Origin of the sequence: Streptomyces cucumeris, assembly GCF_024295805.1 — a bacterium.
Classification (GTDB): domain Bacteria; phylum Actinomycetota; class Actinomycetes; order Streptomycetales; family Streptomycetaceae; genus Streptomyces; species Streptomyces cucumeris.
Map to the genome: position 1 here is coordinate 1 of NZ_JANCLX010000023.1, position 55,869 is coordinate 55,869.

General features: G+C 72.0%; 34 protein-coding genes and 2 rRNA genes. 15 read left to right on the plus strand and 21 right to left on the minus strand.

Annotated elements, in window-relative coordinates:
* Both NMK44_RS28050 and rrf read left to right on the plus strand, forming a co-directional pair.
* Positions 1–106, plus strand: a 23S ribosomal RNA gene (locus NMK44_RS28050); the annotation flags it as partial.
* Positions 107–178: 72 nt separating this feature from the next.
* A 5S ribosomal RNA gene (gene rrf, locus NMK44_RS28055) occupies positions 179–295 on the plus strand.
* A gap of 377 nt (positions 296–672) precedes the next feature.
* Here rrf and NMK44_RS28060 read toward each other — a convergent pair.
* Positions 673–1,986, minus strand: a complete 1,314-nt coding sequence (locus tag NMK44_RS28060) for a DUF7847 domain-containing protein (protein ID WP_254748162.1) — start codon at positions 1,984–1,986, stop codon at positions 673–675.
* Positions 1,987–2,135: 149 nt separating this feature from the next.
* On the opposite strand from NMK44_RS28060, the gene mtnA reads away from it, so the two are divergent.
* The 7 genes from mtnA to NMK44_RS28095 all read left to right on the plus strand — a co-directional run bounded on the left by mtnA (position 2,136) and on the right by NMK44_RS28095 (position 11,004).
* Positions 2,136–3,293 carry an S-methyl-5-thioribose-1-phosphate isomerase gene (mtnA, locus tag NMK44_RS28065; protein ID WP_254748164.1) on the plus strand — a complete coding sequence of 386 codons (1,158 nt, stop codon included), beginning with the start codon at positions 2,136–2,138 and terminating at the stop codon, positions 3,291–3,293.
* Positions 3,290–3,967, plus strand: coding sequence for a two-component system response regulator MtrA (mtrA, locus tag NMK44_RS28070; protein WP_030250475.1), 678 nt, complete (start codon positions 3,290–3,292; stop codon positions 3,965–3,967). Before mtnA ends, mtrA begins: the two co-directional genes overlap by 4 nt.
* A gap of 1 nt (position 3,968) precedes the next feature.
* The gene (gene mtrB / locus NMK44_RS28075; protein ID WP_254748166.1) at positions 3,969–6,017 is read left to right on the plus strand and encodes an MtrAB system histidine kinase MtrB; all 2,049 of its coding nucleotides are present in this window, start codon (positions 3,969–3,971) and stop codon (positions 6,015–6,017) included.
* Complete coding sequence (locus NMK44_RS28080) at positions 6,007–7,866, plus strand: LpqB family beta-propeller domain-containing protein (protein ID WP_254748168.1); 1,860 nt, start codon at positions 6,007–6,009, stop codon at positions 7,864–7,866. Before mtrB ends, NMK44_RS28080 begins: the two co-directional genes overlap by 11 nt.
* A gap of 325 nt (positions 7,867–8,191) precedes the next feature.
* The gene (locus NMK44_RS28085; protein WP_254748170.1) at positions 8,192–8,854 is read left to right on the plus strand and encodes a ComF family protein; all 663 of its coding nucleotides are present in this window, start codon (positions 8,192–8,194) and stop codon (positions 8,852–8,854) included.
* Between the two features lie 315 nt (positions 8,855–9,169).
* A complete protein-coding gene (gene hpf / locus NMK44_RS28090) occupies positions 9,170–9,862 on the plus strand; it encodes a ribosome hibernation-promoting factor, HPF/YfiA family (RefSeq protein ID WP_254748172.1) in 693 nt (230 codons plus the stop codon).
* A 392-nt stretch (positions 9,863–10,254) separates the two neighbouring features.
* Positions 10,255–11,004, plus strand: coding sequence for a response regulator (locus tag NMK44_RS28095; protein ID WP_254748174.1), 750 nt, complete (start codon positions 10,255–10,257; stop codon positions 11,002–11,004).
* Positions 11,005–11,028: 24 nt separating this feature from the next.
* Here NMK44_RS28095 and NMK44_RS28100 read toward each other — a convergent pair whose 3' ends face one another.
* Together NMK44_RS28100 and NMK44_RS28105 are read right to left on the minus strand one after the other, a co-directional pair.
* Positions 11,029–12,213: a winged helix-turn-helix domain-containing protein gene (locus NMK44_RS28100; protein ID WP_254748176.1), complete on the minus strand. Its 1,185-nt coding sequence runs from the start codon at positions 12,211–12,213 to the stop codon at positions 11,029–11,031.
* A 180-nt stretch (positions 12,214–12,393) separates the two neighbouring features.
* The gene (locus tag NMK44_RS28105; protein ID WP_254748178.1) at positions 12,394–13,017 is read right to left on the minus strand and encodes a GNAT family N-acetyltransferase; all 624 of its coding nucleotides are present in this window, start codon (positions 13,015–13,017) and stop codon (positions 12,394–12,396) included.
* A gap of 236 nt (positions 13,018–13,253) precedes the next feature.
* Here NMK44_RS28105 and secA point away from each other — a divergent pair, with 236 nt between their 5' ends.
* Positions 13,254–16,088: a preprotein translocase subunit SecA gene (gene secA, locus NMK44_RS28110; RefSeq protein WP_254748180.1), complete on the plus strand. Its 2,835-nt coding sequence runs from the start codon at positions 13,254–13,256 to the stop codon at positions 16,086–16,088.
* Between the two features lie 643 nt (positions 16,089–16,731).
* Here the strand turns inward: secA and NMK44_RS28115 are convergent.
* Entirely contained in the window at positions 16,732–17,238 is a 507-nt protein-coding gene (locus tag NMK44_RS28115; RefSeq protein WP_254748182.1) for an Rv3235 family protein, read from the minus strand.
* Positions 17,239–17,555: 317 nt separating this feature from the next.
* Here NMK44_RS28115 and NMK44_RS28120 point away from each other — a divergent pair, with 317 nt between their 5' ends.
* Complete coding sequence (locus NMK44_RS28120) at positions 17,556–18,062, plus strand: DUF6912 family protein (RefSeq protein WP_254748184.1); 507 nt, start codon at positions 17,556–17,558, stop codon at positions 18,060–18,062.
* A gap of 186 nt (positions 18,063–18,248) precedes the next feature.
* The gene (locus NMK44_RS28125) at positions 18,249–18,917 is read left to right on the plus strand and encodes an HAD family hydrolase (protein ID WP_254748186.1); all 669 of its coding nucleotides are present in this window, start codon (positions 18,249–18,251) and stop codon (positions 18,915–18,917) included.
* Positions 18,918–19,193: 276 nt separating this feature from the next.
* On the opposite strand, the gene NMK44_RS28130 is transcribed toward NMK44_RS28125, so the two are convergent.
* The gene (locus tag NMK44_RS28130; protein ID WP_254748188.1) at positions 19,194–19,760 is read right to left on the minus strand and encodes a DJ-1/PfpI family protein; all 567 of its coding nucleotides are present in this window, start codon (positions 19,758–19,760) and stop codon (positions 19,194–19,196) included.
* Between the two features lie 428 nt (positions 19,761–20,188).
* Here NMK44_RS28130 and NMK44_RS28135 point away from each other — a divergent pair, with 428 nt between their 5' ends.
* The gene (locus NMK44_RS28135; protein ID WP_254748190.1) at positions 20,189–25,165 is read left to right on the plus strand and encodes an NAD-glutamate dehydrogenase; all 4,977 of its coding nucleotides are present in this window, start codon (positions 20,189–20,191) and stop codon (positions 25,163–25,165) included.
* A 36-nt stretch (positions 25,166–25,201) separates the two neighbouring features.
* Here NMK44_RS28135 and NMK44_RS28140 read toward each other — a convergent pair whose 3' ends face one another.
* The 12 genes from NMK44_RS28140 to NMK44_RS28195 form a co-directional block, all read right to left on the minus strand.
* Complete coding sequence (locus NMK44_RS28140) at positions 25,202–27,199, minus strand: glycosyltransferase family 2 protein (protein WP_302888733.1); 1,998 nt, start codon at positions 27,197–27,199, stop codon at positions 25,202–25,204.
* A 26-nt stretch (positions 27,200–27,225) separates the two neighbouring features.
* Positions 27,226–28,674, minus strand: coding sequence for a bifunctional cytidylyltransferase/SDR family oxidoreductase (locus tag NMK44_RS28145; RefSeq protein ID WP_254748192.1), 1,449 nt, complete (start codon positions 28,672–28,674; stop codon positions 27,226–27,228).
* 154 nt (positions 28,675–28,828) lie between these two features.
* Positions 28,829–30,802, minus strand: a complete 1,974-nt coding sequence (locus tag NMK44_RS28150; RefSeq protein WP_254748194.1) for a glycosyltransferase family 2 protein — start codon at positions 30,800–30,802, stop codon at positions 28,829–28,831.
* Entirely contained in the window at positions 30,723–32,837 is a 2,115-nt protein-coding gene (locus NMK44_RS28155) for a hypothetical protein (RefSeq protein ID WP_254748196.1), read from the minus strand. The genes NMK44_RS28150 and NMK44_RS28155 overlap by 80 nt, the downstream gene beginning before the upstream one ends.
* A gap of 260 nt (positions 32,838–33,097) precedes the next feature.
* A complete protein-coding gene (locus NMK44_RS28160; RefSeq protein WP_254748198.1) occupies positions 33,098–34,156 on the minus strand; it encodes an FkbM family methyltransferase in 1,059 nt (352 codons plus the stop codon).
* A complete protein-coding gene (locus NMK44_RS28165; protein ID WP_254748200.1) occupies positions 34,129–35,979 on the minus strand; it encodes a stealth family protein in 1,851 nt (616 codons plus the stop codon). The genes NMK44_RS28160 and NMK44_RS28165 overlap by 28 nt, the downstream gene beginning before the upstream one ends.
* A gap of 45 nt (positions 35,980–36,024) precedes the next feature.
* Entirely contained in the window at positions 36,025–38,340 is a 2,316-nt protein-coding gene (locus NMK44_RS28170; protein ID WP_254748202.1) for a bifunctional glycosyltransferase/CDP-glycerol:glycerophosphate glycerophosphotransferase, read from the minus strand.
* A 162-nt stretch (positions 38,341–38,502) separates the two neighbouring features.
* On the minus strand, positions 38,503–39,321 hold the full coding sequence (locus NMK44_RS28175; RefSeq protein WP_254748204.1) for a phosphotransferase: 819 nt from the start codon (positions 39,319–39,321) through the stop codon (positions 38,503–38,505).
* A 12-nt stretch (positions 39,322–39,333) separates the two neighbouring features.
* On the minus strand, positions 39,334–40,242 hold the full coding sequence (locus NMK44_RS28180) for a radical SAM/SPASM domain-containing protein (protein WP_254748206.1): 909 nt from the start codon (positions 40,240–40,242) through the stop codon (positions 39,334–39,336).
* A gap of 405 nt (positions 40,243–40,647) precedes the next feature.
* Positions 40,648–41,580 carry a hypothetical protein gene (locus NMK44_RS28185; RefSeq protein ID WP_254748208.1) on the minus strand — a complete coding sequence of 311 codons (933 nt, stop codon included), beginning with the start codon at positions 41,578–41,580 and terminating at the stop codon, positions 40,648–40,650.
* A gap of 302 nt (positions 41,581–41,882) precedes the next feature.
* Complete coding sequence (locus NMK44_RS28190; RefSeq protein ID WP_254748210.1) at positions 41,883–42,737, minus strand: hypothetical protein; 855 nt, start codon at positions 42,735–42,737, stop codon at positions 41,883–41,885.
* A gap of 320 nt (positions 42,738–43,057) precedes the next feature.
* Positions 43,058–44,413, minus strand: coding sequence for an NsdA family TPR-like regulatory protein (locus NMK44_RS28195; protein WP_254748212.1), 1,356 nt, complete (start codon positions 44,411–44,413; stop codon positions 43,058–43,060).
* 341 nt (positions 44,414–44,754) lie between these two features.
* On the opposite strand from NMK44_RS28195, the gene NMK44_RS28200 reads away from it, so the two are divergent.
* The gene (locus NMK44_RS28200) at positions 44,755–45,213 is read left to right on the plus strand and encodes an ATP-binding protein (protein WP_254748214.1); all 459 of its coding nucleotides are present in this window, start codon (positions 44,755–44,757) and stop codon (positions 45,211–45,213) included.
* 66 nt (positions 45,214–45,279) lie between these two features.
* Here NMK44_RS28200 and NMK44_RS28205 read toward each other — a convergent pair whose 3' ends face one another.
* The 4 genes from NMK44_RS28205 to NMK44_RS28220 form a co-directional block, all read right to left on the minus strand.
* Positions 45,280–46,161: a carbohydrate ABC transporter permease gene (locus tag NMK44_RS28205; RefSeq protein WP_254748216.1), complete on the minus strand. Its 882-nt coding sequence runs from the start codon at positions 46,159–46,161 to the stop codon at positions 45,280–45,282.
* The gene (locus NMK44_RS28210) at positions 46,158–47,528 is read right to left on the minus strand and encodes a carbohydrate ABC transporter permease (RefSeq protein ID WP_254748218.1); all 1,371 of its coding nucleotides are present in this window, start codon (positions 47,526–47,528) and stop codon (positions 46,158–46,160) included. The genes NMK44_RS28205 and NMK44_RS28210 overlap by 4 nt, the downstream gene beginning before the upstream one ends.
* 24 nt (positions 47,529–47,552) lie before the next feature.
* The gene (locus tag NMK44_RS28215; protein ID WP_254748220.1) at positions 47,553–48,908 is read right to left on the minus strand and encodes an ABC transporter substrate-binding protein; all 1,356 of its coding nucleotides are present in this window, start codon (positions 48,906–48,908) and stop codon (positions 47,553–47,555) included.
* Between the two features lie 209 nt (positions 48,909–49,117).
* Positions 49,118–53,515 (minus strand): FHA domain-containing protein, encoded by a 4,398-nt coding sequence (locus NMK44_RS28220; RefSeq protein ID WP_254748396.1) that lies wholly within the window; start codon positions 53,513–53,515, stop codon positions 49,118–49,120.
* 545 nt (positions 53,516–54,060) lie between these two features.
* On the opposite strand from NMK44_RS28220, the gene NMK44_RS28225 reads away from it, so the two are divergent.
* On the plus strand, positions 54,061–55,761 hold the full coding sequence (locus NMK44_RS28225; RefSeq protein ID WP_254748222.1) for a serine/threonine-protein kinase: 1,701 nt from the start codon (positions 54,061–54,063) through the stop codon (positions 55,759–55,761).
* Positions 55,762–55,869 lie beyond the last annotated feature (108 nt).

A 55,869-nucleotide genomic window follows, 5' to 3' on the forward strand; every position in this document is an offset into this window, starting at 1 on the left:
CTTGATGGGGTAAGGCTCCCAGTAGACGACTGGGTTGATAGGCCAGATATGGAAGCCGGGTGACCGGTGGAGTTGACTGGTACTAATAGGCCGAGGGCTTGTCCTCAGTTGCTCGCGTCCACTGTGTTGGTTCTGAAGTAATGAACCGTGTTGATTTCCGGTTTCATCTTCATAGTGTTTCGGTGGTCTTTGCGTTAGGGAAACGCCCGGTTACATTCCGAACCCGGAAGCTAAGCCTTTCAGCGCCGATGGTACTGCAGGGGGGACCCTGTGGGAGAGTAGGACGCCGCCGAACAATTTTTAGCCTCGGTCCCGGACATTCAATGTCCGGGACCGAGGCATTTTTGCGTTCAGGACCGGTGCCGCACATTCAGGTTCCACTGGATCGGGTGTTCCACTGGATCGGGTGAAAAGGCTTGTGAGCTCTGGCGTGGCGAGCCGCGGGCCGCTCAGAGTGGATGCCAAGGGGGCCCGTTGACCGGACGTCAGCGGGTCCGGCAGGCCGGTCAGCAGGGGCCGTGGGGAGCGGGTCCAGTCGGCCGGAGGGGTGCCGGGGCGGACGGGAGAGGGGGCAGGCTCACGATGACAACGCATCACACCGCGCATGACGCGATGACATCGCTTCAGCCGTTGCCCCCTCCTCCGTCCTGTTCAGGGCCTTGGACCGGGCTTTCAGGGTGTCAGGCCGGCGTTCTGGCCGGAGTCCTGATCCTTCGTCTCGTAGCCGGGTACCCCCGCGGCGCGGGCGAGCTCGACATCGAGGGACTCGCGCCGGATGCGCTGGTCCATGTAGAGAAGGGCGGTCACACCGGCGCTGATCGGGAAGGTGATGGTCGAGCTGATCACCCCGCCGATGCCGATGACGATAAGGAAGGTCCAACCGACCGAGACGGCCTCACCGGACAGCCAGTCCATCGCGTTGTCGCCGCCGATCGCCATGCCTGCCATGCTGGTCGGGATCTCGACGATGGCACCGACGATGAAGACCAGGACGATCGCCAGGAGCTGGACGCCGAAGATGCGCCACCACGCACCGCGGACCAGCTTGGCGGAGCGGCGCAGGGCCGCGATGATCCCCTGCTTCTCCAGCATCAGCGCGGGGGCGGCCAGGCTGAAGCGGACCCAGAGCCAGGTGGCAGCACCCGCTCCCGCGAGCCCGCCGAGGGCGGCGAGGGCCGCGCCCTCGTTCTCCGCTCCCGCGAGGGTGAGCAGCACTCCGGGTGCCATGCCCGCGGCCATCACACCCGCGGCGATGACGGGGATCAGGAACAGCAGACCGCACAGCTGAAGCAGATAGGGGCGGGCACCGCCCCATGCCTCGCCCGTGGAGACCGAGCGGCCCATCACGGCGCGTGCGGTGACCACGGTCAGCAGGGAGGTGGTCACGATCGTGCCGAGCACGCCGATCAGCAGGGTGACCGCACTGCCTCCCATGGCGCTGCCGACCGCGCGCATCGCCTCATTCAGCGTCGCGTCCGGGTCCTCCAGGACATCGGTGCTGGTGGAGGCGGAGCGGAACCAGAGTCCGTTGGCGGTGGTGATCAAGCCCTGGGTGACGATCGAGACCGCGAGCGAAATGCCGAGCACCGTGCGCCAGTGGGCGCGCACGGTGGCGATCGCACCGTCGATGATCTCGCTGACGCCCAGGGGGCGCAGCGGGATCACACCCGGGCGCGGAGCGGGCGGCGGTGTCCGCCAGCCGCTGTTCGCCCAGCGTCCGCCCTGGGGCGGGACGCCCCAGCCCGCACCGCCCTGAGGCCCTCCGGCCGGTGGCGGTGGCGGTGGGGTGGGGCTGCCGCCGGCGGAGGCGTTCCAGCTTCCGGCGGGCGGCTGTCGCTGGGACCATCCGGCGCCCCAGACGGGCTGCTCGGGCGTCGGCTGCTCAGGCACGGGCCGGTCGGAGGGTTCGCCCTGCTGCCGAGTGCCGTGGTCCGGCTCGTCGGAAGGGGACGATCCGGGCGGGATCCGGCCCGGAGAGTCGTTCATCGTCGCTCCGTAGGTTGTTCGTCGGCCGGTCGCGGATGCGGCGACGGGCGGTTGTCAGCCATCGTGCCACGGTGCGTCACGGTGCGGACGGGCCGCTGTGAGTGGCTGAGCACTTCATTAGTCGGTGCCGCACAGGGCAGACTGGACGGATGGCTGATCAGCATCCGGTGTCCCCGGAAGGCTCTGCTTCCCCCGTCGCGTTCGCACTGCGCTGGGAGGAACCCCCGGAAGGGCCCGTTCTGGTGCTCCTGGACCAGACCAGGCTTCCCGCCGAGGAGGTGGATCTGGTCTGCGCCGATGTTCCGGCCCTGGTGGAGGCGATCCGGTCACTGGCCGTACGCGGTGCTCCACTGCTCGGGATCGCTGGTGCGTATGGCATCGCGCTGGCGGCTGCGCGGGGCTTCGATGTGGCCGAGGCGGCCGAGTCCCTGGCCCATGCCCGTCCCACGGCCGTCAACCTCGGCTACGGCGTCCGCCGGGCGGCGGCCGCCTATCGCGAGGCGGTCCGGGGCGGTGCGGATGATGAGCGGGCGGCCGCGGCCGCCCTGGCGGAGGCCCGTGCCCTGCACCGCGAGGACGCCGAGGCCAGTGCGCGGATGGCGGAGCACGGCCAGGCGCTGCTGTATGAGCTGCTGCCCGCGGGCGGCCTGCGGATCCTCACGCACTGCAACTCCGGTTCGCTGGTCTCCGGGGGTGAGGGGACCGCCCTGGGGGTGGTCAAGGCGGTGCACCGGTCCGGTCAGCTCCGGCGGCTGTGGGTGGACGAGACTCGTCCGCTGTTGCAGGGGGCGCGGTTGACGGCCTACGAGGCGGCTCGGGCGGGCATGACCTACACGCTGCTCAGCGATAACGCGGCGGGCTCGCTGTTCTCGGCGGGCGAGGTGGACGCGGTGGTGATAGGCGCGGACCGGATCGCCGCGGACGGCTCGGTGGCCAACAAGGTGGGCAGCTATCCGCTGGCCGTCCTGGCCCGCTACCACCATGTGCCCTTTGTGGTGGTGGCCCCGACCACCACCATTGACCTGGAGACTCCTGACGGCGCGGCGATCGAGGTCGAGCAGCGCCCCGGCTATGAGGTGACGGACATCACAATTCCCCATGTTCCGGGCGCGGGGTCCGGAGCGGGCACCGGAGTGCCGGTCGCACCGCTCGGTACACAGGCCCACAATCCGGCATTCGACGTCACGCCACCGGAGTTGGTGACGGCGATCGTCACCGAGGACGGCATCGTCTCGCCGGTGACCGGGGACGGAATCGCAGAGCTGTGCGCCAGGTCACGATCGGGTAATGGGATGATGTCGATATGAAGGGACGCGTCCTTGTCGTCGACGACGACACCGCACTGGCAGAGATGCTCGGCATCGTGCTGCGCGGCGAAGGCTTTGAACCGTCGTTCGTGTCGGACGGCGACAAGGCCCTAGCCGCATTCCGCGAGGCCAAGCCCGATCTGGTGCTGCTCGATCTGATGCTGCCCGGCAGGGACGGCATCGAGGTGTGTCGGCTGATCCGGGCCGAGTCCGGGGTGCCGATCGTCATGCTCACGGCCAAGAGCGACACCGTCGATGTGGTGGTCGGGCTGGAGTCCGGTGCCGATGACTACATCGTCAAACCGTTCAAGCCGAAGGAGCTGGTGGCCCGGATCCGGGCGCGGCTGCGGCGCTCCGAGGAGCCCGCGCCCGAGCAGCTTGCCATCGGTGATCTGGTGATCGATGTGGCCGGGCACTCGGTGAAGCGCGACGGCCAGTCGATAGCGCTGACACCGCTGGAGTTCGATCTTCTGGTGGCCCTGGCCCGTAAACCGTGGCAGGTGTTCACCCGTGAGGTGCTGCTGGAGCAGGTGTGGGGCTATCGGCATGCCGCCGATACCCGCCTGGTGAATGTGCATGTGCAGCGGCTGCGCTCCAAGGTCGAGAAGGACCCGGAGCGGCCGGAGATCGTCGTGACCGTGCGTGGTGTCGGATACAAGGCCGGGCCCAGCTGAGATGTCACGTGGTGGTACGGCTCCGCAGTCCGGTGGACCGGGGGGCGGGGTTCCGGAGGGCGCCCGTACGGGGCGTCCTGACCCGGCGGGTGAGATACCGCTGCTCCGAAGGTTGTGGAGCGGCGGGCATCTGCTGCCCGACGGGGCGTCCGGAGGGCCGGCCCATCCGTTGATCCGGTTGTTCGGACGGTGGGTGCACCGTCCACTGCTCCCCGCCGCCCGGCTGTGGCGGCGGAACATTCAGCTGCGCGTGGTCGCCACCACCCTGCTGATGTCGCTGGGCGTGGTGATCCTGCTGGGCCTGGTGGTCATCGGCCAGGTGCGCAACGGTCTGCTGGACGCCAAGCGGCATGCCGCGCAGGGCCAGGCCGCCGGTGGGTTCGAGGTGGCCGAGCAGATGGCCGACCGCTCCGGTGACAGCCGGGGCCAGGACGGCGCGAGCGCCTCCGGCCGCGGTGCGCAGGATTCCGGCGCCTGGCTGAACGCGCTGGTGGAGCAGCTTGCCAGTGGTGGCAAGGGGGCGTACTCCGTGATGGCGCTCAGTTCGGACTCGGGTGAGACGACCTATGTCTCCAGCCGCGGTCCGCGCGCCTCCGGCGATGTCCGGCCCGACAGCGTTCCCGCCGATCTGCGCAAGCAGGTGGACGAGGGGACGGCACCGTTCGAGCGGTACGGCAGGATCGTGCACGCCGCGTCGGGCGATGCCGAGCCCTCGCTGATCATCGGCAAGCGGCTGGACGACAACCGTGGTGACGCGTACCAGCTCTACTACCTCTTCCCGTTCACCCAGGAGGAGAAGTCGCTCAGCCTGGTCAAGGGCACGCTGGCCACGGCCGGGGTGTTCGTGGTGGTGCTGCTCGGCGCCATCGCCTGGGTGGTGGTCCGGCAGGTGGTCACACCGGTGCGGATGGCCGCCGGGATCTCCGAGCGGCTGGCGGCCGGGCTGCTCCAGGAGCGGATGAAGGTCACCGGCGAGGACGACATCGCCCGGCTCGGTGAGTCGTTCAACAAGATGGCGCAGAACCTCCAGCTCAAGATCCAGCAGCTGGAGGAGCTGTCGCGGATGCAGCGCCGCTTCGTCTCGGATGTCTCCCATGAGCTGCGCACCCCGCTGACCACGGTGCGGATGGCCGCCGATGTGATCCACGAGGCGCGAGAGGACTTCGATCCGGTGACCGCGCGTTCGGCGGAGCTGCTGTGGGGCCAGCTGGACCGGTTCGAGTCGCTGCTCGCCGATCTGCTGGAGATCAGCCGCTTCGACGCGGGTGCCGCGGCCCTGGAGGCCGAGCCCATCGATCTGCGCGATGTGGTGAACCGGGTGGTCGACGGGGCCGAGCCGCTGGCCGAGGCCAAGGGCACCCGGATCGTGGTGCTCGGCGCGGAGGCCCCGGTGATCGCCGAGGCGGACGCCCGCCGCGTCGAGCGGGTGCTGCGGAACCTGGTGGTCAACGCCGTGGAGCACGGTGAGGGCCGGGATGTGGTGGTGCGGCTGGCGACGGCGGGCGGCGCGGTCGCGGTCGCCGTGCGGGACTACGGCGTCGGGCTCAAGCCCGGCGAGGCGACCCGGGTGTTCAACCGCTTCTGGCGGGCCGACCCGGCCCGTGCCCGTACTACTGGCGGCACCGGTCTGGGGCTGTCGATCGCGGTGGAGGACGCCCGGCTGCACGGCGGCTGGCTCCAGGCGTGGGGCGAGCCGGGTGGCGGTTCGCAGTTCCGGCTGACGCTGCCGCGTACCACCAGCGACACCCTGCGTGGTTCCCCGATCCCGCTGGAGCCCGAGGACTCGCGGCGCAACCGCCGTCCGGACGATGCGGCTCCGGCACGGCCCGCGGCGGAGCGGCTGGCCTCGGTGCCCGCCCAGCCCCGTTCCGGGCTGCCCGCCGGTGAGCTGCTGCCGCCTGCCGAGGCCCCGGCGCCGTCCGCCGATCCGACCGCGCTGCCGGGGAGCGGCGCCCGGGTGGTGCGCGGTGCGCAGGAGGCGTCGCAGGGCTCGTCGGCCGTCCGGCCGGTGACACAGAACGAAGGGGAGGGCCGCCCTCGTGGGCGATGACCGTGCCGATCACCATCTCTTCCGCCGACGCTGGGGCCTGAGCACGGCTGCCCTGGCCTCCTGTGGTGTGCTGCTGCTGACCGGCTGCGCCTCCATGCCGGACAGCGGGGATGTGCGGCGGGTCGATTCCTCGCCGCGCTCCGACGTCGATTCGCAGGTGCGGGTGTACGGGGTGAGCCCGGGCAAGGGGGAGCAGCCCGCCGAGCTGGTCTCGGGCTTCCTGGAGGCCACCACGAGCGATGAGGCGAACTTCGCCACGGCGAAGGAGTACCTCACCAAGGGCGCGGCGAAGAGCTGGGACCCGTTCGCGCGCACCACGGTGCTGGCCCAGGCGCCGGAGGTGCGGGTGGAGACCGATCCGGGCGACCGGGACGGCGGCGGGAAGACGGTGGTGCTGTCCGGCAAGCGGATCGCCAGTGTGGATGCCGCGCATGCCTACAAACCCGATGAGGCGCGGTACGAGGAGCGCATCCACCTCACGCTGAGCGGTTCGGAGTGGCGGATCGACGGACCGCCGCCGGGGCTGGTGCTCGGCGAGTCCGACTTCGAGCGCATCTACCGCTCGGTCAACAAGTACTACTTCGCCAAGCTGGGCCCGGACGCCGAGGACTCCCGGGTGGGGGACAACGTCCTGGTGGCCGATCCGGTCTATCTGCGGCGCCGTATCGATCCGCTGACCTCGACGGTGAGTGCGCTGCTGGACGGTCCGACGGGCTGGCTGGACGGGGTGGTCAGCACCTCGTTCCCGACCGGTACGGCTCTTGGCCGGCGCGGCGAGAAGCTGTCGCTGGACGATTCGAACTCGCTGCGGGTCCGGCTCAACGACCGGGCGGCGAACATCAGCCGGAGCCGCTGTGTGCGGATGGCGGCGCAGACGCTGTTCACGGTGCAGAACCTGGGCGAGGGATCGTCCGAGGTCAGCTCGGTGAAGCTGGACCGGCAGAACGGTTCGGAGCTCTGCTCGCTGTCGAGCGACGCGGCGCGCGCCTATGCGCCGGACTTCGTCAACGGCCAGCCCCGCCATCAGTACTTCGTGGACTCCGAGCACCGGATGGTGCGGCTGTCCGACGACGAGGACCGGCCGCGGCCGGTGCCGGGTCCGTTCGGCGCCGACGGCGCGGGGCTGGGTGCGGTGGCGGTCTCGCGTGATGAGCGGGACGCCGCGGGCGTCACCTCCGACGGCCGGTCGCTGTACGTGACCGGGCTGACGCCCGGTGCCGAGCGCGGCCGGGCCCTGCTGCACAGCCAGGGCGGCAGTGCCGAGCACGGGCTGACCGCGCCGAGCTGGGACGGTCTGGGCGGGCTGTGGGTGGCCGACCGCGATCCGGAGCGGCCGAGGCTGCTGCGGCTGCGCGGTGGCACCGGTCAGGCGGACGAGGTCCGGCTGCCGAAGCTGGGCGGTGGCCGGATCACCGCGCTGCGGGTGTCCGCCGATGGCACCCGGATCGCCATGCTGGTCAAGCACGCGGGCCACACCACGCTGCGGCTGGGCCGGATCGAGCGGAAGGGCACCGCGGAAGAGCCGAAGCTGTCGGTCCAGGGGGTGCACACGGTGGCGCCCAAGCTGGAGAACGTGGACACGGTCTCCTGGGCGGGGGACAGCCGCCTGGTGGTCGCGGGCCGGGAGTCGGCCGGTGTGCAGCAGCTCCAGTACGTGGAGACGGACGGCTCTCCGGCGGACGTGCCGGAGGTACCGGGTCCGAACGGGGTGGAGGCGATCACCGCCTCCGAGGACCAGACCCGGCCGCTCCTCGCGCAGACCAGGGAGAACGGCATCGTGCGGCTGCTGCCGGACACCGACTGGAAGACGGTGGACGAGGACGGTACGGCCCCGGTCTACCCGGGCTAGCGGGCGGCTGAGGCCCCTCCTGGCCCGGGCCGGGCCATCAGGTCCCGCGTGGCCCGGCCCGGGCCACGGGAGCCGCTGGGCCGCGGACAGCCGGGTCCAGCGGGCAGGGGGCGCCGGTTGTCCACATGTGCGCGGATATCCACAGGGGGTGGCGCACCGGTCCGGCCGCCGGGACAGTGGAGCCATGCGGGGCTGGTGGCAGGAGATGACCGACCTGGTGCTGCCGGCGGACTGCGCGGGTTGCGGTCGGCCTGGTGGCACCTTGTGTGACCGATGCGGGGATGTGCTGCGGGGATGCGGGCCGCGGCGGGTGGAGCCGAGTCCGGTGCCGCCGGGGCTGCCGGTGGTCCATGCGGCGGCCGAGTACGCGGATGAGGTCCGGGCGGTGCTGCTGGCGCACAAGGAGCGTGGTGTGCTGCGGCTGGCGGGGCCGCTGGGCGAGGCGCTGGCGGGCGCGGTGCGGACGGTGTGCGCCAGGCCGGGCAGACCCCGTCCGGACGGGCCGGACGGGCCGGTGACCGGACCAGGGCCCGCAAGGCCCGGCAGACCGGTGCGGAGCGGGCCGGGGCGGCTCAGACCGGCCTGGGGCCCCGAGGGGCCGCTGCTGCTGGTGCCGGTGCCCTCGGCGCGGCGAGCGGTGGGAGCCCGGGGCCATGACCCGGCGCGGCGGATCGCGCTCGCGGCGGCGGGTGTGCTGCGCGGCGCGGGGTGTCCGGTGCGGGTTCCCCCGGTGCTGCGGCAGGCGCGCAGGGTACGCGATCAGTCGGGTCTTGGCGCGCGGGACCGGCTGGTGAACGTATCGGGTGCGCTGGGGGTGGTCCCCGGCGGTGGGCGGCTGCTGTCCACGGGCCCGGCCGTGCTGGTGGACGACCTGATGACGACGGGTGCTTCGCTCGCCGAGGCGGCGCGGGCGGTGTCGGCGGCGGATGGCCTGGTCGTCGGGGCGGCGGTGGTGGCCGCACCCCCCGATTGCCTCATCCGGAACTGAATACGAAGTCGCATCGTTGCAGGTGGTGAGGGCAGCAAAGCACCTGTTCGGAGGTACGTGCCGGTAGGGGGTGCCGACATCCGTCCAGGCGAGCTATGTTCGGTTGTGAGGAATGGCTAGTGCTATGACTCACAAATCCGCTTGGCGTGTTTTGCCTGCATTCTCGTGAGCCGTGCATCAAGTGGGGTGGAGTTGTCCCCCGTGGGAAGGAGGAGTCGAAACCGCCAAGTCGGTGGCTCCGGAAGACACCGGGGCCTAGTGCACAAGGGATGAAGCTCCGGCCCAGGCCGGAGTCACCCGGGAACGGAGTTCTGCGTGGACATCGTCGTCAAGGGCCGGAAAACAGATGTGCCCGAGCGGTTCCGGAAGCACGTGGCCGAGAAGCTGAAGCTGGACAAGATCCAGAAGCTCGACGGCAAGGTCATCAGCCTCGACGTCGAGGTGTCCAAAGAGCACAACCCGCGGCAGGCCGACCGCTCGGACCGAGTGGAGATCACCCTCCGCTCCCGTGGTCCGGTGATCCGGGCAGAGGCCGCGGCAGCCGATCCGTACGCAGCGCTGGACCTCGCGGCCGGCAAGCTGGAGGCACGGATGCGCAAGCAGCACGACAAGCGCCACACCCGACGTGGCAACGGTCGCATCCCGGCCAGCGATGTGGCCGTGACCGTCCCCAACGCGGCGCGTATCAACGGGCATGGCGAGATCGCCGCCCAGCGCACGGCCGTGGACACCGTCCCCACCACCCGGATGGGCCCCCTCGAGGTGCAGGGTGAAGGCCCGCTGGTGGTCCGGGAGAAGACCCACGCCGCCGCCCCGATGACGCTCGACCAGGCCCTCTACGAGATGGAGCTGGTCGGGCACGATTTCTATCTGTTCGTCGACTCCGACACCAACCGGCCGAGCGTCGTCTACCGGCGGCACGGCTATGACTACGGGGTGATTCATCTTCAGCCGGAGGCGTTCGTCGGTGAGGAGCCCGGCGGCGCGGGAGGTGCCCTCGGCGGCTGACCCGTCCGGGGCGTAGACATCAGCAGGCGGGATCGCGCGGCCGGGCGCCGCGCGATCCCGCACGACCGACCAGGGTGTGCGACCGGGCACACCGGACCGCCGACCGCCGGATCTGAGTGCAACAGCCCAGTGCGTACGTACTCCTGGCTGTGCACACGCAACGGATCCGGCCATGGACGCATACGGGGGTGGACGATGTGATGCCCCGGAGCGCCCATGCGCCCCCCGGGGCTTCTCCGTGCGACCACGGCGGGACCATTCCGCCGCCCGGGCATGAAATCATGGCCCCTCGAACGGCCAACCGGCGCAGCGAGAGGACTGGTTGATGCCGTACCGCACCGAGCACCACAGTGTGCAGACCGCAAGGGCCATGGCCTTCAGGGGGAGGAACGATGGCGGACAGCTTCGGGCCCGTCTCCGGTCACAGTGATGATCATGTCATCGCCTCGGACCGGGACGAGTCGCGCGGTGAGCCGCGCAAGGAGCCGATTCGGGTCCTCGTGGTGGACGACCACGCCCTCTTCCGGCGTGGGTTGGAGATCGTCCTCGCCCAGGAGGAGGACATCCAGGTCGTCGGCGAGGCCGGGGACGGCGCCGAGGCCGTGGACAAGGCGGCGGATCTGCTCCCCGACATCGTCCTGATGGACGTGCGGATGCCCAAGCGGGGCGGGATCGAGGCGTGTACCTCCATCAAGGAGGTGGCACCCAGCGCCAAGATCATCATGCTGACGATCAGCGATGAGGAAGCCGACCTCTATGACGCGATCAAGGCCGGGGCCACGGGCTATCTGCTGAAGGAGATCTCCACCGACGAGGTCTCCACCGCGATCCGGGCGGTTGCCGACGGTCAGTCGCAGATCAGCCCGTCCATGGCGGCCAAGCTGCTGACCGAGTTCAAGTCGATGATCCAGCGCACCGATGAGCGGCGGCTGGTGCCCGCGCCCCGGCTCACCGACCGTGAGTTGGAGGTGCTCAAGCTGGTGGCCACCGGGATGAACAACCGGGACATCGCCAAGGAGCTGTTCATCAGCGAGAACACCGTGAAGAACCATGTCCGCAACATCCTGGAGAAGTTGCAGTTGCACTCCAGGATGGAGGCCGTGGTCTACGCGATGCGGGAGAAGATCCTCGAGATCCGGTGAGCCGGACCGCCCCCGGCGGGGCGGTCAGCCGACCGCCGCCGCAAGGGGCGCCGCCAGCTCCGGGCGGTCGACACGCTCGATCCGCACCGCGTCACAGCCGACCCAGCCGGCCGCCTCCCGCAGCGCCTCGGCCATCGGGGCCACCGCCTTCGCCGACTCCAGCGACACCTGCCGGGCCACCAGCGTCCGGCCCTCGCGCGCCGGGTCCACCCGGCCGAGCAGCCGCCCGCCGGACAGCAGCGGCATGGCGAAATAGCCGTGGATCCGCTGGGGCTTGGGCACATACGCCTCCAGCCGGTGGGTGAAGCCGAAGATCCGCTCGGTGCGTGCCCGGTCCCATATGAGGGAGTCGAAGGGCGACAGCAGCGTGGTGCGGTGCCGTCCGCGCGGGGTGGTCGCCAGCGCCTCCGGATCGGCCCAGGCCGCCTTGTCCCAGCCCGCTACCTCCACCGGCACCAGACCGGAGTCCGCGATCACCGCGTCCACCTGCTCACCCTTGAGCCGGTGATAGTCGGCGATATCGGCCCGCGTCCCCACCCCCAGGGACTGCCCGGCCAGCCGGACCAGCCGCCGCAGACACTCCGTGTCGTCCAGGTCGTCATGGAGCAGGGCGTCCGGCACCGCGCGCTCGGCCAGGTCGTACACCCGCTTCCAGCCGCGCCGCTCGACACACACCACCTCGCCGAACATCAGCGCCCGCTCCACCGCGACCTTGGCGGCCGACCAGTCCCACCACGGGCCGCCGTTCTTGGCGCCGCCCAGCTCGGTCGCGGTCAGCGGGCCGTCCGCGCGCAGCCGCTGGATGACCGTCCCGTACGCCTCGTCCGGCAGCTCGTGGTTCCAGTGCGGACGGGTGCGGTAGGCGCGGCGGCGGAACGCGAAGTGCGGCCATTCCTCGATCGGCAGCACACAGGCCGCGTGCGACCAGTACTCGAAGGCGCCGGTGCCGGTCCAGTACGCCGACTCGACCGCCGGACGGCCGACCGCGCCCAGCCGTGCGTAGGGGATCAGCTCGTGCGAGCGGGCCAGCACCGAGATCGTGTCGAGCTGCACCGCGCCCAGATGACGCAGGACGCCGCGCACCCCGCCGCGCCGGTCGGGGGCGCCCAGCAGGCCCTGGGCGCGCAGCGCGATCCGGCGCGCCTCATCGGCGGAGAGGGCGTACTCGGGCTTGCGGTCCGCTCCGGACCCGGGCGCGGGATTCGTCATGCGCGCCACCGTAACGGGCCCCACTGACAACGCCCGCCGGCGACGTTCGTACCGGCCCCCGGCGCCCCCTGCGGCGCCCGCCGTCAACGGCCCCGTCAACGGCTCTGTCGATGCCGCCGTCAACGGCCCCGTCAACGGCTCCGTCGATGCCGCCGTCAACGGCCCCGGGCGGGAGCACCCTCAGACCGCCGTCGGTTCGTCCGACCGGTCCGCCGGAGCGTGGGGGTGGGGGAGATAGGGGGTGGCCGACGGCAGCCGCCAGTCCGAGGGCAGCAGCGCGCCCCGCCAGGCGTCCCGCCGGGTCCCCCGGTGGACGATCCGCGCCCGGTCCGTCCCCTCCATCCGGAAGCCCGCCGCGAGCGCGACCGCGCGCGAGCCCTCGTTCCCCGCCTCGCAGCACCACTCCAGGCGCTCCACCCCCAGCGTGGTGAACGCCCACTCGATCACCGCCCGCGCGGCCTCACCGGTGTAGCCGCGCCGCCGGTGTCCGGGCACCGTCCAGTAGCCGAGCTCGGCCTGGCGCTCCGGTCCGTGCAGCCGCTCAAGACGGACCAGCGCCATGGCACCCACCAGCACCCCGTCACCCTTGGTGAGCACCGCGAAGTCGTACGCGGCGTCGTCGCGCCAGTTGTCCGGCGCGGTGCGCCCGGTGAATTCCTCCGCGTGCCCGCGCTCGTACGGGGACGGCACCGGCGTCCAGCGCTGGATGTCGGGGTCCTGACATGCGGCGAAGACCGCGCCCGCGTCGGAGGACCGGAAAGGGCGCAGAACGAGGCGCTCGGTGGTGAGGGTGACGGGCTCCATCCAGCCGAGTCTGCGTTCCTCCGGTCACTCACCGCGAGCGGTTTTCCGGAATCGGGGCACCTGGAGCCCGTCTCGAGCGTTGAAGGGGTGAGGTGACACCTGGTCCTCGTGGTGACGGACCTCCCGGCGTGGCGGGGTCTGTCTTACGATGGCCGTTGCGGCGGGGCCTGCGCCCCTTGACAATGCCGCGCCAGCGCACCCGACCGCCAGGCCCGACCGGCAAGGAGCCAGCCTACGTGTCCGTTCTCAACAAGCTCATGCGTGCAGGCGAAGGAAAGATCCTGCGCAAGCTGCACCGCATCGCGGACCAGGTCAATTCCATCGAAGAGGACTTCCTGTCCCTCTCCGACGCCGAGCTGCGCGCCCTCACCGACGAGTACAAGCAGCGGTACGAGGACGGCGAGAGCCTGGACGACCTGATGCCGGAGGCGTTCGCCACGGTGCGCGAGGCCGCCAAGCGGGTGCTCGGCCAGCGCCACTACGACGTCCAGCTGATGGGTGGCGCCGCCCTCCACCTCGGCTATGTCGCGGAGATGCGCACCGGTGAGGGCAAGACCCTGGTCGGCACCCTGCCCGCGTATCTGAACGCGCTGTCCGACAAGGGCGTCCACCTGATCACGGTCAATGACTACCTGGCCGAGCGTGACTCCGAGTGGATGGGCCGGGTGCACAAGTTCCTCGGCCTCGAGGTCGGCTGCATCCTCGCCAACATGACCCCGGCGCAGCGCCGCGAGCAGTACAACTGCGACATCACCTACGGCACCAACAACGAGTTCGGCTTCGACTACCTGCGCGACAACATGGCGTGGTCGCAGGACGAGCTGGTGCAGCGCGGCCACAACTTCGCGATCGTCGACGAGGTCGACTCCATCCTGGTGGACGAGGCCCGTACGCCGCTGATCATCTCCGGTCCGGCCGACCAGGCCACCAAGTGGTACGGCGACTTCGCCAAGCTGGTCACCCGGCTGGCCAAGGGCGAGGCGGCCAACCTCCAGAAGGGCCAGGAGGAGACCGGCGACTACGAGGTCGACGAGAAGAAGCGCACCGTCGGCATCCATGAGTCGGGCGTCACCAAGGTCGAGGACTGGCTGGGCATCGACAACCTCTACGAGTCCGTCAACACCCCGCTGGTCGGCTATCTCAACAACGCCATCAAGGCCAAGGAGCTCTTCAAGAAGGACAAGGACTACGTCGTCATGGACGGCGAAGTCATGATCGTTGACGAGCACACCGGCCGTATCCTCGCGGGCCGCCGCTACAACGAGGGCATGCACCAGGCGATCGAGGCGAAGGAAGGGGTGGACATCAAGGACGAGAACCAGACCCTCGCCACGATCACCCTGCAGAACTTCTTCCGCCTCTACGGCAAGCTCTCCGGAATGACCGGTACGGCCATGACCGAGGCCGCCGAGTTCCACCAGATCTACAAGCTGGGCGTCGTGCCGATCCCGACCCACCGCGATGTGGCCCGGATCGACCAGTCCGACCTCATCTACCGCACCGAGGTGGCGAAGTTCGACGCGGTCGTCGACGACATCGCCGAGAAGCACGAGAAGGGCCAGCCGGTCCTGGTCGGCACCACCTCCGTGGAGAAGTCCGAGTACCTCTCGCAGCAGCTCGCCAAGCGGGGTGTGCCGCACGAGGTGCTCAACGCCAAGCAGCACGACCGGGAGGCGACGATCGTCGCCCAGGCGGGCCGCAAGGGCGCCGTCACCGTCGCCACCAACATGGCGGGCCGCGGTACCGACATCAAGCTCGGCGGCAACCCCGACGACCTCGCCGAGGCCGATCTGCGCCAGCAGGGTCTGGACCCGGTGGAGCACTCCGAGGAGTGGGCGGCCGCGCTGCCCGCCGCCCTGGAGAAGGCCGAGGCCGCGGTCAAGGCCGAGTTCGAGGAGGTCAAGGAGCTCGGCGGGCTGTATGTGCTGGGCACCGAGCGCCATGAGTCGCGCCGGATCGACAACCAGCTGCGCGGTCGTTCCGGCCGTCAGGGCGACCCCGGTGAGTCCCGCTTCTACCTCTCGCTCGGCGATGACCTGATGCGGCTGTTCAAGGCGCAGATGGTCGAGCGCGTCATGGCGATGGCCAACGTGCCGGACGATGTGCCGATCGAGAACAAGATGGTCACCCGCGCCATCGCCTCCGCCCAGTCCCAGGTCGAGCAGCAGAACTTCGAGACCCGTAAGAACGTCCTGAAGTACGACGAGGTCCTGAACCGGCAGCGCGAGGTCATCTACGGCGAGCGCCGCCGGGTCCTGGAGGGCGAGGACCTCCAGGAGCAGGTCGGCCACTTCATGGACGACACCATCGACGCCTACATCCAGGCGGAGACCGTCGAGGGCTTCGCCGAGGAGTGGGACCTCGACCGGCTGTGGAGCGCGTTCAAGCAGCTCTACCCGGTGAAGGTGACGGTGGAGGAGCTGGAGGACGAGACGGGCGACCGCGCCGGGATCACCGCCGAGTTCATCGGCGACTCCATCAAGGACGACATCCACGAGCAGTACGCGGCCCGCGAGGAGCAGCTCGGCTCCGAGATCATGCGGGAGCTGGAGCGGCGGGTCGTGCTGTCGGTCCTGGACCGAAAGTGGCGTGAGCACCTCTACGAGATGGACTACCTCCAGGAGGGCATCGGGCTGCGCGCGATGGCCCAGAAGGACCCGCTGGTCGAGTACCAGCGCGAGGGCTTCGACATGTTCCAGGCCATGATGGACGGGATCAAGGAGGAGTCGGTCGGCTATCTGTTCAACCTGGAGGTCCAGGTCGAGCAGCAGGTCGAGGAGGTTCCGGTCGAGGACGGCGCGGAGCGGGCCGAGGCCGCCGCGGACGTCCAGGACGCGGTTCCGGCGGGCGCGGCCCCGGCGCGGCCCGAGATCCGCGCCAAGGGCCTGGAGGCCCCGCAGCGGCCGGACCGGCTGCACTTCTCCGCCCCGACGGTGGACGGCGAGGGCGGCGTCGTGGAGGGCGACTTCACCAACGGTGAGACGGCTCCGGCGCCGCGCTCCGAGGCCGACGGTCTGACCCGCGCCGAGCGCCGCAAGGCCAACAAGGGCGGCCGCCGCCGCAAGAAGTGACGCGCGGGCGGATCTGAGCAAGCACGGCCGGCGGGCCGGGGCCAAAGCCCCGGCCCGCCGTCGTGTCCGGGGCCGAGCGCGTGCCGCGAAGCCCAGTCGTTCGCCAGACCGCCCAGCCACCGCGCCCCGGCTCCGCCGGATCCCGAGCGCGGTGGCGGCCTGGCCGGACCGTACGGGCGTGCTCGGCGCAACCTGCGTCGGGCCCTGGGTCTGGGGGTTGCGGGGGCCGTTCGCCGTGCCGGATGGGGCGCGTTCGGCGGAGTGGAGACTGGCCAGGCCCCTGGGCAGGCTCTCCGGACCGAGCGGAGGGCCTGCCGGACCCTGACGCGGCTCCCCGGTCCGGGGGCCGGGCAGGGCCGCCCTGCGCAGCGGGGCGGGTGCCCGGGAGCGGGGTGGTCGGACCGGACGTGGAGCCGTACGGCGGGGCCGGGGTTTGGCCGGCCCGTATGCGGCTCCCCCGTCCGGGCCAGCCGAGCCCGCGGGCCTGCCCGGCGCTGGTGCGGTCCTCGGGCCACTCGGCCTCGTCGCCTCCCCGGGACCGGCCCCCCGCTGCTGGGGCGGGGCTCTGGTGTGCCCCCGCCCCACCCATCTGGGTCCGGCCGACGGCCGGAGGCCGCACCGGCCTCCCCGGATCCGGGCTGGGTCAGGCCGAAGGGGTCAGGGCGGGGAGGGCTGGGCCCAGGTCGATGGCGGCGCAGCGCCAGCGGGCGTCGGCGCCGAGTTCGAGGCGGAATGCGAGGGCGCTGAGCCGGTCGCCGGAGGCGATCCGGGCGAACGCCTCGATCACCCCGTGCCGCGGCCGGTACTCCCCGCAGCGCTGTACGTAGGGGGCCGACGCGCGGGTGTCCGCGGGGCGCAGCGGGGCCCGCGGGGCCAGTTCGACCAGCAGGTCGTAGGCGGCCGGGAGGGTGTGTCCCAGGAGGGTGTGGACGGGGCGCCGGCCGCTGAGGGTCAGCAGCAGCTGGTTGGCGAACCAGTAGCGCGGCAGCCGTTCCCGCTCCCGGCGCTGTGCGGCGACGGCCGCGGTGCGGGACACCGGCGCCGTGGTGCGGGGGCGGCGGGTGTCCCGCCGCCCCGGCGGCCCGCTGCGTCCCGACCCGCCGCCACCTCGCCGCCGTACGCTCTCCTCGCTGACTCCGGTCTCGCGCATCTGCCTCACCGCCGCCGTGCCGGGCCCGGTTGATACCGGGCAGTAGCTTCATCGTCGGGAGTCTTCTACCGACGGGTTTCCCCGCCCCGCAACGCGGTGCCCGGGCTTCCGCAATGCCCCGGCGAATCACCTATCCGGGCGACGCCCCGCCCCGCACCGCGCGCTCCGCGGCCCCTCGGCGTCACCCCCGCCCGTCACGGACCCCCGGCCGCTACCCCCGAAGGGGGACGTCCGGGGCCCGAGCCCGCGGACCCCCGTCCCGGAGAGGACTACGTATGCTGGCTGTGCCCGAACGGTCACTCATGAAAGCGGCTGCCATGCGCGTCTACGTCCCCCTGACCCTCTCCGGTCTCGCCGAGGCGTACAAGGCGGGCGAGCTGGGGCCGGGGCCGGTCACCGCCTATGCCGTCACGCCCGCCCTGCGCGAGTGGTACGTCTCCGACGACATCGAGGAGCTGGAGTACGCCGCCCTCAGCCGCGCCGCGCAGGCGTCGCTGCGCGCGCTCGCCGTCGACCGGCAGGCGCCCCGGCGGCGGGTCGTGGTGGCCGTGGACGTGCCCGACGGCCAGGCCGTCGCGGATCCGGACCGCGGGCTCGACCAGTCCTCGCTGGGCGAGGTGCGGATCGCCGCCGCCATACCGCTGTCCAAGGTCGCCGCGGTGCACATGGACGCCGATGACGCCCGCGCGGACGTCACCGCCGCCGCCGAGGCCCTCGGTGCCGCGGACCTCGGTGACGACGACGCCCAGTTCACCGTGGACGGCGCGGAGGACCACGAGCTGCTCTGGTACGCCCGGCAGGAAATCCCGCATCTCATCGGCTGACCTGGGCCGTGTCTTGTAGATCACCTCGGGCCCGCGACGCCTGGCACGGCACCTCGCTGCGTTGTCGGAGCATCCGAGTAGGCCCACTACGAGGACGCTCCTCCGCCTTGCGATGCACCGCACCAGACGCCGCGGGCTGATCCGAGCCGATCCACAAGACACGGCCCAGCCGGGTACGGTCGTGGGATGGGGAAGACGCACGTGACCCACATCGTGTGGGACTGGAACGGCACGCTGTTCCACGACATCGAGGCCGTGATCCTGGCGACGAACGCCTCGTTCCAGGAGGTCGGCCTGGAGCCGATCACCCTTGAGCGCTACCGCGACCTCTACTGCGTGCCCGTCCCCCGCTTCTACGAGCGACTGATGGGACGCCTGCCCACCGACGAGGAGTGGGAGGTCATGGACGAGGCGTTCCACCGGCACTACGGGGTGTTCGCGGAGACCGCGGGACTCGCGCTCGGTGCCCGGGAGCTGCTCTCCGAATGGCAGGAGGCCGGGCTCACCCAGTCCCTGTGCTCCCTGGCGCCGCACGACCACCTGATGCCCCTGGTGCGCACCCACGGCATCGAGCGTCACTTCGTCCGGGTCGACGGTCGTCTCGGGCAGAGCAACACCGGCAAGGCCGAGCAGATGGTGCGCCACCTCACCGCGCTCGAGGGAGTGCCCCCGCAGCGCGTCGTGGTGATCGGGGACGCCCTGGACGACGCCCTGGCGGCCCGGCACGCGGGTGCCCGCGCGGTGCTCTACACCGGGGGCTCCCACAGCCGGACCAGCCTCCAGACGGCCGGTGTGCCGGTCGTGGACACGCTCGCCGAGGCCGTCCGGGAGGCCGAGCGCCTCGCCGACGAGTGATCAGCCGCGCAGCACCAGCCGCGCGCGATCAGCCGCGCATCACCAGCCGTGAGCCCTCGGCCGTGAGGCACCAGCCGCGTGCGGCCGCCCGCGCCTGACCCAGCGGCCCCGTGGGCGCCCTACGGGCCACCGGGGCGCCCCTTTGCACCATGAGCGCCGGAGCGCGCCCCACAGAGCCCACAGCGCCCACAGACGGCCTTCTGCCCCGCGCGCCCCCTCCGCCTCAGTGCGCCGTCAACGCGCCCCCGGCGTGCCCCGGCGCACCCCTCCTCCTCCTCAGATGGCCGGTGACTTCGCCCGCAGCACCGACAGGAACTCCCGCATCCACGCGGGGTGGTCCGGCCAGGCCCGCGCGGAGACCAGCGTGCCGTCCACCACGACCTCCGTGTCCTGGAACTCCGCCCCCGCGGCCTGGATGTCCAGCTCCAGCGCCGGGTACGCGGTGACCCGGCGTCCGCTGAGGCCGCCGACGGCCGCCGTCAGCAGCGGTCCGTGGCAGATCTGGGCCACCGGCTTGTCCGCGTCGAAGAACGCCTTGCAGATCTTGCGCAGCTCGGCGTCGTTGCGCAGGTACTCCGGGGCCCGGCCGCCCGGGATCACCAGACCGAGGTAGTCGCCCGCGTCAACCTCGGCGAAGGACAGATCGGCCGGAAGGCTGTAGCCCGGCTTCTCGGTGTAGGTGTCGAAACCCTCCTCGAAGTCATGGACCACGAAGCGCAGCGTCTTGCGCGCGGGGGCGGCGATATGGACCTCGTACCCCTCCTCGCGCAGCCGCTGGTACGGATAGAGCACCTCCAGCGACTCGGCCGCGTCACCGGTCACCAGCAGGATCTTCGCGGCCATGCCGCCCACCTCCACGTTTGCAGGCATATCTCCGTGCACGTCACGGTGCCCGGACGGGACCCCTTTGCCAAGTGGGCACGCCAGGGGTCCGTGCGCCCCCTGCGTCGCTGTCCAATCCGTCAAACTTCCGGGGCCGGTTTTGTACACGAACGGCTCATGACGAGCCCCTGGGGAGGAGCGATAGCCTTACTGCGTGATCAGCGCGATAGTCCGCGAGGGCAATGGAGCCCTCGCCCCGAGCCCGGGGCGCCACCGGGTGTCGGCCGACGCTGACCCGTGCCGCGTGGGGTCTTGGTCACTTACGGCCGAGTACGCCCCGGGCATTCCGCGATCCGGCATACCGTCGTCTGAGACCGGATTCACCGCGTCGCGGCGTCACGCCACCGCCATCGATGTCACGCAAAGGCGCGCGACAGGAGCCAGAGGACATGCAGACCAAGCTGGACGAAGCCAAGGCCGATCTGCTCACACGGGCCGCCCGGGTAGCTGAGAACAGCCCTGCCGGGGGGAAGACTCCGGTTCAGGGCCCGGGCCCGGAGATCCTGAGCGACTACCTCCAGCACTACTACCTGCACACGCCCCCCGAGGACCTCGCCGACCGGGATCCGGTCGACGTCTTCGGCGCGGCGCACTCCCACTACCGGCTCGCGGAGTCGCGGCCGCAGGGTACGGCGAACGTCCGGGTGCACACCCCGACCGTCGAGGAGCACGGCTGGACGTGCAGCCACTCCGTCGTCGAGGTGGTCACCGACGACATGCCGTTCCTGGTCGACTCGGTCACCAACGAGCTCACCCGGCAGGGACGCGGCATCCACGTCGTGATCCACCCGCAGGTGATCGTGCGCCGTGACATCACCGGCAAGCTGATCGAGCTGCTGGAGGTCTCCTTCGACCGCAAGCCCGGACGGGAGCTGCCGCACGACGCGGTGGTGGAGTCCTGGATCCACGTCGAGATCGACCGGGAGACCGACCGCGGCGATCTGAAGCAGATCACCTCCGATCTGCTGCGCGTCCTGTCCGACGTCCGCGAGGCGGTCGAGGACTGGGAGAAGATGCGCGAGTCCGCGCTCCGGCTCGCCGAGGGGCTCCCGGCGGAGCCCAAGGCCGACGAGGTCCGTGAGCAGGAGATCGAGGAGGCCCGTGAGCTGCTGCGCTGGCTCGCGGACGACCACTTCACCTTCATCGGCTACCGCGAGTACGAGCTGACGCAGGCGCCCGCCGAGAGCGGTGGCGAGGAGGATGTGCTGAGCGCGGTGCCCGGCACCGGCCTCGGCATCCTGCGCTCCGACCCCACCCACAAGGACGGCGGCGACAGCGCCCACGCCGGGCCCGCCCCGGTCTCCCCGTCGTTCAACCGGCTGCCCGCCGACGCCCGGGCCAAGGCCCGTGAGCACAAGCTGCTGGTGCTGACCAAGGCCAACAGCCGGGCCACCGTGCACCGCCCGTCCTACCTGGACTACGTCGGTGTGAAGAAGTTCGACGCCGCGGGCAATGTGATCGGCGAGCGCCGCTTCCTGGGCCTGTTCTCGTCCGCCGCGTACACCGAGTCGGTGCGCCGGGTCCCGGTGATCCGCCGCAAGGTCGACGAGGTGCTGGCGGGTGCGGGCTTCGCGCCCAACAGCCATGACGGCCGGGACCTGCTCCAGATCCTGGAGACCTACCCGCGCGACGAGCTGTTCCAGACCCCGGTCGACCAGCTCCGCTCCATCGTGACCAGCGTGCTCTACCTCCAGGAGCGCCGCCGGCTGCGGCTGTTCCTGCGCCAGGACGAGTACGGGCGCTACTACTCCGCGCTGGTCTACCTGCCGCGTGATCGTTTCACCACCGATGTCCGGCTGCGGCTGACCGACATCCTGCTGGAGGAGCTGACCGGCCGGCCGCCGGTCGACTTCACCGCGCTGCACACCGAATCGGTGCTCTCCCGGCTGCACTTCGTGGTCCGGGTGCAGCCCGGCAGCGAGCTGCCCAACCTCACCGACGCCGATGTGGAGCGGATCGAGAACCGGCTGATCGAGGCCGCCCGGTCATGGGCCGACGGCTTCTCCGAGGCCCTGGTCTCCGAGGTCGGCGAGGAGCGCGCGGCCGAGCTGCTCCGCCGCTACCAGCACGCCTTCCCCGAGGGCTACAAGGCCGACCACTCCCCGCGCGGTGCGGTGGCCGACCTCCAGCACCTGGAGCGGCTGACCGCCGAGGGCAGTACGCAGGACTTCGCGCTCAGCCTGTACGAGCCGGTGGGCGCCGCCCCCGCCGAGCGCCGTTTCAAGATCTACAGCACCGGCGGCCAGGTCTCGCTGTCCGCGGTGCTGCCGGTGCTCAACACCCTCGGCGTCGAGGTGGTCGACGAGCGCCCGTACGAGCTGCGCTGCGCGGACCGGACCACCGCCTGGATCTACGACTTCGGGCTGCGCCTGCCCCAGCTCCGGGACAACGGCGATCTGGCCGACGACGCCCGTGAGCGCTTCCAGAACGCGTTCGCCGCGGTGTGGACCGGCCAGGCCGAGAGCGACGACTTCAACCAGCTCGTGCTGGGCGCCGGTCTGGACTGGCGGCAGGCGATGGTGCTGCGCGCGTACGCCAAGTACCTGCGGCAGGCCGGATCCACCTTCAGCCAGTCGTACATGGAGGACACCCTCCGCAACAACGTCCACACCACCCGGCTGCTGGTGTCGCTGTTCGAGGCGCGGATGTCGCCCGAGCGGCAGCGGGCCGGGACCGAGCTGACCGACGCCCTGCTGGAGGAGCTGGACGCGGCGCTGGACCAGGTGGCCTCGCTCGACGAGGACCGCATCCTGCGCTCGTTCCTCACCCTCATCAAGGCCACCCTGCGCACCAACCACTTCCAGAAGAACGGACAGGGCAAGCCGCACGACTACCTGTCCATCAAGCTGGACCCGCAGGCGGTGCCGGATCTGCCCGCACCGCGCCCGGCGTACGAGATCTGGGTCTACTCCCCGCGGGTGGAGGGTGTGCACCTGCGCTTCGGCAAGGTCGCCCGTGGTGGTCTGCGCTGGTCCGACCGGCGTGAGGACTTCCGCACCGAGATCCTGGGCCTGGTCAAGGCGCAGATGGTCAAGAACACGGTCATCGTGCCGGTGGGCGCCAAGGGCGGCTTCGTCGGCAAGCGGCTGCCGGACCCCTCGGTGGACCGGGACGCCTGGCTGACCGAGGGCATCGAGTGCTACAAGACCTTCATCTCCGGTCTGCTGGACATCACCGACAACATGGTCGCCGGTGAGGTCGAGCCCCCGAAGGACGTCGTCCGCCACGACGGGGAGGACACCTACCTGGTCGTCGCCGCCGACAAGGGCACCGCGACCTTCTCCGACATCGCCAACGAGGTGGCCCAGGCGTACGGCTTCTGGCTGGGTGACGCCTTCGCCTCCGGCGGTTCGGCCGGTTACGACCACAAGGGCATGGGCATCACCGCCCGCGGTGCCTGGGAGTCGGTCAAGCGCCACTTCCGGGAGCTGGGCCACGACACCCAGACCGAGGACTTCACGGTCGTCGGCGTCGGTGACATGTCCGGTGACGTGTTCGGCAACGGCATGCTGCTCAGCGAGCACATCCGGCTGATCGCCGCCTTCGACCACCGGCATATCTTCCTGGACCCGGACCCGGACGCGGCCACCTCCTACGCCGAGCGTCGCCGGCTGTTCGAGCTGTCGCGCTCCTCCTGGGAGGACTACGACGCCGAGCTGCTCTCCGCGGGCGGCGGGATCCACCCGCGGTCGGCGAAGGCCATCCCGATCACCCCACAGGTGCGGGCCGCGCTGGGCATCGAGACCCGGGTCGCCAAGATGACCCCGGCCGATCTGATGAAGGCCATCCTCAAGGCCCCGGTCGACCTGCTGTGGAACGGCGGTATCGGCACCTACGTCAAGGCGTCCACCGAGAGCAACGCCGAGGTGGGCGACAAGGGCAATGACGCGATCCGGGTGGACGGCCAGGACCTGCGGGTCAAGGTCGTCGGCGAGGGCGGCAACCTGGGTCTGACCCAGCTCGGCCGGATCGAGTTCGCCTCCAACGGCGGCAAGATCAACACCGACGCCATCGACAACAGCGCCGGTGTGGACACCTCCGACCACGAGGTGAACATCAAGATCCTGCTCAACGCCCTGGTCACCGAGGGCGATCTGACGGTCAAGCAGCGCAACAAGATCCTTGCCGAGATGACCGACGAGGTCGGCGCGCTGGTGCTGCGCAACAACTACGCGCAGAACGTGGCCCTGGCCAACTCGGTCGCCCAGGCCCCCAGCCTGCTCCACGCCCACCAGCGGCTGATGCGCCGGCTGACCCGTGAGGGCCGTCTCGACCGGGCGCTGGAGTTCCTGCCCACCGACCGCCAGATCCGTGAGCGGCTGTCCGCCGGACGCGGGATGACCCAGCCCGAACTGGCCGTTCTGCTGGCCTACATCAAGATCACGGTGGCCGAGGAGCTGATCGCCACCGGGCTCCCGGACGACCCGTATCTCCAGCGGCTGCTGCACGCCTACTTCCCGCAGGCGCTGCGCCGGCAGTTCCCCGAGCACATCGACGGCCATGCGCTGCGCCGGGAGATCATCACCACGGTGCTGGTCAACGACACGGTCAACACCGCCGGTTCCACCTTCCTGCACCGGATGCGGGAGGAGACCGGGGCCTCCACCGAAGAGGTGGTGCGTGCCCAGACCGCGGCCCGCGCCATCTTCGAACTCGGGGAGATCTGGGACGAGGTCGAGTCGCTGGACACGGTGGTCGCCGCCGACACCCAGACCCAGATGCGGCTGCACTCGCGGCGGCTGGTCGAGCGCGGCACCCGCTGGCTGCTCAACAACCGTCCGCAGCCGCTGGAGCTGGCCGAGACCATCGAGTTCTTCGGTGACCGGGTGGCCGAGGTCCGCGCCCAGCTCCCCAAGCTGCTGCGCGGTGCCGACATCGAGTGGCACCAGCGGATCCTGGACGAGCTGACCGCCGCCGGGGTCCCGGAGGACCTGGCCACCCGGGTGGCCGGATTCTCCTCCGCGTTCCCGACGCTGGACATCGTGGCCATCGCGGACCGCACCGGCAAGGAGCCGCTGGCGGTCGCCGAGGTCTACTACGACCTGGCCGACCGGCTGCGGATCAGCCAGCTCATGGACCGGATCATCGAACTGCCGCGCGCGGACCGGTGGCAGTCCATGGCCCGGGTCTCCATCCGTGAGGACCTGTACGCGGCCCAGGCCGCCCTGACCTCCGATGTGCTGTCGGTGGGCAACGGCGGCTCCACGCCCGAGCAGCGGTTCAAGGCGTGGGAGCAGAAGAACGCGGCGATCCTCCAGCGGGCGCGCACCACCCTCGATGAGATCCAGTCCTCGGAGACCTTCGACCTGGCCAATCTCTCGGTCGCGATGCGCACCATGCGCACGCTGCTGCGCACCCACACCTGACCGGTGATCCCCTTCTGATCCGCGGCGGCGCTGTCCTCAGCGCCGCCGCAGCCGGTTGCGCAGCGCGGCCACCAGCCGCACCGGGGCGACCCGCAGCTCCAGGGTCGTCTGGCCATGGCCGGTGAGCGGTTTGGCGTAGTACGGGCGGCCCCGGCGCAGCCAGCGGGCGCCGGGCAGCCGCGGGGGCGGCGGCACCGGCGCGGCGCGCGGCGGGCCGTCACTTCGGGCCCCGCCGGGCCCGGTCATGGCCAGGGTCACCGTCCACCGGCCGCGGCTGAGGTCGCGCACCGACAGCCGGGCGGTGAACGCGCCCGCCGGGTGGCCCGCGGCGAACCGCACCGGATGGTCCAGGACCCGCCCGTCGGCGTGTTCGGCGCGCAGCCGCAGGCTCCGGCCACGGGCCGGGCTGCCGGGCGGCAGCAGCCGACCGGCGACCACCAGCGTGCCCTTCTCGGACGGGTGCCACACGGCCTCGGTCACCTCGCAGGGCGCACCCCTGGGGGCCGGGCCGATGTCGAGCGAGAGATTGCCGTACGGGGTGGTGAAGTAGGGGCTGACCCGGGCGCGCAGTCCGCGTCCGGCGGCCACCACCCGGCGGGCGGTGTTGATGTCCAGCCCGTCGTCGTGGCGGCTGCCGAACCGTACGGTGCGGCTGATGCCCTGGGCGCGGACGTCGAGGTAGAGGTCCCATACGCCGGGGCGCAGCGGTGCGCCGCCGTCCCCCGTGGCGATGTCGACATCGGCGGTGAACTCCCCGCCGTCGCCGGGGAGAACGGCGGTGCGCAGTTCGTCGGTGGCCTCGCGGCGGCGCAGCACCAGTTCGGTCCGGTCCTCGGGGCCGGGGGCCAGTCCCTCGATGGAGGCCGTGCCGCGCACCCGCAGGGTGCTGCGGCCGTGCCAGCCCGCCCCGGCCAGATGGTGGCTGACCGGCAGCCGGTCGGTGACGTCGAAGCAGGCGTCGGGGACATCGGCCGCGGGGTCGCGGAAGGCGGGGTGCAGCCAGTAGACACGGCCCTTGTCGACGAGGTGGCCGCGGTCGGCGTCGCGTTTGGCGTCGCGGACGACGGCCATCAGGTCCTCGAAGCGGTCGGCGCGCAGCAGATGGACCATCAGCCGCTCGGGGGCGGTGAGGGTGCGGAACAGCGCGTCGGAGCAGTGGTCCTGGGCCCAGCGGCGCAGTTCGGGGAAGAAGCGGGTCCGGGCCTCGATGGGGTCCTCGCGCGGCAGGGCGCGCAGCGCGCCGCACAGCTCCCACTGGATGTGGCGGCGCATGACGGTGTCGCGGCGGGGCCCGGGGCGGGTGTAGCGGGCGGCGGTCTCGAACAGCGCGCGCATGGCGTCGATGCGGTCGGTGAGACCGGCGGCGGTACGGGTGAGGTTCTGGCCGTTCTCGCGGTAGTCGATGTAGTAGCAGTCGTAGTCGGCGACCACGGAGATGCCCGAGGCGTTGAGGTAGGCGGCGGCGGTGAAGGGCTTGTCCTCGCCGTTGCGGCACAGCGGGAAGCGGAGCTGGTGCCGTTCGATCAGGGAGCGGCGGAACAGCTTCCAGGGGCCGAGGGTGGAGTAGGCGTGGGAGCTGTAGACATCGGTACGTAGCTGGTTGTGGCGGAAGACGGCGCGCGGCACACCGCGTCCGCTGGCGGAGACCATCTTGCCGAGCACCACGTCGGTGCCGTTCTGGTCGGCCATGGCGACCATACGGCGCAGCGCGTCCGGGCCGAGGCGGTCGTCGGCGTCGAGGAAGAAGACGAAGTCGCCGCGGGCGAGGTCGAGTCCGGTGTTGCGGGGGCCGCCCGCACCGCCGCTGTTGGGCTGGTGGACCACGCGCAGCGCGGGGCATTCGGCGGCGAGCCGGTCCAGCTCCGCGGCGGTGCCGTCGGTGGAGCCGTCGTCGACCGCGATGATCTCGATACGGCCGATCCCGAGGGTCTGGTCCCGCGCGGAGTCGATGGCGCGGGTGAGCTCGGGCATGGCGTTGTAGGCGGGGATGATCACGCTCACGCGGGGCGGGCCGGTGCGGGGTGTGCGCGGCATACGGGCTCCGGGGGTGCGGTGGGGGCTCAGGCGGCGTCGCCGGTGGCCGCGGGCGGGGGGTCCTGGCGGCGTACGTCGATGACATGGCCGGTGAGGGGGGACAGCAGGACGTCGATCGAGGTGCGGGCGACGGCCTCGGAGGAGAGGAGCGACTCGGCGGGTTCGTCGCCGAAGGCCCGGCGGCGCATGGGGGTCCGGGTGCGCTCGGGGTTGACGCAGTTGACGCGGATGCGGTCGGCGGCCCATTCGTCGGCCAGCGCCTGGGTCAGGTTGACGGTGGCCGCCTTGGCGGAGGAGTAGAGGCTGTAGCGGGCGCGGCCGCGGGTGTAGCTGCTGGAGGTGTAGAGCAGGAGCTGCCCCTGGGTCTCGGCGAGGTAGGGGTAGGCGCAGCGGGCGATGTGCACCGGGGCCAGATAGTTGACCAGGGTGGACAGTTCGATGGTGCGGGCGTCGGCGTGGGCGAGTTCGCCGACCCGCAGGATCCCGGCGGTGTTGACGACGTGGTCCACGCGCCCGGCGGTGGTGTGGGCGTGCCGCAGGGCCTCCTCGACCTCGGCGGCCACCTCCACATGGGTGCCGCTGCCGGAGCGGCTGAACGGGAAGACGGTGGCGCCGTAACCGCGGGCGAGGGCGGCCACATCGGCGCCGATGCCGTAGCTGGCGCCGAAGACGACCAGCACCTTGCCGGTGAGCAGCCGCCGGTAGGACGCCTCGTCGGGCTGGGCGGGGGCGGTCTGGGAGGCGAGCTGGAAGAGCTTGTCGGCGATGAAGATGTCGACGGGCTCGGTCACCTTCATGTTGTGCTCGTCGCCGGTGACCACGTGGATGGGGACGTCGGGCAGATAGCGCAGGACGACCGAGCAGTCGTCGGTGGCGTGGAACAGCGGGTCCTCGGCGGCCAGTTCGTAGGCGCGCCGCAGCACCGAGAGACGGAAGCACTGCGGGGTCTGGCCGCGGCGCAGCCGGGAGCGGTCGGGGACGTCGGTGATGAACTCGCCGTCGTCGCCGTGGGTGCGGGTGACCACGATGGTGTCGGCGGAGGGGATGGCCACGTCCACCGCGTCATAGCGGGTGAGGGCCTGGACGCAGTCGTCGATGATGCGGGCGGACAGCAGGGGGCGTACGGCGTCGTGGAACAGGACGCCGGGGTCCTCGCCGCCGGTCAGCCGGGCGTCCAGCGCAGCGATGGCCGCGCGGGTGGTCTCGTTGCGGGTGGCGCCGCCCGGGAGCACCGCGCGGACCTTGGTGAACCGGGCCTCGGCGACGATCTTCTCCACCTCGGACACGAAGTCCGGGGTCATCATCACCAGGACGTCGTCGACGGCCGTGGCGTCCTCGAAGATCTGGAGCGTGTGCTCGATGATCGGTCTTCCGGCGATCTTCAGTAGCTGTTTGGGCAGGGTGAGACCGACCCGCTGGCCGGTGCCGCCCGCGAGGACGACGGCGGTGGTGCGCGCTCTGCGCGGTCTGCCCATGGTCGCTCCTGACTCCTGGGGGATCCCGGGGGATTCCTGGTGGGGTGTCGGCTGCTCCGGTGGGTGAGGGTGCGACGGCTGTCCGGGGGGCCCGGCTCCGGTCGCGGGGGTCAGGGTGGGGGACGGGGATGAGGGGCGGATGTGGCCCGGGCCGCTAGCGGGTGACGGACCAGCGTCCGGTGCCGGGCAGCCGGGCCAGCCGCAGCCCCAGCCGCCCGGACCGGTCGCCGCGTTCCAGGTGCAGGGCGCAGGGGCCGTCCAGCTCGCGTTCGGGGACGCGGAAGGTCAGCGCGGGGAGGCCGGGGCCGTCGGGCGGGGCGATCCCGCCGTCCAGCCACAGCGGATCGGCGCCGTCCCGCTCCAGCCGCACGGTGACCGGTACGCGGGTGTCCAGCGGGGCGATGGTCAGCGGGACGGTGACGGCCAGGTCGTCGCCCTCGGGGGTGACGGTGACCCGGGAGACGTCCCGCACCGCGCGGCCCAGCGGATCGAGCGAACCGTCCACGGACAGGCTCAGATTGCCGTGGTCCTTGGTCCAGTAGGGGTTGGCGAAGGAGGGGGCGCGGCCGGTGAAGGCGGGCATCCGCTCCTGGTCCACCCCGCCGGCGCGCAGCGCGCCCAGCCGCCGGGCGGTGGTCCAGCCGCAGCAGTCCAGCCGGACGTAGGCGTCCCAGACGCCGCTGAGCGGCCGGCCCGGGTCCGCGGTGGCCGGGTCGATGGTGAACTCGGCGTCGAAGCAGACCCCGTAGAGCTGTTCACCGCCGGGCGCGGAGTCCGCCGCGGCGCGCTCCCCGGTGCCGCGCCGCAGCAGCCGCGCCAGCAGTGAGGGCCGGGGCCGGTCCTCGTCCGCGGCGGGGAAGTCGGTGGCCCGCTGGGTGGTGGGCAGCAGCAGCTCGGTGGCCTCGTCACGGTGCTTGAGCTGGCCGGTGACGGTGGCCCGGCGCATCTCGGCGGTGAAGTCGGCGGCCTCGGCGACCCCGGGGAGTCCGGCGATCGACGACGGGAGCTGCCAGCGGTAGCGGTCGCCCGCCCGGGAGAAGAGCACCGGGGTGGTACGGCCGCGGGGGCCGGTGTGCACCAGCCGGGTGCTGATCCGGACGACGAGGCTGCCGCCGCGCCACTGGAGCCCCTCCAGCCGGGGTTCATGGGTGGTGCCCGCCTCCAGGGCCGCGTAGGTCTCCAGCGGACCGCGCTCACCGTGGCGGACCAGCGCGGAGACCACCCGCTGTTTGGCGGGGAGCTTGGCATCCACCTCGGGCGGCACGCAGTCGGTGACGAGCGAGCGCACGGCCGTGAACAGCTCCTCGCGGTAACCGGACGGCTGGGAGAGGTACTTCCTGCCCTGCACCTGGGCCAGCACCTTGCCCGCGTACCAGTGGGAGATCAGCTTGTCGCGCAGCGGACCGGGTTCGACGTGGTCGCGCACCATCCGGATGATCTTCCGGACGCTGCCGAGGTACTCCTCGGGTTCGATCCGGCCGAAGCTGATGTGGTGGCCGTCCTCGCGCCGCATCCAGTGGTAGCAGGTGTAGTCGTGGACGGTGGCGACCTTCTCCGCCAGGAGGTAGGCGCGCAGCATGAACAGGTGGTCCTCCAGCCGTACCCGGCCCTCGGGGAACCGGATGCCGTGCGCGGTGAGGAAGTCCCGCCGGAACAGCTTGTGCACGGTCATGCTGGACAGCAGCACGGTGTCCCGGCGCAGGTTCCCCGCCGCCATCGGCTTGGTGTAGAGCACCCGGGCGACGGTGCGGCCGTGTCCGGCGGTCCGCCCGCAGACGATGTCGGCGCCGGTCTCCACGGCCCGTGCGTACAGCCGCTCCAGGGCCTCGGGGGCCAGCCGGTCGTCGTCGTCCACGAAGTGGATGTACGCGCCCCGGGCGGTGTCCATGCCGATGTTGCGGGGGCGGCCGGGCCAGCCGGAGTTCTCGGTGCGCAGCAGGTGGAAGTTCTCCTCGGCCGCGATCTCGGAGGCGATCAGGTCGGGGGTGTCGTCGGTGGAGCCGTCGTCCACCCAGATGACCTCGAAGTCCCGGCGGGGGAGGGTCTGTTCACGGAAGGAGGTCAACCCGTCCATGACCGTCTTGCCCGTGTTGTGCACCGGGACGATCACGCTGACCTTGATGCTCATCGAGTTCTCCCTCGCGGATGGTCTGGAGTTCCCGCAGCCGGATGACCTCCTCGCCCCGTGCGGCGGCACGCGCCACCGCCTCGCCGAAGCGCTGGACGGAGGGCGGGGAGGCGGGGCCGAGCAGGAATTCCCTCAACTCGTGGCGGGCGGTGCGCAGCTCGTCCAGGCCGGGGTCGAACAGCAGCCGCAGCAGGTGGTCCGTACCGGAGCCGTCCGGACCGAGCAGATACGCGGCGCGGGCCGCGGTGAACTGCCGCCGGAACTCCGTCCCGCCGAGCCGCGCGGTGTCGGTGAGGGCGTACGGCTTGAGGCTGGCGATGAAGTCGGAGACCACGCTGGAGATGTCACCGATCAGCAGGTCGGCCTGGTCGAAGCACTGGTAGAGGGTGGGTGCGGGGCCCTCGGCCACCTGGTGGAGCCAGGGCGGCGCGGCGGCCCGGTGGGCGCGGTACCACCGCGCCCGCAGCTCCCCGGCCTCCGCCAGGGCGGCCGGGTCGGGTTCGGCGCTGTCGCGGGTGAGCATCGCCTCGTCGGCGTCGGCCCGGTGCAGCCGGGCCTCCAGGGCGGCGATCCGGCGGGTCAGCTCGGCCAGTTCACGGGCGGCCTCCGCGCGTGCGGCGATGATGTCCTCCGGCTCCCGGGCCGGCGGTCCTGCCGCCCGCCGTTCATTGGCGGCGCCGATCAGGGCGACGATGCGTTCATGGGCCGCGCGGGCCGCGGGGGAGCGGCTGCCGGTGAACGGATGCGGCTTGTAGATGACGCGGACCGGGCGTTCGCTGTCCAGCAGTTGGCGTACCAGGTGTTCACCGGCCGCGATGAGCGAGGTGTTCCCCGGTTCGTCGGTCCAGCCCTCCCAGGTGGGCGCGTACAGCACGGTGGGGACGGGCGCGGGCGCGCGGTCGCCGTCGGCCACCCGGACGCCGTCGAGCTGGGGGCGGCCGACCTCGGTGATATCGGCGTCCCGGACTCCGACGGCGGCCTCGGCGTACCGCCGCCGCCCCGCCTCGCCCGCCACCCACACCTGGTCGTAGACCTTGCTGTAGGGGTTGACGCTGGCGATCTTGTCGCTGTCGCCGTGGCCGAGGAAGACATGCTGCATGGTGGGGACGCGCAGCAGGTGGATGTTCTTGCCGACGTTGGCCGGGTAGAGCGCGACCCGCACGCTGCTGAGGTCCAGGTTCATCAGGTGCACCGCGCTGGGGACGCAGAGCACCGGCAGCGGGGTCGGCGCCAGTGCCTCCACCAGATGCCGTTCGCGCAGCAGGACCAGGGACGGGGCGGGCAGCGCGGCCAGGGTCTCCAGCCACATATTGACCTGGTACGCGGATTCCGGGGAGCCGGAGAAGTACAGGACCGTCTCCGGCCGGTGGCGGATCAGCCAGGCGTCGACCTCGGCGAGCACCTGCGCGGCACCGGGCATCCGGATGGCCCGGACGAGGTACGGGACGAGCGCGAGCACCGTCACCAGACAGCCGCCGGCGGCCAGGGCCAGTCCGGCCACCACCCAGCGGGCGTCATCGGTGACCAGGGAGACCGTCAGTCCCGCCAGGGTGACCAGCTCGTAGGTGAGCATCCGCTGGCCGGGCCATTCGGTGAGCCGCCGGGGCGGCCGGTCGCCGATGCCCAGCCGGCGCAGATCGATCCCGCGGGTGACGACGGCGAGTCTGCGGCGGCGCCGGATGAGGGTGCGCATGGCGGCGTGCAGGGCCTGTCCGCCCACCAGGCACAGCACCAGCGTCATGGCCGCGGCCAGCCCGACCGGGCCGGTCAGATGCAGTCGGCCGAGCAGCAGGAGCAGCAGCACACAGCGCAGTTCGAAGCGGAGGGTCTCCCCGATGTGCAGCCGCCCCAGACGGGTCATCAGCCCGGGTTCGGTGCGGTGCAGCAGCAGGTCGCAGCCGCAGCCCAGCAACCCGGCCGCGGCGAAGGGCCCTCCGGCGCCGGTGACGGCGGCCACCGCCATCGTCACCAGACACCCGGCCAGCGTGGCGAAGGCCACGAGGCCGCGGGGACTCTCGATACCGAGGCGGTTCATGACGCGGGCCCTTCACGGCGGATTAATCGTACTAGTTGGGAACTGTAGGTGAAGGTACCTATTTGCGCCTTTTGTCATAGTTCGGCGGAGCGCTGTCCGGGCAGCGCGGAGCGGGCCCCATGGGCCTGCTCCCGCCTCCGGCGTCACCCGGACGGCTCAACGCCGCCACGGCCGGGCGGAGCTGGGCCGACGGGGTGCGCCGGTCATCGTGTGCCGGTCACCGGAGGGTCGGTCATCGTGTGCCGGTCACCGGAGGCCGGTCACCGGGTGGAGGTCGGCACCTCCCCGCCGCGGCGGCGGCCCGGCACCGTGAACCCGGACCGGCCCGGCACCGCACCCGGACCCAGCGCCCGCCGGGCGACGGCCGCCGCGCCCGCCAGCAGCGCGGAGCGCGGGGCGCGGGGACGGTAGGGAGCGTTCCAGCCGTAGGGGAACGACGCCTTGTCCGGGGTGAGCAGATTGGTGGTCTCGTCACAGGCCAGGATCGCGATCAGCCACTGCCGCACCGCCCGGTGGAAGTCCGGGGCCAAGGGGCGCGGGGCCAGCAGCCAGTCACGGCACTGGGCGCTGACCGCGGGCCGGTAGGTCGTCTCGTCGTAGCGGTGCCAGGGGGCGTCCGGGGTGATCGGGTACAGCCCGTAGTCCATCGCGGTCAGCGGCGCCAGCGCCGTGCGCAGCGCGTCGTGGTCGGCGCTCGGCAGCAGCTCGCAGACGATCCACGGCCGGTGGCGGCGGACCGTGGACAGCGACCCCTCCAGTACCGCCGCCTCGAAGGTCTCCACATCGACCTTGATCAGATGCGGGCTGAGCCCGCGCTCCTCGGTGAACGCGTCGACCGTGGTGACCGGCACCGGCACCGACTCGCTGTGCTTGCGGTGCGCCGGGTTGAGCGAGTTGGACGACTCCGACTTCTGCGAGAAGTACAGCTCGGCCGTGCCCGGCTCCCGGGAGAGCGCGGTCTGCTGCACCTCGAACCCCAGCCGGTTGCACTCCCGGATCCGGCGGCACAGCGCCGCGGTCTGGGGGGTCGGCTCGAAGGCGACGGTCCGCGGCCCGTCCTTTCCGTAGACCGCGCTGATCAGGGCCGAGTACAGCCCGATATGGGCACCGATGTCGTACACCGCGCCACCCGGGGGCGTCCGCTGGGCCAGCGCCAGCAAGGTGGCCTGGGTGGTGGGCTCGTAACCCGCCAGACCGGCACGCCGCAACTGGCGCTGCACCGCCGTCTGTTTGCGGCTGAGCACATTGAGCGCCCGGGGGTAGGGGCCGCTGGTCCGGAGGACCTCAGGATTCAGCGGGAGAGTGATGGCGAGGGGCATGACCGGCGGGTCTCCTGTCGGGACGGGGCCCGCTCCAGCGGGCTGGGAACGGGGAAGTAGGCGTCGAGGAAGGGACCGAGGACGGCGAGCTGGTCCGCGAGGTCGTGCTCGGAGGAGACCGTGTCGTTCAGGCAGAACGCCTGGCAGTGGCGTGACCGCAGCAGTCTGGCCAGCCGGGAGCGGATGGCGGGCTGGGCGAGGTCGAAGTAGTCGTAGCGCAGCGAGGAGGGCACCGCCCGGCCGGTCAGGAACGCGTAGTAGTGGTGGAGCGAGGACGGTACGGAGACGTCCGAGGGCGAACGGACCCGGTTGGCCATGGTGGCCCGGACCTCCTCGGGGAACTCCCGCTCGATCTCGGTGAGCACACTGCGCCGCACCGCGTGCGGGGTGTGCTTCATCTTCTGGGTGACGGTCGCGCCGAACCGGCTCTCCAGCAGCGCCCGGTTGTTCTTCCCCGCCGCCGACACCGGGACGTCGTCGGCGTCCAGCGGCGCCAGCGGGATCAGCGCCCGGGAGGGGAAGAACTTGGACACCCCGTTGGCCAGGAAGAAGTCCTGCGGGGTGACCGGGGAGCCGAGGAAGACATCGTCGTTGAAGTAGAGGAAGTGCTCGGCCAGCCCGTCGATGTGGTGCAGCCGGGTCTCGATGGCATGGGAGTTGAAGGTCGGCAGCGCGCCGGAGTCGTCGAAGATGTCCTGGTGGTCCACGACGGTGAGGCCCGGGTGGGAGAGCGCGAGCCAGTCCGGGACCTGGTGGTCGGTCACGATGTAGATATGGCGCACCCAGGGGGCGTAGAGGTAGAGCGAGCGCAGTGAGTAGCGCAGCTCGTCGCGGTTGGCGTAGCGGGCGGCGTTGGCGGCCTGTGCGTGGTAGCCCTCGCCCGCCGCGGCGGCACGGCGCCGCTGCCACAGCGGGTCCGCGCCGTCGACCCAGGTGTAGACGACGTCGACGGGGAAGCGCACCTCGTCCGGCAGCCGGGTCAGGAACTCCGGCCGGGTGCGCACCAGCGGGCCCGGCCGCCAGCCGTCGGCCGGGGCGAGCCGGGTGAACAGATGGCCGGGTGCCCGTACCGGTGCGCCGACCAGGGGCACCGACGCGGTGGTGCGGTTGAACCGCGGGGCGAGGAGCTGCGGTGCGCCGCCCTCGCCCGACGGCTCCCAGAACTCGATGTCACAGCCGTGCGCGGGACCCAGCACCAGCCGTTCACCGGCCCGTCCGTCCCCGGCGTGATAGCGGGTGAACCGGATGACGGGGGCGTCCTTCAGCCGTCGCCAGGCGGTGGCGGAGGCGCCCAGCCGCGGCGGGGTGGCCGGGTGCCGGGGGCGCGCGGGCTGGGACACATAGCCCGCCTCGCGGGCACAGAGCGCGGCGAGCGCCGCGACCACCCGGTCCCGCTGATCGGCCCGTACGCCCACCGCCGAGGCCAGGTTGGAGTGGCAGCGGACGACGAAGTGGTCCAGCGCGGCGCGGTCCAGGGCCTCGCACACCAGCCGCAGGTTCTCGGCGCGGGCGGACAGCGGGGTGGGCGCGGGCGCCACGGTCGCCACCCGGGTGCCCCGCCGGTCGGCGATCACGATCCGTTCGGGGGCGCCCAACAGCCCCGCGCGCAGCAGCCGTCGGCGCGCCCGCCGCAGCCGCAGCGCGCCGGAGACCGCCGACGCGCCGCCAAGACCCCGCATGGCCGCGCGGCGCAGTCCGGCACCGGTCACGGCGATGACCGCGCGACGGACCGGCATGGGGACCGTGCGCCGGTAGCCGCGCACCAGCGGCGGCGGTTCGGCGAGCCAGGGGCGGGGACGGGCGGGCGGTGCGGTGAGGGGCATCGTGCGTCCTGGGTCGGGCTGGGTCGGGCGGCCTGGGGCGGGTCTCTAGTGGGGGCGGCTCCGGTGGGGGCGGCTCCAGTGGCGTTGCGCGGCGGCCGCGGCGGACGCCCCCGCCGGGGAGGCATCGGCCGGGGCCGGGCCGGTGACCACCGCGTCGCCGCGCCGGGCGGCCGGCGCGGGGCGCCGCTCGGCCAGCGGCACCACGGGCGGCAGGAGTTCGGCGCGCTGGCCCAGGAAGACCCGGCGCACCACGCGTTCGGCCGCCCGGCCGTCGTCGTACGGGCAGAACCGGGCCCGGAAGGAGGCGCGCAGCGCGGTGGCCCGGGTGCCGTACCAGGCGTCCGTGGCGAACAGGGCGATCAGCTCGCTCTCGGAGCGGGAGACCGGGCCGGGCGGATGGGCGGTGATGTCGAAGTAGGTGCCGCGGGTGGCGCGGTAGGCGTCCCAGTCGTCGGCGTGGATGACGATCGGGCGGTCGAGGTTGGCGTAGTCGAACATGATCGACGAGTAGTCGGTGATCAGCGCGTCGGCGGCCAGGCACAGTTCCTCGACGCTTGAGTGCGCCGAGACGTCGATGACCCGGCCGGTGCCGCGCGGCCGGGGCCCGTGCCCGTAGAAGTAGTGCGGCCGGACCAGGAAGGTGAAGCCGGGGCCCAGCGTCCGGGCCACCCGCTCCAGGTCCAGCCGGGGTACGAAGCCGCGCTGGTAGTCGCGGTGGGTGGGCGCGTACAGCACCGCGGTGCTGTCCGCCGGGATGCCAAGACGCTCCCGCAGCCGGGCCACGTCCCCGGCGCCGGCCCGCTGGAAGACGTCATTGCGCGGGGAGCCGTAGGCGAGCGTGGTGTAGCCGGAAGGGTAGACCCGCTCCCAGGTCAGGGTGGTGTGGCGGTTGGCGGAGAGGCTGTAGTCCCAGCGGTCCACCCGCTCCAGCAGCTCGCCGAAGTCCATCCCGCGCGCGGCGGCCGGACGGTCCAGCAGATCGAGACCCATGTGCTTGAGCGGAGTGCCGTGATGGGTCTGGAGGTGCACCTGACCGGGCCGCTTGCGCATCCGGGGCGTGAAGTTGACGTTGTTGACCAGGAAACGGGCGCGGGCCAGCGCCGTCCAGTACGCGGGTGAGCCGGGCTGGATCCGGCGCACCCCGGGCGGCAGGGTGTGCGCGTACTCGGCGGTGGTGATCCAGGCGGTGCGCATCCCCGGTGCCAGTTGGCGCACCGTGGTCTCGATCGCCGCCGGGTTGCAGGCGTAGCCGCGGTGCCAGTACGCGGCGAACACCGCGAGCCCGGGGTCGACGGGACGGCAGAGCTGGACGCGGTAGTGCAGCCACAGCGCGGCGGTGCGCAGCCGCGCGTACACCACCGGGGCCACGGTCATCGCGCCCCGTCGCACCCGGTCGGCGCCGCGCAGGAACTGGAACACCCGCCGCGCTCCCAGCCGCAGCAGCAGACAGCGCCACCAGGCGCGGCCGGGCGGGGTGGTGGCGTCGGCGGGCCGGTAGCGGCGGTGGTGGGCACCCGCCCGCCGGAAGAACTCGGCGCGCGCCCCGGCCGGGAGCCGCCCCGGCGCGGTGAAGACCGCCGCGAAGTGTTCCACCATCCGCTGGAACAGCGCCGGGCGCCAGTGGGCCAGCTCCGGCCGTCCGTCCAGGAACCGGAACACCCGCTCGTACTGGTCGAACACATCCAGGTGGCGGCGGCTGGTGGTACGCAGGATCCCGCCCCGCCGCCGCTGCCGGTAGCGCACGCACACCCGGTCCAGCACCGCGACGGACTCCGCGGACAGCAGGACCGGGAAGGTCCAGGGGGTGTCCTCGTAGAAGCCGGAGGGGAAGGCGAACCCCTCGGCGCGGATGAAGTCCCGGCGGTACGCCTTGTTCCACGCCACCATCAGCAGCCCCAGCAGTTCGGGCCGCTGGTCCAGGGTGAACACCTCCGGCCCGCTCTGGCGCAGCAGCTCGGCCCGGACGTTCCGGGTGGCCCGCCCCGTCCAGTCCACCCGCGTGTAGTCATAGACCAGCACCTGCGGGTCCCCGGTACGCTCCAGCCGCTCGGCGATCGCGCGCAGTGCCCCGGGGGCCAGGGTGTCATCGCCGTCGAGGAAGACCAGGTAGTCGCCGGTGGCCCGGCGGATCCCGGCGTTACGGGCACGGCCGAGCCCGGTGTTCTCCCCGAGGTGCACCGGCCGGACCCGGGGATCGCGCGCCGCGGCCTCGTCGATGATGGCGCCGCACGCGTCGGGGGAGTGGTCGTCGACCGCGATCAGCTCGAGGTCCGCGAAATCCTGGTCCAGCACGGAGCGCAGACAGTCGTGGAGATATGCCTGCACCTCGTATGCGGGCACGATGACGCTGAACCGGGGCACGGGGCATCCCATCGGTCGACGCGGTGCGAACGGTTTCTCACACCATCATCTGAACGTCGCCCGCGGGGCGGGGCAGCGTGGCGGGGGCGCCCCCAAAGTGACCCCGTTCGGCCCAACGCACCAGCGCCGGACGGGCGGATACCCCACGCCCGTCCAGCGCTTCTAGCCCTTCCGGCCCCGCCCGTCGGCCACACCTCGGTGAACCGTCCACGCCCGGGTGGCTCCCACCATGTCCTGGAGCCAGGCGGCATCGGGGAACCGGCTGGCTCGTGACCGGTACATGCGGTAGGTGGCGGTGGCGAACGCGTCGATCGCGACAGGGTCCGCGTTCTCCCATGCCCGGCAGCGCGCGGCCCATGACTCGGCGCTCGGGGCGGAGTGCCCGGCCGCGATGAGCTGTACGACGAGGGAGGCCACGTCGATGAACGCGGCTCCCCTCGTCGGCCACGCCCAGTCCACGGCCCATGTGCCGTGCCGCCCGACCACGAAGTTGCTCGGGTTGATATCCGTGTGAAGCAGCCCATCACCCTGGAACAGATCCGCCTCCGTCTCATCACGGGCGAACCGGTCCCAGCGGGTCTCAGGCCAGTCCCGCGCGACCTCGGGAAGGTCGAGCGAGCTGATCCGGTTCAGGGTGTCCACCACGGCGGGCAGGTCCGGTGAGCCGGGCTCGAAGGCTGCCCGCCTCCCTTCCACCACCTCGAATCCCAGGGCAATCCATTCCTCGTCCTCCGCGCGCCACAGCAGAGCCGGGGAGACCTGCCGCACCGCCGGGTTGATCAGCGCTTCCCGGACCAGGGAGTCCCGACGCCCTCCCGGCCGGTTACGCATCACCTTGACGAAGAACGGCCCCCGCTCGCAGCGGATCAGGGCTGTGAGGTCGGAACTGAATCCGCGCGAGGCATGCTCCACATCGGTCAGGTGCCCGGTGTAGGGGTGGAGGAGGCTCCAGAGCTCTTGTGGGGGACGGCTGTTGTTCATCGCGTCCTTCGCTCAGTTGCGCGGTGTGCACTCACTGCCCGGGAATCCCGGCGAGCACTCGTCGGGGACGTCGTCCGGGTCGCAGGGGTCGGATCCTGCCGCCGCGCGGATGGCTACGTTGGCTTCCGTCATGGCGTCGCCGCCGAGGATAGCGGCCAGGGGCATGTCCTGGACGTTGCCGACGCCCATCCAGCCGGCGGAGAACACACACGGGGAGACACCGCCGTCCGGGCCGATGGAGGCCCTGCCGGAACCGCACCTCCCGCACAGTCCCGACACGTCCGGAGCGGCGCCTTCCGATCCCCGTCCGAAGGGTCGGACGTGATCCACGCTGATGCGCTTCACCCCGAGCGCCTCCAGCTCCCGCCGCGCCTCGTCGACCCGCTGTGTGTCGGTGGTCGCGACGATTCCGGCACGCACCGGGATGCCGAGCCGCACGGCCTTTCTGATGTTTGCCAGGGTCCGGGCGTGACTGGGGCGGCCGGTCACCGCGTTGTGCTCCTTCGCCCGGTCCGAGTAGTACGACGTGGCCAGCGAGACGCCCGTACGTCGCAGGATCCGCCACCAGTCGGGGGAGAGGTGGACGAGATTGCTGTAGAGCTCGACGCTCAGACCGAGTTTCAGCGCGCGCTCCACCAGGAAGACACCGTCCGGGTGAAGCGTCGGCTCACCCCCAATGAGGGTCACACGACGGACCCCTGCTTCGGCGGCCTGATCGATGACGCTGATCCAGTCCTGGCGCGTCATGGTGCCGTGCGTCCCCTCGGGTCCTGAGGAGTTGAAGCATGGACCACAGCGGAGCTGACACTTACGAGTGAGGTCGAGCCATAGGAGCTCGGTGGGCCGCTGCTGAACTTCCGGCTTCCTGGCGACCGCAGTCACGGCCGTTCCTGAAGTTGTGCCGCTACCTGCCACAGTCATCTCCGCTCTCTCGGAAACGCTTTAAGCCATGCTGATGAGGCTAGGAAGGCAGTGGATGAGGCTGCATAAATGTGCCGGAACTTGCCCGACAATCACCCGACAATGCCCGAGCTTGCTCGCCGCTGCGCACTGGAGCGAGGAACTTGCCAAAACTTGCCGGGGAGCACACGGGTGATCTGCGCGGGACCCCGGCGGAGGGCAATTGGGTGACGGCGGGTGCGAGTTCGGCGACGTCCCGGCGGGACATCTGAACGTCGGCAGCGTGGCGGGCGCCCCCGGAAATGCCTTCGTTCGCCCAACGCCATCGTTGGCGCGGTGGCCGAACGATGGTCTGACGGCGTGGTCGGCATGGCCTGCACGGCCGAGGTGGCCCGTCGCTCATGGGCCGCACGCCCTCGGCTGCCGTCAGGCTTCGATAGGAAGCCACGTGTGGCCGGCGCGAAGCCACAGAAGACCGTCACGACCCTGGCCGCAGTGCATGACCACCCGCCCGGGCACTCGAATCCTGCGCCGCTCGGTCACCTTCCAGGTATCACCATCCAGCTCGGCTCGCACCACTTCGGTTGACCGCTGGTTGTGAACGCGTTGGGTCAGGACGGCTCGACGGCCGTGCACGGCGAATCCGTCCGGATCACGTACGGGGCTGGGCCAACTGGTCACCTCACCGGTGGACGGGGTGATCCGCGTCAAGAACGTGCCTCCCCGCCGGCCGCCGGAGTACCAGATCAGCCAGACCCGGTCCCCCTCGGTGGCGGCGGTGCATCCCTCCAAAGGCACGTCAGGAAGGCGACCTCCCGGGGCCCAGATCGCCCGACCTTCGGCACTCCAACCGGCGAGACCGGCTGCAGACTCCGGATGCCCTCCGTAGATGCCTTCGTCCCCGTAAGCCGTCCAGATCGATCCTTCGCGATCGGTCACCAGAGCCGGGATGTCGTCGCCGATGCAGAAGGCGGCCTCCTGGCCACCACTTTCCAGAGAAAACACCGCGGCGTTCGGGCTCCACGTCCTCGCGTCCTCCTTGCGCGCCCGACCGCTTGCTATGAGCAGTCGGGACTCCGGGAGAAGAGCGATGTGGCTCGGCCAGACCGGCACGTCCTTGACCGGTCGACGGTGAAGTGACCCGTCGGCCTGGCGCATCAGGAGCACCCCGTCGAAGGGGACCTGCGGGCCCCATCCGACCCAACCCTTGATGTAAGGGATTTGGCGCAGGTACTGCCGGTGGACCAGCAGAACAGCCAGCTCCCCCGTCGGGCCGGCGGTCCACCACAGCGGGCGTTGTCCCCCCTGGAGTTCTGAGCCAGACGGCTTCCAGACTTTCTGCACGTCGACCGTCGACACCGCATCCCCCTGTTCTCGGTGGCAGCACCCGAACGTATGCGCTGATGAGGGGAGTCTATTGATGCGAGAACCAGGCACCGCCCCAGTGGCGCCTGGCGCGGTGCCGGTGCCACATACGAGGAACGGGGGCGGGAAGCGGCGTCAGTGCCGGAAGCGAGCCGTCTCACCGTCGATGCGGATCAAGACTCCGTGATCGGCCCCCCGCCCGCATCAGGCACGAGAACCAGCCCCTGGGCGTGGATTGCTTCCTCATCATCCCGACGCCAGGCGTCGCCGAAACGTGCCGGAGGCGCGTGCTCCGCTCAGCAGGCCGTGGGCAGGGCCTCGCCGGAGGCTGTGGTGGTGGGCGCGTTGGATGTGGCTCGGCAGTCGCGGCAACGGCCGCCGTGCGCGGAGCGGAAGGCACGGTCGCAGCCGTCGCACGTCCGCAGGGGGAGAGCGGGTGGCGCACCGCGCGGGGCGACCGGGGCGGCGGCGGGTACGGGGAGCGGAGGCTCGCTGAGGCGGTAGGCGAGGATGCGGGCCGGGCGGGTCAGGAGGCGGTCGGGGAGTCCTGCGGTGAGCGCACGGGTAATCTGCGCGGGCCCCACCCCGGCGGAGAGCCATTGGGTGACGGCGGGTGCGAGTTCGGCGACGTCCCGGCGGGACAGGACCAGCCGGGGGTCGGCGACGCGCAGTGAGGCCAGGATGGCGACGGCCCGTTCGTCGGCCCCGGCGGGTGCGGGAACCGGGTCGGGCCTACGCGGTGCCGTACACGCGGCGGGTGCCTCCCGCGCCGTGCGGGGGCGCGGTGGGGCAGGTGCGCGCCCGCCCGGTACGTCGTAGAAGTAGGTCCGGGTACGGATGACGCCCCCGGGGCCGCGCTCTCGCCGTCGCTCCAGATAGCCGGCGGATTCCAACTCCCGTAAGGCGCGGGAGATCAGGATCTCGCCCTCGGTGAAGTGCTCGCACAGTGCGGCGATGCTCACGGGCGTACCGTCGGGCAGCGAGGCGATGTACGCCGCGACGCCGATCGTGACCGCGCTTCCACGCCGCTGGGCGAGGGCGTTGGCAATCACGGTGAAGTCGGCGGTGAGGCGGGTACGGACGTGGATCACGCCGGAGGTCGGAGCTCCGACGTCGGCGCGCGCGGGCGCGTTAGACTGCGGGTCAGCCATCGGGAAGGTGTCTCTTCCTGATCGGTCAGGCCCTCGATCGGGATGCCAGTCCCGGCCGGGGGCCGTCGTCTGTTTGCGGTTGTTGCGGTGAACGTAACGACCGGTGTGCGCGGCCCGCAAGCCGGTCACTCGTACGGGTGACCAGTAGGCAAGGTGGGTGGGCGGGTAGTTCTCTATCCCGGTTCTTTGGGGGAGTTCGTGGCCCGCCGGGCCCCCGCGTACGAGGGTCCGGTGGACTCGGAGCTGCGACGTCGACCGGTCCTCGGCCGGCTCAGGGACGGTGGTCGGTCTTCAACTATCCCCAAGCAGGTCCGGGTACGTCAGGCGAGGGCCTCACGGGCGTGGCGGGCGAGATCCGCAGCCCCGGGGACTCTGCGACGCTGGTAGACCGCCAGGGTGGGACGGATCGAGGTAATTGCCTTATGGGCGCGGTCGGACGTCATCCCGTCCATGAGGCTGAGTGCTTGGGTCCATGAGGCCACCGCCTCGTCGGCACGGGCTTGGTCGGCAAGGCTGTCGCCCAAGTCGGCGTAGGTGAGCACGTGCACGCGCTTGAACTTGATCGGGTCCCAGCGGGTGAGAGCATCGCGATGCTGCTGTTCCGTACCGACGAAGTCCTTCATCTCGGTCAGTGCCTTTGCCGTGTGGCTGGCGACGGTGCCCGCGGCTGGACCACTCAAGAGGGAAAAACTGGGCTGTGGCCCGTCCTCTCGGAGGAGTGCGTCCTCCGCAGCGAGAAGAGCACGGCTGGCCGAAGCGTTCTCGCCGACAGCCGCGCAGGCGCGGGCATGCGTGATGTGGAGCAGTGCCTCGGTCTGTCCGTCGACATGGCCGACTCCACGGGCAAGAGCCCCTTCGACAAGGTCGACGCAGTGGTGAGGCTGCTTGAGCTTCAGGGCTTGGTGAGCCAGAGAGCGCATCATCCAGGCGGCATGGCCGTGCGGATCAGCCTCGCAGGCGAGCTGGTAGCCCACGTGGTAGTAGCTCTGGGCAGCACCCTCGTGACCCAGGTCGTGGTGTTTCCATCCGGCCAGGTAGGCGAGTTCGGCCACGGCACCGAAGGCTGCTCGGCGTAAGGGTTCCGAAGAGAAGCGTCCACGGAGCATCGGAGCCGCCGTGTCGGCGAGGTACGCCGTGACGGTAGTTAGGCCGTGGCCGCCACCGAGGCGTTCGTCCGCGGAGCTGAAGGCCGCAGTGATCTGTCGTACAACATCGATGTCCTCCGCTCCGACAAGAGAACGGCCGGTGCGGGCACGGAGGACTCGGGCAGTGGCCTCGTGGTCGTGCAGGAGCGGCATGGCGACGCCGGCTGTGGTGAATGCCGCAACGGCGAGGAAGCGACGTCGTTCGACATCCGCGCGGCCAAGGCCCGTGACCGTCTCGACCGGGTCGCCATACGTGGCAGGCTCCACATCAGGTGATTGCAGACCGATCTCGGTCTGAGTGACGACGCGCCCCAATCGACGGGAGAGGGCTTCCGCGAGGTACTGGCCTGCCCGACCGGACGGCGTGCGCGTGCCGTTCGCCCAGTGAGAGACGGCCGACTTGTTGGTCTGGAGAAGTTCGCCGTTCTCTGCCGCGATCCGGCGTACGTCCTTGGCCAGCGCCTCGTAGGTGCACCCAACGGCGTGGATGGTTTCGGACAGGCGTGAGTTGGGCTTCTTCGACGCTGGCACGTTCCTCCGTCCGGAGCTGTAAACCGCGTATACCGCTTCAGCTGCCTTCCACCGTACCCACTGAGCGTGACCACCGGTTCACTTATCAGCAACCGCCCGGAACGGCGCGACCGTGATCCAGGCTCCCCCTGGTCCGGGCGGCACCCCGAAGTTCCGTACGCCCACACCGGGCTCGGGCATTCCTGTCCCCGAACCCGGCCGAACAGAGACCGGCCGAGTACTGACCGAGCTCACGACATGGGTCGCGCAGTTACCCGCAGCCCGTGCCGCCTGACGACTGATGGCGTCGCCGCCACGTGCAGCGAGGGCATCAGCGTGCACGGATTATCGAACGGACGGAAATGGACAACACCGTGCTGAAGCCGACCACAGCGCCGGAGCCCGAGCTCCGGGAACTCACGCAGCGGTTCCCCGCCACACCGCGCGGGGCCCGCCTCGCGCGACGACGTGCCGTGCGGCGTATGGAGGAGTGGGGCTACCCGCCCGCGTCGGACACGTCCTGCACGGTGGCCCTGTTGGTGGCGGAGCTGGCCTCCAACGCCGTACGGCATGGCCGCTTACCCGGACGGGATTTCCGGCTCCGCCTCGTCCGCGAACCCTCGGCCACGCCGACGATCCGTATCGAGGTCTCGGACTCCCGAGAAGACCGCCTCCCGGCCATTCCGCCGATGCCGATGCCGACGCCCGATGACGAGTGCGGCCGTGGGCTGCTCCTGGTGGACGTGCTGGCCACCCGCTGGGGCACGACGCCTCGCAGCCCGGTCGGTAAGACGGTGTGGGCGGAGTGTGCGGTGATGTGAGTAGGGAGTGGTGCGGCCCGGCGCCTCTCTCGTGAGGGGCGCCGGGCCGAAGAGGGGCCGGGAGGGCTATTTCACCGCGCCCGCCATCACACCCGCCACGAACTGCCGCTGGAAGGCGAAGAAGACCGCCAGGGGGATCACCATCGAGACGAAGGCCCCGGGGCCGAGGATGTCGATGTTGTTGCCGAACTGGCGGACCTGCTGTTGGAGGGCCACCGTGATCGGTGGGTTGCCGCTGTCGGCGAAGATCAGGGCCACCAGCATGTCGTTCCAGACCCACAGGAACTGGAAGATGCCGAGCGAGGCGATGGCCGGGGCGCCCAGGGGCATCACGACCCGGAGGAACAGCCGGAGCTCCCCGGCGCCGTCCAGCCGCGCCGCCTCCAGCAGCTCACGGGGGATCTCCGCGAAGAAGTTGCGCAGCAGGAAGATGGCGAAGGGCAGACCGAAGGCGGTGTGGAAGAGCACCACGCCCGTGGTGGTCTGGAAGAGGCCGACCTCACCGAAGAGCTTGGCCACCGGGATCAGGGCGACCTGCACCGGGACCACCAGCAACCCGACCACCAGCAGGAACCACCAGTCGCGGCCAGGGAAGTCCATCCAGGCGAAGGCGTAGCCCGCCAGCGCCCCGATCATCACCACCAGCAGGGTGGCCGGAACGGTGATCGCCAGGGTGGTCCACAGCGAGTCGGTGATCTGCTGGTTGCTCAGCAGCTTGTCGTAGCCGTCGAAGGTGAGCTGTCCGGGGTCGGAGAAGACCTTCCACCATCCGGAGAGGTCCACGTCCGCCGGGTCGCGGAGGGAGGACAGCAGCAGCCCGGCGGTGGGCATCAGCCAGAACAGGCCGATCAGCACCAGGGCGACCCGGGTCACCCCGCCACCGGCACCCGCCGCGATCCGCGCGACGAGGGACCGTTTCGTAGGTACGACCGTGTCCGCGCTGGTCATCGGCGGCTCTCCCTTCGGATGCGGCGGATGTTGAAGAACATGACGGGGAGCACCAGGAGCAGCAGGAGCACCGCGATGGCGCTGCCGAGACCCTGGTTGGCATCCGTTCCGAAGGACGACTGGAACAACTGGAGCGCCAGTACGTTGGCATCGTCCTGTGAGGGGCCGGGGGCGATGATGTAGACCAGGTCGAAGATCTTCATCACGTTGATCATCAGCGTCACGACCACGACCGACAGCACCGGTGCCAGCAGCGGCACCGTGATCCGCCGGAACACCTGCCATTCGCTGGCGCCGTCCATCCGCGCGGCCTCCATCAGCTCACGCGGCACCCCGGCGAGCCCCGCCGCGATCAGCACCATCGCGAAGCCCGCCCAGATCCAGACGTAGGAGCCGATGATGGCGGGGGTGACGAAGGACGGGCCCAGCCAGTCCACCCCGTTGTACGGCTCGGAGAAGTTCCAGGCGGGAAACCGTAGTTGAGCCCCCTCGGCCGCGGCCGGGAGCCGGTACGTTCCGTCCGCCGCGGTGGTCGTCTCCGCGACCACCTTGCCGTCCTTGACCGCCTCGATCCTGAGGTCGGCCATGGCCTTCTCGCCCTTGTCGATGACGCCCCGCTCACCGAGGCCGCCACGGGTGAAGTCGAACCAGACGGTGCCGGTGACCTTCCCCGCCTCGGGCTCGGCCCGCGCGGCCGTCCGCGCCCCGCTGATGTTGTCCCGCTTCGCGGCCACCAGCGGAATCGACGCCGGGGAACCCGCCCTCGCGGTCGCCTCGGTGGTGTACGCCCCGCCCGGGGACGCGGTCAGCCCGGCGTCCGGACGCGGATGGGCGCCGGGGAACGGCGGCGGCTCGGTGAACGAGTCGTGCACGCTCACCCACAGGGCGTTGGCCACGCCCTTGTCCGGGTCCTGTTCGTAGACCAGCCGGAAGATGATGCCCGCCGCCAGCATCGAGATCGCCATCGGCATGAAGACGATCAGCTTGAAGGCGGTCGCCCAGCGGATCCGCTCGGTGAGCACGGCGAAGATCAGTCCGAGGGCGGTGGAGACGGTCGGGGCCAGGATCAACCAGATGATGTTGTTCTTGATCGCCGTCTTGGTCGCGTCGTCGGAGAACATCTCCTGGTAGTTGTCCAGTCCGACGAATCCGTCGCCGCCCGCGTCGAAGAAGCTGCGGTAGACGGAGTAGCCGATCGGATAGACGACGAGCGCGCCGAGCAGCGCCAGCGCGGGCAGCAGGAACACCGCGGCCAGCCACGGCCGGGTGCCCAGGACACCCTTCTTCTTCCGGGCGGGTGTTGCGGCGGGTGGGACGGACGGTGCCCGGCCAGGCGTGGCCGCGCCGTCCGGTGTCGCGGTCGACATGATGGGGATCTCCCGGTCGGGTCGTCAGTTCTGGTACGCCTTGGCCGCGTCGGCCTCCAACTGGCGCTGGATGCCTTTGACGTTCCTCGGGTTCTTGAGGAAGTCCTGGAGCGCCTTCCACTCGCCCTGGGCCGGTTTGCCGCCGAAGGAGGCCGGCGCCTGGTCGGACATGTCGAACCGGAAGTCATTGCCCGCCGCGATCAGCGCCTTGGCGATGTCGCGCAGCGGCGCGTTGGGGTAGGCGCGCAGGTCGAGGGATTTGTTCGCCGAGATGAAACCGCCCGAACCGGCCCAGATATGCGCCGCGTCGGGCGAGGCGAGGAAGGTCAGCAGCGCCTGCGCCGCCCTGCTCCGCTTCAGCGCCACGGCCGCGTCGCCACCGGTGACCACCGGTGGCTTCTCGCCCACCGCCGGGAACGGGAACACCTTGGCGTCCTCGCCGAGCTCGGCGCCCGCGTCGGCCACGTTCGCCGCGACGAAGTCGCCCTCGAAGACCATGCCCGCCTCCGGCTCCGCGGCGTCGGCGAAGGTCTTGGAGACCGAGTCCGGGAACGCGGTGTGCAGCGCGCCGTTCCTGCCGCCCGCCAGCAGCCCCCTGGTGCCCCACAGCTCGGCCAGGGTGGTCAGCGCCTCGGTGACGGACGGATCGGTCCACTTGATCTTGTGCTGTGCGAGCTGGTCGTACTTCTCCGGACCCGCCTGGGAGAGGTAGACGTTCTCGAACCAGTCGGTGAGCGTCCAGCCGTCCTGGCCGCCGACGGAGATCGCGTCGGTGCCGGAGTCGGAGACAAGCTGGGCCTGGGCGAGGAAGTCCTTCCAGGTCTTCGGCTCCTTCGCGCCCGCGTAGTCGAAGGCGGCGGTGTTGTACCAGACCAGGGATTTGTTGCTGGCCTTGAAGTACACCCCGTACTGGGTGCCCTTCCAGGCGCCCAGATCGCGCCAGCCCTTCGCGAAGTTCTTCTTCAGCTCAGCGGTGGTGGCGGCGTCGACCGGTTTGGCCCAGCCCTTCTGGGCGAACTCGCGGAGCACCCCCACCTGTCCCACCATCGCCACATCGGGCGGCGCGCCACCGGCGATCTTCGAGCCGACGAACGCCGACATGTCGTCGCCGCTGGGCACGAAGGAGACCTCGGCGCCGGTGCGCCTCTCGAACTCTTCCAGGACCTTGGTGAAGTTCTCCTGCTCGGTCCCCGTCCAGACCGCGGTCACCTGGAGCTTCTGACCCTTGAGGCTGGGCAGCTTCACGGTGACCGGCGGCGGACTGCCCGACGCGTCCCCGTCGTCACCGCCGCAGCCCGCGGCGGTGAACGTGAGCGCTCCCACCGTCAGCAGGGCCAGCGCGGCCCGGGTGGAACGCCTCCGACGAAGCGAATCGTGCATCCCGGTGTTCCCTCCGATGGCCGACCGCCCCCGTGCGGCCGTGTCCCGTGCGTCAGTCGTACGCCCCGTGACCGAACGTCGCAATACCGCTTTCGGGGCCAACTCGCCGATCGTGACCGGGACGTGATGAACAGTCAGAAGGGAGTGGGGCAGCGGGGTCAGAGGGGAGGATGGGGAGACCGGCCAGGAAAGCCGGGCAGGCCGGTCGGTCAGATCAGCGCGGGCGCGGTGGCGGCGTCCGCCGACTGTGCGGCCCGCTGGAGCGCGCTGGCCAGCAGCGCCAGGTCCGTCGGCCCGTTGCCGAGTTCGCGCAGCGGGCGCCGGGTCGGCGGATCGCCCATCCGCTCCCATTCGAGCGGCACCACGGTGGGCCGCTGGGTCGCGGTCCGCGGTATCCGCCCGGTCACCCGCCCCGCCTGGAACGGGATCACCGCGCCGTCGCCGGGGCCGTCTCCGCGGCCGGGGCCGAACAGCCGCCCACGGCCGGGGGTCTGCTCCTCCGAGGAGGACGACGAGGACGACGGGGTGGCGGGGGCCGGGGCGGTGCCGTCGGGGCCGGTCCGGATCTCGAGGGCGACCCGGAGCCCGGCCTGCCCGACGGCCGCGGTCTCCGCCGTACGCTCCGGGCGTCCGGACGCCGCGACCAGATGTACGCCGAGCCGCGCCCCGTCCCGCGCGACGGCCTCCAGCGCCCGCACCACCGACCCGGCGGCCGGACGTCCGGGGCTGCCGAGCGCGGGGGCGACGAGTGCGTCGTAGTCGTCCACGAGGACGACGAGCCGGGGCAGCGAGCGCGGTACGCGCGGCTGCTGGGGCCCGCCGGTCTGCGTACGCAGATTGAGCGTGTGCGGGGTGTCGACGGACGTCGGATCGACGTCCCCGGCCACCCGCGGCGCCACCACCCGCGCCCCCCGCTCGGCACCGGCACCGGCACCGGCGCCGCGGCTCGCGCCGCCGAGGGTGGACCGGGCGGAGGGGTGGTCGGTGGCCGAACTGCCGCCGTGTGAACGGCCGGTGACGGGCCCGCCGGGGGCGGGCCGCGCAGTGGGCGGGGTGCCGATGCCGGAGCCGCTGCCCGTGGGCTGGCCGCCGGGGGCAGGGGTGCCCGCCGTGGGCCGGCCGCCGGATGTCCGTCCACCAGGCTCCCCACCGGTGCCCGCCCTGCCCGTGGCCTGCGCGCCGATCGCCGGGGTGCCCGTGGGCGGTCCGCCCGGCTCCGTGGGGGCGCCGCCGTCCTCGGCGGTGGTGGTGGGGTGGTCGGTGTGCCAGGCGGTGAAGTCCTGGGGGCCCAGCAGCTCCGCACGGCGCTTGAGCTCCGAGCTGAGCGCCTGCGCGAACTCCCGCATCCGCACCGGGTCGGAGGCCGCCAGGTACGTCGAGACATGCGGCAGGTCCGTGCACACCCGCAGCCCCTCGGTGCCACCCGCCGCGCCCCCGCCGGACCCGGCCCCGGCGCCCGCGCCGTCGACCAGGACCAGCTCCAGCCGGTCCGGCCGCTCGGCCGCCGCGAGCGAGGCGGCCAGCGACCGCAGCAGCTCTGTCTTCCCGGTGCCCGCCGCGCCGTCGACCGCCATATGCGGTCCGTCCGCCGCCAGATCGACGGCCAGCGGACCGCGCGGTCCGGCGCCGAGTACGGCCTGGGCCCGGCCGCCCGCCGGGACCTCGTCGGCCGCCGCGGCCCAACGCGCCAGCAGCGACGCGGGGGTGGCGCGGGCCAGCCCCAGCTCGTCCAGCAGCCGTGCCGTGTTCGGCAGCGGGGTGGTCGGCAGACGGCCCGGACCGTCCGTACCGCCTTGTGCGGAGGCCGACGGGCGCAACGGCGCGAGCGCCCGCGCGAACCGTTCGACCCACGCCCCCGATACGGCGTCCACCGTCACGGTCGTCGTGGCCCCGGCCGATTCGAGGGGGTGGTGGAGGTCGTCGCGGTGCGCGATCTGCAGCCCCGTGGCGACGTCCCCGCTCAGCAGCGCGGCCACCGAACAGGCCGCGAAGACCGGGGACTCCGAGCGCGCGGCCGCATAGCTCCGCGACAGCGGTGACGCGGGCGAGGCGGCCGGGGCGTCGGCCAGACACACCACGTGGATTCCGGCGGCCGGGCCACCGGCGGCCAGCTCCACGAGCGTCTCGCGCAGCGAGGCCGGGCCGGGGTCGCCGTCCACGAGCACCACCGTGTACGGCCCGGTGTGGCGGGCCGCGGCGGCGGCCACGGCGGCCGGGGGCGCACCGGCCCACGACGGGCCGAGCGGCCCGTCCTCAAGCCGCCGCGCCAACTCGCCCGCGCGCGCCGCCGCCTGTTCGGTGTCATAGGCGAGCAGCAGCCGGCAGTCCTGCCCGCGCAGCGGGCGCACCTGTGGCAGCCAGCCCAGCCAGGACCATTCCGCGAGCCGTTCGTCGACGGTGCGCGCGCGGTCCGTACTGATCAGCACGATCTCCAGCGCGGAGGGCGAGTGCAGTGCGGAGAGCTGCGCCACCACCGAGCGGGCGAGCCCGGCCAGCCGGGCGCGCGGCCCCGCCAGGCCCAGCGAACCGGTCTGCCGCAGCGAGACGGTGACGGGGGCGGCGGGCAACAGCCCGCCGTCGGCCGCCGGCCGGTCGGCCGAGCCGAGCCGTACGGAGAGCGCGTCCGGGTGGTCCGGGCCGCGCTCCCACAGCCGGGGGCCGGGGCCGAGCGCGGTCATCAGCACGGCGGCGGGATCCGGCCACCGCTGTTGCAGCCCCTCCGCCTCGGCGGCCGCCCGCTCCGCCGCGTCGCGCGCGCCGCCGTCGTCCTGACCCGTGGTCCGCTCGCCCTTCCCGGCGGCGAACTGCCGCACCCAGGCCCCTATTCCGCGCCGCCGGGGCTGCGCCCCGGGGACGTCGAGGGTGTACGGACGCGGATGGGCGTGCGTACCGTCCATCCGGCCGCCGGTCGGCCGGGAGCGGCCGGGTTCGCCCGTGCCCCGTCGGCCGGGCTCCCTGCCCGAGCCGCCGTGTGCCATGGGGTCGCCGTACGGCGCGCCGTCATCCGGGGAACGGCCTTCGGCGCCCGGGCCGTTGGGCCGACCGGAGTCCCGCCGCCCGTCCGCGCCCGGCCGGCGCGGTGCCGCGCCTGACCCGCCCGTGCCGCTGCTCGCCGTGGGTCCGCCGTGCCGGTCGTCGGCCCGTCGGCCGCGCTCCCTGCCCGCGCCGCCGTGCGCCGTTGGGTTGTCAGCCCGCCGGCCCGGTGGCCGACCGTGAGCCCCGCCCGTGGGGTCGTCGTAGGGCACACCGTCGTCCGGGGTACGGCCATCGGCTCCCGGGCCGTAGGGGTCGCCGAGTCCGCCGCGCCCGTCATCGGCCCGTCGGCCGTACGGATCGCCGTGATCCCAGTACGCCTCCGCGCCCCGTTGGCCCGGCGCCTGACGGCGTGGCCTGTCCGTGCCGCCGGGCGCCGTGGGGTCGTCGGCCCGACGGCCGTAGGGGTCGTCGGGAGCCCACTGTCCTTCCGCGCCCTGCCGGCCCGGTGGCCGACCGCGCTCCCCGCCCGCGCCGGAAGCGAAGCCGCCGCCCCCCGTCGCACGCGGGCCGTCGGAGCCCGCGCGGGTGGCTCGCGGCGACGGGCTCTCCGTCTCGCCGTGGTCCCACGCGCCTCCCGGGCGCGCGTGGTCTTCGTCACGTTGGGCGGGCACGCCCGCCCCCCGGTGGCTGTGGCGGACGTCACGCGCTCCGCCGTACGCGTCCTGGTCACCGTCCGTCACCGGGGCCCGGCCCGCGCCGGGATGGTGCCCCGGAGGCGTCCAGGCGCCCTCGGCGGAGTGGGTGGGGTCGCCGGACGGGGCGCCGGTCCACGGGCCCTCCGTACGGCCGACCGCGGCGGTGCCCGGGCGGGGTGTGACCCGCAGATGGCCCTCGCCGTCCGGGTGGGCGGGGAGGCGGGGCGGGGCCGAGGGGGCCGCCCCGGGCGTCCGCAGCCGCAGCGCGGACTCACCGATCCGCAGCAGCGCCCCCGGCGTCAGCGGGACCGGATGGGGGCCGACGGAGGCGCCGTCGGCCGCCGTGCCGTTGGTCGAGCCGAGGTCGGCCACGGTCACCCGGCCGTCCTCGGCGACCGTCACCGCGCAGTGCAGCCGGGAGACATCGGGGTCGTCGAGGGGCACGTCCGCGTCCGCGGAGCGGCCCACGCGGACCTGGCCGCCGTGCAGCAGATGGACCCCGCCCGCGTCCGGTCCGGCGACCACGTCCAGATGGACGGCGGCCTCGGCGACGGCCGCCTCCGGCAGCCCGGGAAGGCCCGCGTACGCCGGGGAGCGCTCGGGGTCCGCAGGGGCGTGCAGGGACAGCACCGCGCCGTCCACGAGCGGCGGCTCGCCGAGCGCGCAGCGCTGCGGGTCCAGCCGCTCGGTCCCCGCGAACAGCACGACCGCCCCGCCGCCCGCGCCACCACTGCCACCGCCGCTGCCCGCGCCCGCGTCGCTCCCGGCCGCGGCCACCGCGGTGGCCAGCCCGCTCGCCACCGAGGCGAGGGCGGTGCCGACGGGGGCGGTCACGAGCACGTCCACGGCGCACACCGGCGCGTGCGCGGCGGCTGAATGGCCGGAACGGCCCGGGTGGGCGCTGCGCGGCCCGAGGACGGTCAGCCGAATCTGCATCGCCGTCAACGGTCCCTTCTGTCCGGGGGGCCGGGCAGGGGTGCCGATCCCCACCACCGCCCCCAGGCGCTTCGGCACGTACAGGTCCGTACGGGGTCGTACGGGTCACGGAGCGTGAGTCCCCCGCCGCTCGGCGCTTCGTGCTGCGTGCATCCTCGCACCTGCCACTGACACTTCGCCCGCCACCCGGCATTACATGATCTTGATTGCTCGGCTGGTCGGCCGAAAGTGGTTGATTGCGACCGGATCGGCGGCGGTTGCGACGGGCCGCGCGCCCGGAACGTGCCCGGAACGCGCCCGCTCCTGGCCGCGCCGGGGCCGTGTCATGGCCACGCGCGGCAACCAACGGTCCGGATCGAGCGTCTTCCCCCCGAGTCCCGCGTGGCGGGATACGACGCCCGTCCACTCGTGTGGTGATCAGTACGGGCGCCCGCGTGTCCCCATTACAGTGGGGCGGACGGGTACGACCCAGCAGTACAAGCGGTGCGACAAACCGTGCCGCGGACGACGCAAGCGATGAAGACCACGATCAGGGAGCGCATGACGTGCGGCCGGTAGGCAGCAAGTACCTGCTCGAGGAGCCGCTCGGACGCGGAGCCACGGGCACCGTCTGGCGAGCCCGCCAGCGGGAGACGGCGGGGGCCGAGGCCGCCGTGGCCGGGCAGCCCGGCGAGACCGTCGCGATCAAGGTCCTCAAGGAGGAGCTCGCGAACGACGCGGAGATCGTGATGCGCTTCCTCCGCGAGCGCTCGGTGCTGCTCCGCCTCACCCACCCCAATATCGTCCGCACCCGCGACCTGGTCGTGGAGGGCGATCTGCTCGCCCTGGTCATGGACCTGATCGACGGTCCGGACCTCCACAACTATCTGCGCCGCAACGGCCCGTTCACCCCTGTCGCCGCGGCCCTCCTCACCGCCCAGATCGCCGACGCGCTCGCCGCCAGCCACGCCGACGGCGTGGTCCACCGCGATCTCAAGCCCGCCAACGTGCTGCTCGCGGGCACCGGTGAGGGCCAGGAGATGCACCCGATGCTGACCGACTTCGGCATCGCGCGGCTGGCGGACTCGCCCGGTCTGACCCGCACCCAGGAGTTCGTCGGCACCCCGGCCTACGTGGCCCCGGAGTCCGCCGAGGGCCGTCCGCAGACCTCCGCGGTCGACATCTACGGCGCGGGCATCCTGCTGTACGAGCTGGTGACCGGCCGTCCGCCGTTCGCGGGCAACACGGCCCTGGAGGTGCTGCACCGCCACCTGAGCGAGGAGCCGCGCCGCCCCACCACCGTCCCCGAGCCGCTGTGGACGGTCATCGAGCGCTGTCTGCGCAAGAACCCCGACCAGCGCCCCAGCGCCGAGAACCTGGCCCGCGCGCTGCGCGTGGTCGCCTCCGGTATCGGGGTGCACGCCTCGGCCGCGCAGGCGGAGGCGGCGCTCGGCGTCGCCGCGCTGCTCACGCCGGACCCGGCGCCCGCGCCGGTGCCGGACACCGCGCCCGCCGGTTCGGCCGACCCCACCCAGGCGCTGCCGACCAACGCGCCCTCCTACGACCCGGCCGCGGCCACCAACGTGCTGCCCACCACCGGACCGGACGCCGACCCCACCCAGGTGATGTCGCCCACCGGCTCCGGTCCCGGAGGCCCCGGCGGGGACGCCGATCCGACCCGCGCGATGCCGCCCGTGCCGCCCGGCGCGCCGGGCGACGATCCGCACCCGTGGCAGAACCAGCTCCGCGCGGCCCGTGACCGCAATGAGCAGACGCAGGTCCAGTACCTCGACCCGAGCGAGGACCCGCTGCGCCGCCGCCCCCAGCGGCGTCCGGCGCCCCAGCAGCCGCCGCAGGCGTACCAGCAGCCGCAGCAGCAGCCCCAGCAGCCGCCGCGGCGTCAGCAGCGCCGCCAGCAGCAGCCGCCGCCGTACCAGCAGCCGCAGCAGCCGCAGAACTACGCCCCGGCGCCGCACCACCCGCAGCAGCCGCAGCCCCAGCGCTACGCCCCGCCGCAGCAGCCCCAGCCCGAACCGCGTCAGCCCCGGCAGCGCGGCTCCAGCCCCAACCGGATGAAGATCCCGGGCCTGGGGTGCCTCAAGGGCTGTCTGTTCGTGATCGTGGTCCTGGTGGTGGGCTCCTGGCTGGTCTGGGAGCTGACCCCGCTCAAGGACTGGGTCGCCGAGGGCAAGAGCTACTGGGACGCCCTCAGTAGCTGGGCCTCCGAGGTCAAGAAGTGGATCTCGGACCTGGGCGGACCGAGCTGACGCTCCGCCGCGCGCCACGCGCGGCCCGATGATGAACCGGCGGGGGGGGGGGGGGGCCCCCCCCGGCCCCCCCCCCCCCCCCCCCCCCCCCCCCCCCCCCAGGCCCCC

Bases quoted from the DNA above. Each gene is read 5' to 3' on its own strand.
- NMK44_RS28150 (WP_254748194.1), bottom strand. From the start codon at position 30,802: ATGAGCATCAAGGTCAGCGTGATCGTCCCGGTGCACAACACGGGCAAG.
- NMK44_RS28175 (WP_254748204.1), bottom strand. From the start codon at position 39,321: ATGAACAACAGCCGTCCCCCACAAGAGCTCTGGAGCCTCCTCCACCCC.
- NMK44_RS28125 (WP_254748186.1), top strand. From the start codon at position 18,249: ATGGGGAAGACGCACGTGACCCACATCGTGTGGGACTGGAACGGCACG.
- NMK44_RS28215 (WP_254748220.1), bottom strand. From the start codon at position 48,908: ATGCACGATTCGCTTCGTCGGAGGCGTTCCACCCGGGCCGCGCTGGCC.
- NMK44_RS28140 (WP_302888733.1), bottom strand. From the start codon at position 27,199: ATGCCGCGCACACCCCGCACCGGCCCGCCCCGCGTGAGCGTGATCATC.
- NMK44_RS28180 (WP_254748206.1), bottom strand. From the start codon at position 40,242: ATGACTGTGGCAGGTAGCGGCACAACTTCAGGAACGGCCGTGACTGCG.
- NMK44_RS28145 (WP_254748192.1), bottom strand. From the start codon at position 28,674: ATGGGCAGACCGCGCAGAGCGCGCACCACCGCCGTCGTCCTCGCGGGC.
- NMK44_RS28210 (WP_254748218.1), bottom strand. From the start codon at position 47,528: ATGTCGACCGCGACACCGGACGGCGCGGCCACGCCTGGCCGGGCACCG.
- NMK44_RS28100 (WP_254748176.1), bottom strand. From the start codon at position 12,213: ATGACGAATCCCGCGCCCGGGTCCGGAGCGGACCGCAAGCCCGAGTAC.
- mtrB (WP_254748166.1), top strand. From the start codon at position 3,969: ATGTCACGTGGTGGTACGGCTCCGCAGTCCGGTGGACCGGGGGGCGGG.
- NMK44_RS28205 (WP_254748216.1), bottom strand. From the start codon at position 46,161: ATGACCAGCGCGGACACGGTCGTACCTACGAAACGGTCCCTCGTCGCG.
- NMK44_RS28120 (WP_254748184.1), top strand. From the start codon at position 17,556: ATGCGCGTCTACGTCCCCCTGACCCTCTCCGGTCTCGCCGAGGCGTAC.
- NMK44_RS28105 (WP_254748178.1), bottom strand. From the start codon at position 13,017: ATGGAGCCCGTCACCCTCACCACCGAGCGCCTCGTTCTGCGCCCTTTC.
- NMK44_RS28095 (WP_254748174.1), top strand. From the start codon at position 10,255: ATGGCGGACAGCTTCGGGCCCGTCTCCGGTCACAGTGATGATCATGTC.
- NMK44_RS28130 (WP_254748188.1), bottom strand. From the start codon at position 19,760: ATGGCCGCGAAGATCCTGCTGGTGACCGGTGACGCGGCCGAGTCGCTG.
- NMK44_RS28190 (WP_254748210.1), bottom strand. From the start codon at position 42,737: ATGGCTGACCCGCAGTCTAACGCGCCCGCGCGCGCCGACGTCGGAGCT.
- NMK44_RS28060 (WP_254748162.1), bottom strand. From the start codon at position 1,986: ATGAACGACTCTCCGGGCCGGATCCCGCCCGGATCGTCCCCTTCCGAC.
- NMK44_RS28115 (WP_254748182.1), bottom strand. From the start codon at position 17,238: ATGCGCGAGACCGGAGTCAGCGAGGAGAGCGTACGGCGGCGAGGTGGC.
- NMK44_RS28220 (WP_254748396.1), bottom strand. From the start codon at position 53,515: ATGCAGATTCGGCTGACCGTCCTCGGGCCGCGCAGCGCCCACCCGGGC.
- NMK44_RS28160 (WP_254748198.1), bottom strand. From the start codon at position 34,156: ATGCCCCTCGCCATCACTCTCCCGCTGAATCCTGAGGTCCTCCGGACC.
- mtrA (WP_030250475.1), top strand. From the start codon at position 3,290: ATGAAGGGACGCGTCCTTGTCGTCGACGACGACACCGCACTGGCAGAG.
- NMK44_RS28165 (WP_254748200.1), bottom strand. From the start codon at position 35,979: ATGCCCCTCACCGCACCGCCCGCCCGTCCCCGCCCCTGGCTCGCCGAA.
- NMK44_RS28155 (WP_254748196.1), bottom strand. From the start codon at position 32,837: ATGAACCGCCTCGGTATCGAGAGTCCCCGCGGCCTCGTGGCCTTCGCC.
- mtnA (WP_254748164.1), top strand. From the start codon at position 2,136: ATGGCTGATCAGCATCCGGTGTCCCCGGAAGGCTCTGCTTCCCCCGTC.
- NMK44_RS28135 (WP_254748190.1), top strand. From the start codon at position 20,189: ATGCAGACCAAGCTGGACGAAGCCAAGGCCGATCTGCTCACACGGGCC.
- NMK44_RS28200 (WP_254748214.1), top strand. From the start codon at position 44,755: ATGGACAACACCGTGCTGAAGCCGACCACAGCGCCGGAGCCCGAGCTC.